The sequence below is a fragment of the Gilvimarinus gilvus genome (assembly GCF_030518155.1).
GTDB classification, from domain to species: domain Bacteria; phylum Pseudomonadota; class Gammaproteobacteria; order Pseudomonadales; family Cellvibrionaceae; genus Gilvimarinus; species Gilvimarinus gilvus.
Window position 1 is genome coordinate 115,344 of the sequence record NZ_JAULRU010000264.1, and the last position, 57,671, is coordinate 173,014.

General features: G+C 50.8%; 56 protein-coding genes, 1 tRNA gene and 1 riboswitch (2 of these 58 cut by a window edge). Of the genes, 16 read left to right on the forward strand and 41 right to left on the reverse strand.

Annotation, left to right across the window (positions count from 1 at the left end; genetic code table 11):
• From QWI17_RS04405 to QWI17_RS04450, 10 genes are all read right to left on the reverse strand, one after another.
• Positions 1–782: the 5' portion of a flagellar basal body P-ring protein FlgI gene (locus QWI17_RS04405; protein WP_370659579.1), read on the reverse strand. It extends 316 nt beyond the left edge of the window; the window shows 782 of its 1,098 coding nt (coding positions 1–782); the start codon lies at positions 780–782; the stop codon falls past the left edge of the window.
• Positions 783–791: 9 nt separating this feature from the next.
• Positions 792–1,472: a flagellar basal body L-ring protein FlgH gene (gene flgH, locus QWI17_RS04410; RefSeq protein WP_302721295.1), complete on the reverse strand. Its 681-nt coding sequence runs from the start codon at positions 1,470–1,472 to the stop codon at positions 792–794.
• Between the two features lie 12 nt (positions 1,473–1,484).
• A complete protein-coding gene (gene flgG / locus QWI17_RS04415; protein ID WP_302721296.1) occupies positions 1,485–2,270 on the reverse strand; it encodes a flagellar basal-body rod protein FlgG in 786 nt (261 codons plus the stop codon).
• Between the two features lie 27 nt (positions 2,271–2,297).
• On the reverse strand, positions 2,298–3,041 hold the full coding sequence (gene flgF / locus QWI17_RS04420) for a flagellar basal-body rod protein FlgF (protein ID WP_302721297.1): 744 nt from the start codon (positions 3,039–3,041) through the stop codon (positions 2,298–2,300).
• Positions 3,042–3,296: 255 nt separating this feature from the next.
• A complete protein-coding gene (locus QWI17_RS04425; RefSeq protein ID WP_302721298.1) occupies positions 3,297–5,651 on the reverse strand; it encodes a flagellar hook-basal body complex protein in 2,355 nt (784 codons plus the stop codon).
• 122 nt (positions 5,652–5,773) lie between these two features.
• Complete coding sequence (locus tag QWI17_RS04430) at positions 5,774–6,490, reverse strand: flagellar hook assembly protein FlgD (RefSeq protein ID WP_302721299.1); 717 nt, start codon at positions 6,488–6,490, stop codon at positions 5,774–5,776.
• 10 nt (positions 6,491–6,500) lie between these two features.
• Positions 6,501–6,947: a flagellar basal body rod protein FlgC gene (gene flgC, locus QWI17_RS04435; protein ID WP_302721300.1), complete on the reverse strand. Its 447-nt coding sequence runs from the start codon at positions 6,945–6,947 to the stop codon at positions 6,501–6,503.
• 11 nt (positions 6,948–6,958) lie between these two features.
• Positions 6,959–7,357 (reverse strand): flagellar basal body rod protein FlgB, encoded by a 399-nt coding sequence (gene flgB, locus QWI17_RS04440; protein WP_302721301.1) that lies wholly within the window; start codon positions 7,355–7,357, stop codon positions 6,959–6,961.
• A 260-nt stretch (positions 7,358–7,617) separates the two neighbouring features.
• On the reverse strand, positions 7,618–8,475 hold the full coding sequence (locus QWI17_RS04445; protein WP_302721302.1) for a CheR family methyltransferase: 858 nt from the start codon (positions 8,473–8,475) through the stop codon (positions 7,618–7,620).
• A gap of 76 nt (positions 8,476–8,551) precedes the next feature.
• On the reverse strand, positions 8,552–9,514 hold the full coding sequence (locus QWI17_RS04450; RefSeq protein WP_302721303.1) for a chemotaxis protein CheV: 963 nt from the start codon (positions 9,512–9,514) through the stop codon (positions 8,552–8,554).
• A gap of 265 nt (positions 9,515–9,779) precedes the next feature.
• On the opposite strand from QWI17_RS04450, the gene flgA reads away from it, so the two are divergent.
• The 5 genes from flgA (at position 9,780) to QWI17_RS04475 (ending at position 12,995) form a co-directional block, all read left to right on the forward strand.
• Positions 9,780–10,511 (forward strand): flagellar basal body P-ring formation chaperone FlgA, encoded by a 732-nt coding sequence (gene flgA, locus QWI17_RS04455; protein ID WP_302721304.1) that lies wholly within the window; start codon positions 9,780–9,782, stop codon positions 10,509–10,511.
• Positions 10,512–10,929: 418 nt separating this feature from the next.
• On the forward strand, positions 10,930–11,244 hold the full coding sequence (gene flgM, locus QWI17_RS04460) for a flagellar biosynthesis anti-sigma factor FlgM (RefSeq protein ID WP_302721305.1): 315 nt from the start codon (positions 10,930–10,932) through the stop codon (positions 11,242–11,244).
• A gap of 73 nt (positions 11,245–11,317) precedes the next feature.
• Positions 11,318–11,794, forward strand: a complete 477-nt coding sequence (locus QWI17_RS04465) for a flagella synthesis protein FlgN (RefSeq protein ID WP_302721306.1) — start codon at positions 11,318–11,320, stop codon at positions 11,792–11,794.
• A gap of 342 nt (positions 11,795–12,136) precedes the next feature.
• Positions 12,137–12,213, forward strand: a tRNA-Arg gene (locus QWI17_RS04470).
• A gap of 29 nt (positions 12,214–12,242) precedes the next feature.
• Positions 12,243–12,995 carry a 16S rRNA (uracil(1498)-N(3))-methyltransferase gene (locus QWI17_RS04475; protein WP_302721307.1) on the forward strand — a complete coding sequence of 251 codons (753 nt, stop codon included), beginning with the start codon at positions 12,243–12,245 and terminating at the stop codon, positions 12,993–12,995.
• Here QWI17_RS04475 and QWI17_RS04480 read toward each other — a convergent pair.
• The 3 genes from QWI17_RS04480 to ttcA all read right to left on the reverse strand — a co-directional run bounded on the left by QWI17_RS04480 (position 12,929) and on the right by ttcA (position 17,561).
• Complete coding sequence (locus tag QWI17_RS04480) at positions 12,929–15,376, reverse strand: putative bifunctional diguanylate cyclase/phosphodiesterase (protein WP_302721308.1); 2,448 nt, start codon at positions 15,374–15,376, stop codon at positions 12,929–12,931. The genes QWI17_RS04475 and QWI17_RS04480 overlap by 67 nt on opposite strands.
• Positions 15,377–15,437: 61 nt before the next feature.
• Complete coding sequence (ald, locus tag QWI17_RS04485) at positions 15,438–16,547, reverse strand: alanine dehydrogenase (protein WP_302721309.1); 1,110 nt, start codon at positions 16,545–16,547, stop codon at positions 15,438–15,440.
• A 90-nt stretch (positions 16,548–16,637) separates the two neighbouring features.
• Positions 16,638–17,561 carry a tRNA 2-thiocytidine(32) synthetase TtcA gene (gene ttcA, locus QWI17_RS04490; RefSeq protein ID WP_302721311.1) on the reverse strand — a complete coding sequence of 308 codons (924 nt, stop codon included), beginning with the start codon at positions 17,559–17,561 and terminating at the stop codon, positions 16,638–16,640.
• Positions 17,562–17,804: 243 nt separating this feature from the next.
• On the opposite strand from ttcA, the gene QWI17_RS04495 reads away from it, so the two are divergent.
• The 3 genes from QWI17_RS04495 (at position 17,805) to bioA (ending at position 21,601) form a co-directional block, all read left to right on the forward strand.
• Positions 17,805–18,620, forward strand: a complete 816-nt coding sequence (locus QWI17_RS04495) for a flagellar brake protein (protein WP_302721312.1) — start codon at positions 17,805–17,807, stop codon at positions 18,618–18,620.
• 18 nt (positions 18,621–18,638) lie between these two features.
• Positions 18,639–20,213: a methyl-accepting chemotaxis protein gene (locus QWI17_RS04500; RefSeq protein ID WP_302721313.1), complete on the forward strand. Its 1,575-nt coding sequence runs from the start codon at positions 18,639–18,641 to the stop codon at positions 20,211–20,213.
• An 83-nt stretch (positions 20,214–20,296) separates the two neighbouring features.
• On the forward strand, positions 20,297–21,601 hold the full coding sequence (gene bioA / locus QWI17_RS04505; protein ID WP_302721314.1) for an adenosylmethionine--8-amino-7-oxononanoate transaminase: 1,305 nt from the start codon (positions 20,297–20,299) through the stop codon (positions 21,599–21,601).
• Between the two features lie 4 nt (positions 21,602–21,605).
• Here the strand turns inward: bioA and QWI17_RS04510 are convergent, their stop codons facing one another.
• The 6 genes from QWI17_RS04510 to adk form a co-directional block, all read right to left on the reverse strand.
• Positions 21,606–22,613, reverse strand: a complete 1,008-nt coding sequence (locus QWI17_RS04510) for a tryptophan--tRNA ligase (RefSeq protein WP_302721315.1) — start codon at positions 22,611–22,613, stop codon at positions 21,606–21,608.
• A 49-nt stretch (positions 22,614–22,662) separates the two neighbouring features.
• Positions 22,663–23,868 (reverse strand): tRNA-queuosine alpha-mannosyltransferase domain-containing protein, encoded by a 1,206-nt coding sequence (locus tag QWI17_RS04515; protein WP_302721316.1) that lies wholly within the window; start codon positions 23,866–23,868, stop codon positions 22,663–22,665.
• Positions 23,804–25,120, reverse strand: coding sequence for a M18 family aminopeptidase (locus QWI17_RS04520; RefSeq protein WP_302721317.1), 1,317 nt, complete (start codon positions 25,118–25,120; stop codon positions 23,804–23,806). The genes QWI17_RS04515 and QWI17_RS04520 overlap by 65 nt, the downstream gene beginning before the upstream one ends.
• Before the next feature lie 21 nt (positions 25,121–25,141).
• A complete protein-coding gene (gene tsaB / locus QWI17_RS04525; protein ID WP_302721318.1) occupies positions 25,142–25,837 on the reverse strand; it encodes a tRNA (adenosine(37)-N6)-threonylcarbamoyltransferase complex dimerization subunit type 1 TsaB in 696 nt (231 codons plus the stop codon).
• Positions 25,838–26,011: 174 nt separating this feature from the next.
• Positions 26,012–26,593 carry a hypothetical protein gene (locus tag QWI17_RS04530; RefSeq protein WP_302721319.1) on the reverse strand — a complete coding sequence of 194 codons (582 nt, stop codon included), beginning with the start codon at positions 26,591–26,593 and terminating at the stop codon, positions 26,012–26,014.
• A 340-nt stretch (positions 26,594–26,933) separates the two neighbouring features.
• On the reverse strand, positions 26,934–27,590 hold the full coding sequence (gene adk, locus QWI17_RS04535) for an adenylate kinase (RefSeq protein ID WP_302721320.1): 657 nt from the start codon (positions 27,588–27,590) through the stop codon (positions 26,934–26,936).
• 204 nt (positions 27,591–27,794) lie between these two features.
• Here adk and QWI17_RS04540 point away from each other — a divergent pair, with 204 nt between their 5' ends.
• Positions 27,795–28,127, forward strand: coding sequence for a type 1 pili tip component (locus tag QWI17_RS04540; RefSeq protein WP_302721321.1), 333 nt, complete (start codon positions 27,795–27,797; stop codon positions 28,125–28,127).
• Between the two features lie 5 nt (positions 28,128–28,132).
• Here the strand turns inward: QWI17_RS04540 and QWI17_RS04545 are convergent, their stop codons facing one another.
• The 3 genes from QWI17_RS04545 to QWI17_RS04555 all read right to left on the reverse strand — a co-directional run bounded on the left by QWI17_RS04545 (position 28,133) and on the right by QWI17_RS04555 (position 32,162).
• Positions 28,133–28,666: a shikimate kinase gene (locus tag QWI17_RS04545; protein ID WP_302721322.1), complete on the reverse strand. Its 534-nt coding sequence runs from the start codon at positions 28,664–28,666 to the stop codon at positions 28,133–28,135.
• Positions 28,667–28,693: 27 nt separating this feature from the next.
• Complete coding sequence (locus tag QWI17_RS04550; RefSeq protein ID WP_302721323.1) at positions 28,694–30,319, reverse strand: methyl-accepting chemotaxis protein; 1,626 nt, start codon at positions 30,317–30,319, stop codon at positions 28,694–28,696.
• A 127-nt stretch (positions 30,320–30,446) separates the two neighbouring features.
• On the reverse strand, positions 30,447–32,162 hold the full coding sequence (locus QWI17_RS04555; RefSeq protein WP_302721324.1) for a potassium/proton antiporter: 1,716 nt from the start codon (positions 32,160–32,162) through the stop codon (positions 30,447–30,449).
• A gap of 91 nt (positions 32,163–32,253) precedes the next feature.
• On the opposite strand from QWI17_RS04555, the gene QWI17_RS04560 reads away from it, so the two are divergent.
• The 3 genes from QWI17_RS04560 to QWI17_RS04570 are packed head-to-tail and all read left to right on the forward strand — an operon-like array spanning position 32,254 to position 35,644.
• Complete coding sequence (locus tag QWI17_RS04560) at positions 32,254–34,281, forward strand: VacB/RNase II family 3'-5' exoribonuclease (protein WP_302721325.1); 2,028 nt, start codon at positions 32,254–32,256, stop codon at positions 34,279–34,281.
• Positions 34,282–34,295: 14 nt separating this feature from the next.
• A complete protein-coding gene (locus QWI17_RS04565; protein WP_302721326.1) occupies positions 34,296–34,757 on the forward strand; it encodes an EVE domain-containing protein in 462 nt (153 codons plus the stop codon).
• A 50-nt stretch (positions 34,758–34,807) separates the two neighbouring features.
• A complete protein-coding gene (locus QWI17_RS04570; protein WP_302721327.1) occupies positions 34,808–35,644 on the forward strand; it encodes a CvfB family protein in 837 nt (278 codons plus the stop codon).
• Here the strand turns inward: QWI17_RS04570 and QWI17_RS04575 are convergent.
• From QWI17_RS04575 to guaB, 3 genes are all read right to left on the reverse strand, one after another.
• Positions 35,631–36,227 (reverse strand): YceI family protein, encoded by a 597-nt coding sequence (locus QWI17_RS04575; RefSeq protein ID WP_302721328.1) that lies wholly within the window; start codon positions 36,225–36,227, stop codon positions 35,631–35,633. The two genes, QWI17_RS04570 and QWI17_RS04575, sit on opposite strands and share 14 nt — an antisense overlap.
• A 25-nt stretch (positions 36,228–36,252) precedes the next feature.
• Positions 36,253–37,830, reverse strand: a complete 1,578-nt coding sequence (gene guaA / locus QWI17_RS04580; RefSeq protein ID WP_302721329.1) for a glutamine-hydrolyzing GMP synthase — start codon at positions 37,828–37,830, stop codon at positions 36,253–36,255.
• Between the two features lie 75 nt (positions 37,831–37,905).
• The gene (guaB, locus tag QWI17_RS04585; RefSeq protein WP_302721330.1) at positions 37,906–39,381 is read right to left on the reverse strand and encodes an IMP dehydrogenase; all 1,476 of its coding nucleotides are present in this window, start codon (positions 39,379–39,381) and stop codon (positions 37,906–37,908) included.
• 186 nt (positions 39,382–39,567) lie between these two features.
• Here guaB and xseA point away from each other — a divergent pair, with 186 nt between their 5' ends.
• The 4 genes from xseA (at position 39,568) to QWI17_RS04605 (ending at position 43,245) form a co-directional block, all read left to right on the forward strand.
• Positions 39,568–40,917, forward strand: a complete 1,350-nt coding sequence (gene xseA / locus QWI17_RS04590; RefSeq protein ID WP_370659581.1) for an exodeoxyribonuclease VII large subunit — start codon at positions 39,568–39,570, stop codon at positions 40,915–40,917.
• A 14-nt stretch (positions 40,918–40,931) separates the two neighbouring features.
• Positions 40,932–41,050, forward strand: a riboswitch (TPP riboswitch).
• Between the two features lie 44 nt (positions 41,051–41,094).
• Positions 41,095–42,216 (forward strand): FAD-dependent oxidoreductase, encoded by a 1,122-nt coding sequence (locus tag QWI17_RS04595; RefSeq protein WP_302721332.1) that lies wholly within the window; start codon positions 41,095–41,097, stop codon positions 42,214–42,216.
• Entirely contained in the window at positions 42,206–42,430 is a 225-nt protein-coding gene (thiS, locus tag QWI17_RS04600) for a sulfur carrier protein ThiS (RefSeq protein ID WP_302721333.1), read from the forward strand. Before QWI17_RS04595 ends, thiS begins: the two co-directional genes overlap by 11 nt.
• Complete coding sequence (locus QWI17_RS04605; RefSeq protein ID WP_302721334.1) at positions 42,430–43,245, forward strand: thiazole synthase; 816 nt, start codon at positions 42,430–42,432, stop codon at positions 43,243–43,245. Before thiS ends, QWI17_RS04605 begins: the two co-directional genes overlap by 1 nt.
• A 13-nt stretch (positions 43,246–43,258) precedes the next feature.
• Here QWI17_RS04605 and QWI17_RS04610 read toward each other — a convergent pair whose 3' ends face one another.
• The 16 genes from QWI17_RS04610 to sufC all read right to left on the reverse strand — a co-directional run.
• A complete protein-coding gene (locus QWI17_RS04610; protein WP_302721335.1) occupies positions 43,259–44,167 on the reverse strand; it encodes an AEC family transporter in 909 nt (302 codons plus the stop codon).
• 8 nt (positions 44,168–44,175) lie between these two features.
• On the reverse strand, positions 44,176–45,555 hold the full coding sequence (der, locus tag QWI17_RS04615) for a ribosome biogenesis GTPase Der (RefSeq protein ID WP_302721336.1): 1,380 nt from the start codon (positions 45,553–45,555) through the stop codon (positions 44,176–44,178).
• A gap of 48 nt (positions 45,556–45,603) precedes the next feature.
• On the reverse strand, positions 45,604–46,743 hold the full coding sequence (gene bamB / locus QWI17_RS04620; RefSeq protein ID WP_302721337.1) for an outer membrane protein assembly factor BamB: 1,140 nt from the start codon (positions 46,741–46,743) through the stop codon (positions 45,604–45,606).
• Positions 46,740–47,426: a YfgM family protein gene (locus tag QWI17_RS04625; protein ID WP_302721338.1), complete on the reverse strand. Its 687-nt coding sequence runs from the start codon at positions 47,424–47,426 to the stop codon at positions 46,740–46,742. The genes bamB and QWI17_RS04625 overlap by 4 nt, the downstream gene beginning before the upstream one ends.
• Positions 47,427–47,445: 19 nt before the next feature.
• A complete protein-coding gene (gene hisS, locus QWI17_RS04630; protein WP_302721339.1) occupies positions 47,446–48,720 on the reverse strand; it encodes a histidine--tRNA ligase in 1,275 nt (424 codons plus the stop codon).
• A gap of 28 nt (positions 48,721–48,748) precedes the next feature.
• Positions 48,749–49,861 carry a flavodoxin-dependent (E)-4-hydroxy-3-methylbut-2-enyl-diphosphate synthase gene (gene ispG, locus QWI17_RS04635; RefSeq protein ID WP_302721340.1) on the reverse strand — a complete coding sequence of 371 codons (1,113 nt, stop codon included), beginning with the start codon at positions 49,859–49,861 and terminating at the stop codon, positions 48,749–48,751.
• A 10-nt stretch (positions 49,862–49,871) separates the two neighbouring features.
• Entirely contained in the window at positions 49,872–50,816 is a 945-nt protein-coding gene (locus QWI17_RS04640; protein WP_302721341.1) for a helix-turn-helix domain-containing protein, read from the reverse strand.
• Positions 50,816–51,613 carry a type IV pilus biogenesis/stability protein PilW gene (gene pilW / locus QWI17_RS04645; protein WP_302721342.1) on the reverse strand — a complete coding sequence of 266 codons (798 nt, stop codon included), beginning with the start codon at positions 51,611–51,613 and terminating at the stop codon, positions 50,816–50,818. The genes QWI17_RS04640 and pilW overlap by 1 nt, the downstream gene beginning before the upstream one ends.
• Before the next feature lie 27 nt (positions 51,614–51,640).
• Positions 51,641–52,798 carry a dual-specificity RNA methyltransferase RlmN gene (gene rlmN, locus QWI17_RS04650; RefSeq protein ID WP_302721343.1) on the reverse strand — a complete coding sequence of 386 codons (1,158 nt, stop codon included), beginning with the start codon at positions 52,796–52,798 and terminating at the stop codon, positions 51,641–51,643.
• Between the two features lie 11 nt (positions 52,799–52,809).
• Complete coding sequence (ndk, locus tag QWI17_RS04655) at positions 52,810–53,241, reverse strand: nucleoside-diphosphate kinase (protein WP_302721344.1); 432 nt, start codon at positions 53,239–53,241, stop codon at positions 52,810–52,812.
• Positions 53,242–53,358: 117 nt separating this feature from the next.
• A complete protein-coding gene (locus QWI17_RS04660; RefSeq protein WP_302721345.1) occupies positions 53,359–53,781 on the reverse strand; it encodes a SufE family protein in 423 nt (140 codons plus the stop codon).
• 12 nt (positions 53,782–53,793) lie between these two features.
• Complete coding sequence (sufT, locus tag QWI17_RS04665) at positions 53,794–54,333, reverse strand: putative Fe-S cluster assembly protein SufT (RefSeq protein ID WP_302721346.1); 540 nt, start codon at positions 54,331–54,333, stop codon at positions 53,794–53,796.
• An 8-nt stretch (positions 54,334–54,341) separates the two neighbouring features.
• Positions 54,342–54,707, reverse strand: a complete 366-nt coding sequence (locus QWI17_RS04670; protein WP_302721347.1) for a HesB/IscA family protein — start codon at positions 54,705–54,707, stop codon at positions 54,342–54,344.
• 19 nt (positions 54,708–54,726) lie between these two features.
• The gene (locus QWI17_RS04675) at positions 54,727–55,950 is read right to left on the reverse strand and encodes an aminotransferase class V-fold PLP-dependent enzyme (RefSeq protein ID WP_302721348.1); all 1,224 of its coding nucleotides are present in this window, start codon (positions 55,948–55,950) and stop codon (positions 54,727–54,729) included.
• Positions 55,937–57,247, reverse strand: coding sequence for a Fe-S cluster assembly protein SufD (sufD, locus tag QWI17_RS04680; protein WP_302721349.1), 1,311 nt, complete (start codon positions 57,245–57,247; stop codon positions 55,937–55,939). Before sufD ends, QWI17_RS04675 begins: the two co-directional genes overlap by 14 nt.
• A protein-coding gene (gene sufC, locus QWI17_RS04685) for a Fe-S cluster assembly ATPase SufC (protein WP_302721350.1) crosses the window boundary here: on the reverse strand, positions 57,247–57,671 show its 3' portion. 325 nt of this gene lie beyond the right edge of the window; only the last 425 of its 750 coding nucleotides appear in the window; the start codon falls outside the window, past its right edge — the gene reads right to left on this strand; the stop codon is at positions 57,247–57,249. Before sufC ends, sufD begins: the two co-directional genes overlap by 1 nt.

Below are 57,671 nucleotides of genomic sequence, written 5' to 3' on the forward strand. Positions count from 1 at the left end.
CCGGTACGTGAATTAATCACTACACGGGCGGGTTCATCTCCGGGCTGCACTTCAATATTCTCCAAAAGTGCCAAAAAGTCGACCCGATGCGCAGGGTTAACCGGTGCTGTCACGCGAACGGAAACAGCATCCATTGGCATCGCCACCTCAGGCCCAAGCATGTCATTAATTGCTTTGGCAACACGGTTAGAGGTCGTGAAATCCGGGTGGTGAAGGTTGAATACTATAGGCTGGCCATTCGCGAAATTGTTGGGAACCACTCGTTCGACAAACGCACCGCCCGGAATGCGACCTACACTGGGTATATTCACTGTGATACTGGACCCATCGCTACCCTGCGCGCCAAACCCGCCTACGACCAGGCTACCTTGCGCTACTGCATACGTGTTGCCGTCAATACCCTTGAGTTCAGACATCAACAAACTGCCACCGCGTAAACTTTTGGCATTGCTGACAGAGTTGACGGTAACATCAAGCTTTTGCCCAGGCTTTGCAAATGCCGGAAGCTCTGCCTGAATCATAACTGCGGCGACGTTTTTCATTTGCATACGCGTACCCTCTGGCAGCGTAATACCAAACTGTTTGAGCATGTTGTTGAAGGACTGGGTTGTGAAAGGGCTCTGCGTGGTTTGGTCACCTGTACCATCTAAACCTACCACCAAGCCATAGCCGATCAATTGGTTGGGACGAACACCTGCAACCTCGGCAATATCCTTAATGCGCTCTGCAAAAACACCGGGTGCTAGCAGTACAAACACGATCACTGCAATGATTTTTTTCACAGTCATCTCCTAGAAAGGCCAATAGGCGCTATTGAAAAACTTTGATAACCAACCCATATTCTGCGAGCTGGCAAGCTCGCCGGTTCCACTGTATGAGATTTGTGCGTTGGCAAGACGCGTAGAAGGAACAGTGTTCTGCGGGCTGATATCCTCTGACCTCAGTATTCCGCTAACACGTATAAACTCATCACCGCGGTTGAGTGTCATCCATTTTTCGCCCCGTACAACCAGGTTACCGTTAGGCATAACATCAGCGACGGTCACCGCTATGCTACCTGTTAGACTGTTACTTTGATCTGCCCCGCTGTCACCTGCAAAATCACGATCCTGGCTAACACTGGTATCAAACGGAGAGCCATCTAACGTTGGCGACATGCCAAATATGGTCCCCGCAGGCAAGCTTGTGGAACTTTCTTTTGTTACATTCACACCCGCGCTTTTGCTCGACACCGTTCGCTCGCTTAGAACGATGGTAATAATGTCACCCACATTTCTTGCCTTGGCATCGGTAAACAGGGTCATCCCCTGCTTCGACTGAAACAGTGAACCACTGGTATTGATAGGCTCCTTAGCCCGGGATGTTGACACCGGTGCGTAGTAGGGGTCACCTGGTTGCGGGCGAGGACCAGTTGCGCACCCAACCAAGAACATCAAGAAAAAGATTACACCAATAGTTGTTAACCGTTTCATGTTAGCCACTCGCTATAAAGTCTGCGTAATGTACTGCAGCATTTGGTCAGCGGTTGATACCACCTTCGAATTAAGCTCGTAGGCGCGCTGAGTGGTGATCATATCGACCATCTCCTCAACAATTTCTACGTTAGAGTTTTCTAACATTCCCTGTTGCACACTGCCTAAACCGTTTTGCGCTGGCGCACCAATAAGTGGATTGCCGCTGGCAACAGACTCCACGAAAAGATTGCCGCCGATTGCCTGCAGACCGGCAGGATTGACGAAATCAGCCAACTGAATATCACCTAACTGCTGTGGTTCTACCTCACCTTCAATAAACGCATTGACAACACCGTCGGTACTTATGGTGACCTTACTGGTACTCTCAGGGACGTTGATTGCAGGCTCAATTAAAAAGCCATCTGCGTTCGTCAACTCACCTTCACCATTAATTTGTAGCTGTCCGTTACGGGTATATGCCAAGGTTCCGTCCGGGCGCAAAACCTGTAGAAAACCGCGGCCGTTAATCGCGATGTCCAGTGCCTGATCGGTCACTTTTAAGCTCCCTTCGGTAAACTGTTTTGTCGTGCCCACCACCCGCACCCCGGTACCTAGTTGGAGGCCCGACGGTAGCTCGTTGTCCTGAGTGGTTTGGGCGCCCGGCTGGCGCTGAGTTTGATACAACAAATCCTCAAAAGTCACCGAATCCCGCTTAAATCCGACCGTCCCCACATTAGCCAAATTATTTGAAATAGTGGTCAGTTGCTTATCCTGAGCCGTCAGGCCTGTCTTACTGACATAGAGTGCTGCGTGCATGTTCGTTTCCTCCTAAAGCCGGAAGGCTTAACTCATTCGCAATAGACTGGATGAGCTTTCCGAGTTCTGCTCAACCGACTTCATTAGTTTTATTTGCATTTCGTATTGACGCGATAAAGTCAAAATATCTGTAAAGGCATCAACGGCATTGACGTTGCTGCCTTCTAGGGCACCGCTGGTTACCTGAACATTCGCATCAGCCGGCAGCACCGCCTGCTCACGATCACGAAAAAGCCCATCGGGCGACTTCTCAAGGTTACCCAGCTCTGGCAAAACCAACTTGATTCGGTCAATCGCCACAAGAGTTTCCGGGCCCTCTCCTTGCGCGACAATTGACACCGTGCCATCACTGCCAATCGCCACTTTTTCGATTGGAGGCAAGGCTATCGGGCCGTTATTGCCCATAACCGCCAGGCCATTCCCGGTACGTAAAATACCGTTGGTATCAAGTTGAAAATCTCCGGCGCGGGTATACGCCTCAGAGCCATCCTTACTTTGCACCGCAAAAAAACCGTCGCCATTGATCGCCACATCCAGATCGCGATCTGTAACGTTTATTGGCCCCTTTTCGAAATCAGTTGCCGGTGACTCTGTCAGTGCATAGGCGCGAGTGGGTTGTCCGTCGCCGTAGTAAACCCCCATTGCCCGAGCCTGCGCAAAGTCGGCGCGAAAACCTGTGGTGTTCACATTGGCCATATTATTGGCGTGATTCGCCTGAGCCATCATGTTGTGCTTGGCTCCGGTCATTGCCAGATAAAGGGCTTTATCCATGATTCACTCCGCTAGTTTTCTGTCACTTTGACGAAAAATGTATCTGCTGACTGAGCTATTGCAATGGCTGTGCCAAACGGCGAAACGTTAGCGAAAATGAGAATTTTTCTATAAATATCATGACCTTACTGTAAATCTGCAAGCGAGCCGTAAGAGTCAGAAAACACGACAAGAAATGGATTTAGAGGGAGTACCTGAGAACAGCGCATAAAAGCGGCAAACAACTACCGTTGTTTGCCGCTTTTATGCTTGCGATCAGCGAAGGTTAATGATGGTCTGGGTTGTCTGATTAGCCGTTTCAATGGTTTTGGCGCTGGCCTGGAAGTTGCGCTGAGCAACAATCAAGTTTACCAACTGCTCGGACAAATCCACATTGGACTCTTCCAGTGCACCCGAATTAATGGCTCCGAGTGACGCGGTGCCAGGGGTGCCAATAACGGCCTCACCCGTGTCCGAGGTCTGCGCCCACATGGTATTTCCCACAGGTTTAAGCGCTTCGACGTTATTGAAATTCGCCAGAGCGACCTGCCCCAATGCCTGAGCCTCACCGTTGGTAAAACGAGCAAAGATCACTCCACTGTCGCTGACATCTAAGCCCGCGAGGCGTCCTGTGGTATACCCATTTTGGTCCAATTGTTCGACACCAAATTCAGCACCAAATTGAGTGGAGCCACTCAGGTCAATTAGAAAGTTGGAGCTTGAGGGTGGCTCAACCACTGGAATTACACCGCCTTGTAGCACGTTAAGAGGCCCAAGGGAGCCGGTTTCATTGCCGCTTTCATCCCGTGGGGTCCAGTTAGACACCAACATAGAATCAGTCAAAGAGCGATTGAGGCTGCCGTCCTCGTTGAAGTGCACGTTGTAGGACGCCTGGGTGGGTAAGGTATTTTCTGGCGATGGCAATGTGGGATCGGGATCACCCACGTCCTGACCATCAATTTGTACAAACATCAACCAGTGATTGGGGGATGTTGAACCATCGGCCGGATCATAGGGCTGCTTAACAAAATACTGAGTCATCACATGCGGATTACCTAAGCTGTCGTAAACCGTCGCCGAGGTTGCATGGTTGTATGTTGCCTGATCATTGGGATCAAATGAATTGATGGGTACATCGGTGAAACTAGCCGCCGTTAGGGGCGCGAATAAGTTACCCACCGCGGGTACACTATCGGCAACAACATAACCCTCTTCCATGATAATGGAAACTTCACCGCCAACAACGAGCCCGTCGTTAATTGCCGACAAATTCTGTACGCCGGTACCGCTTCGGCCAATCACATCGATAACGCCAGCGGTGGGGTTGATATCACCATCAAAGGCAAAACTAAGATCAGTGCCCACATTTGATGTAATGACCAGGTCGCCGGCAATGTTTACTTCAGCCGTAACACCCGGCAACGTTGACGTAGAAAGCGCATTGATCTCGCTGGCAAGATTCGCAACCGTATTTGACGCCATGACCACGCCATTGATCGTTAAATTGCCGTTGGTGTTGTCTAAAGTGCCTGACTGCACTGTTGCAACGGTTGTCGCCGATGCCGTGATGCCGGCCAGGGAGTTAAGCTCAGATGCCGTTTGCGCGGCTGACGCGCCGTCATCGGATGTAAAAGATACAGAGCCACCATTGGGACCTTCGATTTCTATAGTCTGCGCCAGGTATCCGTTATCTACTGCCGGCACACCCGCTGTAGATGCGGGCGCCGCACCTAATGCCGTTGACAGACCATTAGCGCCTGTCACGTTGGCAACAGCGATCGAGCTAGGAACCCCCTCATTGATATCCCGCAACTCTAGATTGCCGCCGCTGGCGACTGCCTGAACGTTAATCGGGGTGGCACTGCTAAAAATAGCGCTGTTTATCAGGTTGGCAACATCTTGTACCGAGTTTGCGGTCGACGAATCAAGCACGAGACTCAGGGTGCCATTGCCTGAGGCTGGTACTGAGCCCGACAGGGTCAAATCAAATGTGGTAGGGTTAGCGCCAAAATCAATCGGTACCGCAACTGCACCTAAATTAGTCGTCGTAATCGTTGCATCACTAATTCCCACTTGGGCGACCCCGATGGCGGAGCCATCTGTCGCAAAGCTAGTACCGATTGACTCCAGTACATCCTGATTGGCGTTCAAGTTAAGCGTAGCGGCTACATTCGTCGTTTGGCGCGGGGCTTGAGTGCTTACATCAACCTGCAAATCACTTAAGATCCCACTGATATTACCGTCCTCGTCTGCCTCATAGCCCTGCAGATTGATGCCGGTATTAGTGACAATGTAACCGTCGCTATCGAGCCCAAATGCACCAGAGCGAGTGTAGAGTTGCTCGCCTTCATCGCTCACCACAAAAAAGCCGGCACCATTGACAGCCAGGTCCAATTGACTGTCGGTAAAGTTCAGGTTGCCCTGACCAAATTGCTGGCGAATCTTTAACAGGTTTACACCGCTACCGGGGGTATTGGAACCACTGCCCAGCAGGGAGCTGGCATAGACATCGCCGAATTCCACCCGCGAGGTTTTGAAGCCTGTGGTACTGGCGTTTGCGATGTTATTGCCTGTTACCTCGAGATCGGTATTGGCGGCTCTGATACCGCTAAGCGCAATATTAAATGGCATGGTCCGTTTCTCCTTTAGAAACTAGCCGCTTGGCATATGAGGGCAAATTTAAACTGTCTGAAGACAAAATCATGCGACTGTTGAATCGCAGTAGCCTGTATGTCAGATAGAGTAAACACACCCTAGTTAAACTGGGTGACTTCGCTGATATCGACAGCGCCGACACCGGCAAGGTTAAGCGTGATGGAACCATCGTTGCCGAGAGTCACGCTGTTTACGTTAGCACCGAGCGAGGTTTGCAATTGCTCGGCTTCGCCATCAACCATGGCATTTACTTCGAACCGGTACTCGCCAGGTGGAAATGGTTCCTCGCCGGTACTCCAATCGATGAGCTCACCATCGACTTCCATAAATTGGCCATCCCAGCGGAACACCATTTCGCCAGCGCTGCGTCCGCCCAACGGGACATTACCGATGAGTGATCCACTTTGGTCATAAATGCTGATTTCTGTTGCGGAACTCGACTGTTCAAAATTCACCGAACCCGCAACGATACCGCCATTCATTAATAATGTGGTGTCGGTAGGGACGGCCACCGAGCGGCCCACCAAAGACGATGCTTGCAGGGCCTGATTAGACATAAAATTACCGTTGAAACTTTCAAATTGCTCATTAAGGCGCTCTAATCCTTCAACGGAACTGAACTGGGCTAACTGAGCAATAAATTCGGTATTGTCCTGTGGGCTAAGAGGATCCTGATTGTTCATTTGGGTAATCATCAGCTCGAGAAAGGCCGACTGACCAAGCTCATTACTCTGTTGTTCCGGTTGCTTGTTGGCAATACTGAGGTTGCCAAGAATATTGGCTGCAGCATTGCCCTCATTGGATACCTGTGTCACGGCCGGCTCCTTACTGTCCCAGGGTCAAAACACGTTGCGCCATTTGCTTGGCCGCATTCATCACCTCTACGTTGACCTGAAAAGATCGAGAGGCAGAAATCATATTGGTCATTTCTTCAACTACGTTGACGTTCGGGTAAAATACATATCCCTCTTCATTTGCCAAAGGGTGCTCGGGCTCGTAACGCTGTTCATAAGGCGCATCGCTTTCCACCACACCCAATACGGTTACACCGGCACTGGCGTCGCGATCAGCGCCATCAATCGCTGAGAAAGCGCCACCATTCATCATATCTTTTGCCACCGCGGCAAATACCGGCTGGCGCGAGCGATATACATCACCGGCACTTGAGCTCGCAGACTGGGCATTGGCAAGGTTGCTTGCTGTCGTGTTCAGGCGCAGGCTTTGTGCGTTCATGCCGGAGCCGGCAACATCGAAAATTGTATTGAGACCCATGAGAATATCCCCTACTGTCCGGTCAGAGCCTTACTCAGGCCTTTGAACTTTTTATTTAGCATCATGAAGCTGGTTTGAAATTCCAGTGCATTTTTCATGAACTCAGCGTGCTCCACCTGATCTTCCACGGTATTTCCGTCAATCGATGGTTGATGTGGCGTGCGGTAGGCTAATGAGTGCGCAGACGCGTCGGCGCCGAATGCGTTCATATGCGCATTGGCAGTTTTGGCCATTGCAAAAGGTTGCGACTTCGAAGCTTCGGCCAGTGCGCCACTGAAATCAAAGTCGCGGGCCTTGAATCCGGGAGTGTCGGCATTCGCTAAATTGTTGGCCAGCACTTCAGCGCGCTGAGAGCGCAGCTTTAGAGCGGGTTCAAATACGCCCAGTGCCTGATCAAATGAAATTGCCATGTCTGCCTCGTTACGTTGGTTACAAATGCAATAAAGCATAGGCTGTGCCAACACGACAATGAAATTGTATGTGACTGTATTTATTAGACTTTTACTAGAGGAGCGTACAGAGACGCCAGAGCAAGAAAGGTTAAAAATAAAAAAGGCGGCAAGGCATTACCGCTCTTGCCGCCTTTGTTTAGAGTCGCTATTTCTAGCAGCAACTGTGTTCAGATCGGGGGAGCCATATAAGCCCATCATCATCTAGAACACAGTTGCGGCTAGATCGCCCGATAGAGGATTCCTGGCTCGCAACGGACCATTTCAAACAAATTAGACGCAGGGCCCACACCTTCCGATGAGCCAAGAAAGAGTACCCCCCCGGGTTTGAGGCTGGCATGAATTTTCTGCAAAATTTTAAGCTTTAAATCTGCGTTGAAGTAAATAAGAACATTGCGACAGAAAACAATATCGAATCTCCCTAACGCCGCATACGAGTCCATTAAGTTCAATGGGCGAAACTCCACTCGCTCACGCAAGGGGGCCTTAACGCGCCAGTTGTTTTCATCCACCGTCTCAAAGAACTGTTCCCGGCGCTCTGCCGACAAGCCTCGCATAACAGACAGGCGGTCATAAGTACCTTTGCGGGCCTGATCCAGCACAATAGACGACAAATCAGTTGAAATGATTTGTACAGGCCTTGCTAGAGACCCCATAGCCTTACGCTTATATTCCTCGGCCACCATGCTTAACGAATACGGCTCCTGACCCGACGAACAGGCGGCTGACCAAATGCGGACGGGACCATACATTTTATTGGCCGGTGCCATTAAGTCAGGCAAGAGTACGTTTTTCAGGTATTCAAAAGGGTAACCGTCACGAAACCAAAAGGTTTCATTGGTCGTCATCACGTCGATTACCTGATCGCGAAGACGACGATTAGTGTTGCTTTTGAGCGCCTTCACCAATTCGGTAAAGCTTTGCAGGTTGTACTCTTCCAGCAGGCGACGCACTCGGTTTGCCACTAAATACTGTTTGTTTTCGCCTAGCGCGATACCACAGGCATCTTTAAGAAAATCCCGAAATTGGTCGAACTCTGCCTGTTCCAGAGTGTGTACAGATTTTAAATGGCTACTCATAGCGATCCTTAAAAGGCATATTCACCAATACAACTTACTTTAAGTAAGCAGCCTAACTCATTGAACGAAAACATTTTTAATCATTTCCGCCCTGTTCCTGCAACAGGTCTTCACCAGTGATCGCCAACACCCGATCGTTTACTCGCTTGGCTAGTTCATCTGGGTGAAATTTCGCCAAGAAATCATCAGCCCCGACCTTCTTAACCATGGCAGCGTTAAAAACGCCGGAAAGCGATGTGTGCAGAACGATAAACATATTTTTTAACTGCGGATGTGCACGAACCTCAGCGGTAAAGGTGTAGCCGTCCATCTCAGGCATTTCAATATCGGAGATGATCATGATGAGCTCATCATAGGGGTTCTTGCCCTCCTCCAGCATACCGTGGACGTACTCGAGCGCCTCCCGACCATCTTTTTTCAACGTGGTGGCGATCCCCATGGATTCGACCACGCGCTGAATTTGCTTGCGGGCGATTGTGGAGTCATCGACGATCAAAATGTGTCGCTTGACAACACGCTCACTTAAACCGTCTTCGACGACTCCCGCGCTGATGGTTTCATTCACGGGCGACACTTCGGCGAGAATTTTTTCCACATCCACAATCTCCACCAGGCGGTTCTCGACCTCAGTAACCGCGGTAAGGTAATGCTCTTTACCTGCGCCCATGGGTGGCGGGTGTATGTCGCCCCAATTCATGTTGACGATGCGCTCTACCGCACGGACCAGAAACCCCTGCAACGTGCGGTTGTATTCGGTAATAATGACAAAGCAGTTTTCAATATCCTCGAGGGGGCTACGCCCGATGGCTTGATTCATATCCATGATGGGGATTGTGCCCCCGCGAATATGAGCCACACCTCTGACCACTCCGCTACGCCCGGGTATCTCATTGAGTTTAGGGCACTGCAATACTTCTTTAACTTTGAAAACATTAATACCGTATATTTGTTGCCCCTTGAGCTTAAACAGCAGAAGTTCTAATCTGTTTTGACCCACCAGCTGCGTGCGTTGGTTCACGCTGTCGAGTACACCGGCCATAGTCTTGCCTCAGTTATTCTTTACATCAAACCCTAACAAAGCCTCAGGCTGTTTGCCTACACCCAAGGCACGGTCTTTGCAGTAATTCCGTTACACGTTAATAACGGCTAAATTTTGACACTCTTTAGTTAAACTCCATCAAATTTGACAATTTGTACATGGATTGAACGTAAATTGAGCCAAGCCTGCCGATGCTTTCCAGAATGAAGCATATCGGCTATCGGTACAACGTCAAATGCCGCTCTGTTTATAGGATAGGACAACTATGCACCGTGTACGTACTTTTTGTGCCAAATCCTGCCAGCTCGGCTTGTTATTGCTTGGCTCATTGGCTATTTATGCCTGCGACGTCGCAGCCTCGGCAAACGCACAGGATCTTGAATATTTGCGCCAGTCGGTAAGGACTCATCTTCTTACTCACTACGAAAACCAGTATGAAACCGTAGAAATTGAGGTGAACAGACTCGACCCACGACTCCGCTTAGAGGACTGCAAAGACCAATTGGCCTTCAGCATTCGCGATCTATCAAACAACGGCGGCGCGGTAAGCGTTAAGACTGAGTGTCGCTCGCACTCCCCCTGGACTGTCTATATAGGCGCCCAAATCAAGGTGTTTGAAGAGGTTGTGGTGGCACGCAGGGCCCTCAGCCGAGGTGATATTATTCAACCAAGCGATCTGACCCACAAGAAAATGAACAGTTCAGAGCTGCGCAATGGCTACTTCCTCGACGTCCAGGCAGCGCTTGGCAAGGAAGTCAGGCGCAACCTGGATGCCGGCGAAATCATGCGCGACGGTGTGCTCAATATCCCGTTGGCCATAAACCGTGGCGATATCATCACTCTCGCCTCCAGCAATGGCGCAATCACGGTAAATACCCGTGCCGAAGCGCTCAGTAACGGCCGTGTCGGTGAGCAAATTCGGGTGCGAAATCTAACGTCAGAACGGATTATTGTCGCAAATATTGTTAAATCTGGTGTCGTCGAGGTCAAATACTAGCAGGCTGTTGAAAACCCCATGCATGCTCAGCGTAGCGTGAAGCGTGCAGATGTTGTGTCTTGTCTCGACGGACAGGGTGGTTCCCTTTGCTAGAGGCAAGGCGCTGCAGATGTGCGCTTCAGGCAACGCCCTGCGGGACTTCCAGGCTGGCCCGCACTCGTCGTTTCCCTTTTTCGATGGGTGGACACACACCTTCAAAAGGCCGCCTAGATTACGAGCCTGCCTGAAAACCTGAGTACGCTTGGGGTTTTTCAACAGCCTGCTAGGGTCTATTGAGACTAATCAGTGAAAATTATTTTGTAATTTGAATTAAAGTAATAACATTTACGGCCGATAGCAGCTATGCGAGAGTTATACCCTTTCGCGATCTGGCAAGGGCACCAGGTTATTACGGACCTACATTAAGTTGGAAATAGATATGGCTATTGACACAAGTAACACCTACAAACCAGGCACTGCCACTACCGGCAGATCGACTGGTAATAACGCGCCTTCAGCCAAAGCTGATGGTAAAGGTTCAGCGCCGACGGGGGCCCAACCACCCACCGATGAGGTGGTTTTGAGCGCCGAGGCGCAAACATTGAACCGGCTACAAGAGGCCGTGGAAACGGCATCCGACGTCGACACGGATAAAGTCGCTCAAATTAAGCAGGCGATATCCGAAGGTCGCTTCCAAGTTAACGCCGAACGTCTTGCCGAAGCCATTCTCGCGCAAGAAGACCTGATCGGGTAAAGCACTTAGGCTGTCTCCAACTTCAGCCGCGCGCCCGATCTAACAACCCGTTTGACAACCATAGGTGCCCACTATGTCTGTAAATCCCACTCTCGTTGCACAAATGCTGAACAACGATATCGCGGCCGCCGAGGCTTTACTGGATTTGCTGCGGCAAGAGAACGAGCTCCTCAAAGAGCGCAAGCATCCGGAACTCGAAACCATTGTCAGCGCAAAATCTGAACACCTCAACACCCTCGATGCCCACGCTCGCGAACGCTCCGCACTGCTAAAAAGTTTGGGGCTTGCCAACGACAGTGACGGCTGGGTGCAATATATGCACAGTCAGCCACCATTAGTTGCACTCACAGAGCAGTGGACGCAATTGCAGGAACTCGTACATCAGTGCACATTGCAGAACGACAAAAATGGAAAATTGATTAATCGCTCGCAACAAACTCTCAATCGCTTGCTCGACTTAGTAAAAGGCAAGGGAGCGGGCGAGAACTTGTACAACGCGAAAGGAGCAACCACCAATCGTGCCGCCAGCGGCACCATGGTAAAAGCCTAGCAGGCTATTGAAAAAACCCAAGCGTACTCAGGCTTTCAGACTGGCTCGTAATCTAGGCGGCCTTTTGAAGGCGTGTCTCCACCCATCGAAAAGGGCAACGACGAGTTCGGACCAGTCTGAAAGCCCCGGAGGGCCTGGCCTAAAGCGCACATCTGCTGCGCCTTACCTCTAGCAAAGGGAACCACCCTGTCCGTCGAGACAAGACACAACACCTGCACGCTTCAGGCTACGCTGAGCATGCATGTTTTTTTCAACAGCCTGCCAGTCTAATTTTTACTTTAGCTTGGCATCCGTCGCCAAAGTTTCTACAATGTGCCTGTCGCTCAACTGGGGCGACTGTCAGCCCCGGTAGCTCAGCAGGATAGAGCAGCCGCCTCCTAAGCGGCAGGTCGGACGTTCGAATCGTCTCCGGGGCGCCATTGATTGAAATTCCCATCTGCGGGCCGGTATGAACTTAATTTTACTGTCTGACAACGACTTTACTGGCCACAATCTAGCGGTGCTGCGCGATGAACGTCGAGTTAAACATATTCTCGGTGTGCACCGAGCCGACGTTGGAGACACTCTCAAGGTAGGACTTGTAAACGACAAGGTCGGCGAAGGGACCATTACAGCGATTAAAGACTGTAGCGTTACTTTGAGTGTTGCTTTAACCAGCCCTCCCCCAATTCCCTCTAATGTACGTTTAATTCTAGCGCTACCGCGCCCACCAATGCTAAAACGTATTCTACAAACCATAAGCACACTAGGCATCAAAGAGCTAGTCTTGCTGCAAAGCAGTCGCGTGGACAAAAGTTATTGGCAAACCCCGCAACTTAACGAGCTGAAAATTCGGGAAGAGCTGATACTCGGATTGGAACAGGCGCGAGATACCGTGTTACCCCAAATATCCTTTGCAAAGCGGTTTCGTCCGTTTGTTGAAGATTCGTTGATTGATTTTGTCGGCACCGAGCAAGGGTTTGTTGCCCACCCTTACGCCCGGCAATCAAGCCCTCACAACATAGAGGCACCCTGCGTAATTGCCATAGGACCAGAGGGTGGATTTTTAGACAAAGAGGTGGACGAGTTTAGCCGGCGAGGCTTCACGGGTATTAGCCTTGGCGAGCGAATATTGCGCGTGGAGACGGCTGTTACTTATTTACTGGGGCGTTTTTCCAACAACGTGACAAACTCCTCCATGGCCACGGCAGGGCTGAAATAGAACCCCTGATAAAACTGGCAACCGTACTCTTTGAGAATTTCAAGCTGTTCCTTATTTTCAACGCCTTCAGCAACCAGCTCAAGTCCAAGTAAACGTCCCATAGTGATGATAGTTTCCACTAACACCCGATCATTTCTATCATCAATTATGTCCCGGATAAAACTTTTATCAATTTTCAACGTTGCCACGGGCAACCGTTTTAAATAACTAATGGACGAATAACCCGTGCCGAAGTCATCCAGCGAGAAGCTAATACCACGTTCAGTTAAACTGGTAATAGTGTCAATTGCTTCTTCGACTTGCTGAATTACGATACCTTCAGTGATTTCCATATCGAGCACGTTGTCTGGCAATTGGTAACCCTCGATTGTGGCAAGCACACCCGACGCGAAACTTTCGCGACGAAATTGGCGCGGACTGATATTAATACTGAGCTGCATGCCGGGGCGCCATAATCCTTCGCTGCAAAGAGACTGCAGCGACTCGCAAGCCTGCTCTAACACCCACTGCCCCACTTCTATAATCAGACCCGATGTCTCTAAAACCGGAATAAATTCAAACGGTGAAATCAGCCCCTTCTCTGGATGAAACCACCTCAACAATGCTTCTGCTCCCACCACTTCGCCCGTAAACACATCAAGCTTGGGCTGAAAATACAGCGCGAACTGTTCTTCCTCTAAGGCTCGATGCAGGTCGCCTTCCATCACCAGCTGACGACTTACCTTATCGGCCATTTCTTCATTGAAAAACTCTATGGCATCACGCCCCTTCTCTTTAACCTGATACATTGCCGTATCAGCAAAACGCAATAATTCGTGCACTACATTGTTCTTTTCCGGATAGACTACGACACCCACGCTGCAGGTCACACGCAGCTCCATTTCCTCATGAAATATGGGCGACGATACCAATGCTCGTATTTTTTCACCAATCTCTCCAGCTTTCAGGGCTGCGATCTCTTGATGCTGATCCAGAACCGTAAGCACCACAACAAACTCGTCCCCACTTAGGCGGGCAACTAAATCTTCTTCCCGAACGGCGCCCTGCAAACGCTTGGATACTTCCTGCAACACCAGGTCACCTACCGGGTGGCCCAGTGAATCATTGATATTTTTAAACTTATCCAGATCAATAAACAATACAGCGCCATAGTATCCGTGCCTGGCTGCCCGCCTAGCTTCGTGCTCCAGGCGCTCCACCAACTGTAAGCGGTTGGGCAAGCCAGTTAGCGCATCATGATGCGCCATATATTCCATCTTGGCCTGCGCATTTTTGCGCTCTGTTACATCTACTGACACCACCAATGACACCACTTCGTCGTAGTAGTTAAGTGGTAGCATGTGAGTTTGTAAAAAAAGTTGTACACCGTTGGCCCCGATAAAACTTTCCTCAATAACATCAATCTCCTCGCCATTGCGAATAACACGCGTGTCGTTCGCGACGATAATCTCAATATCTAGCACCGAGTTTTTCAGTAGCTTGCGAACATGTACGTTGCGCATATCATCAGGAGAGTAACCAAGGGTATCGGCCAGGGCTTTATTGGCAAATAAGTAGTAACCATCAATATTACGGGCGCCAATCAGTACTGGCAGGCTATCCACAATTTGTCTCAGGTGTTCTTCGCTTTTACGAAGAGCCTGCTCAATCACTCTGCGTTTTGCCAGCGACAACTCAATGACATCCAGCAACTGATTACTGCTATTGATTACCGTTCCCAGTTCGTCAGTTTTATGGGACCTCACCGCAGTCAGGCGCTTCACACCGGGGTGGTCTGGGTCTATTTCATTAATTTCGTGAGAGAGTCGTACCAGAGGCTTGGTCAGCTTAAAATAGAATGCGATGAAAAGAAGAACAACCAATATTAGACTGCGAATAACACCTACATAGAAGTTAACTTGGGAACGTCGATAAAAGTTAGCCAGCGCCTTGCCTCTATCAACCGTAAAGTTTATTTTCCCGGCGGCGCCTTGCATATAGCCAGATACAGACAGCGCTGAAGAATAAGAAACGTCTTCACCAGAGAATAGTTTTCCAATTAAAAATTGCTCGGTAGGTTCTTTATTTTGACGAGAGGCGGCCAACACATTACCACGCTCATCCCAAATAGCGACCTCGTAAATAAAGTCATAGGCTAGTAATCCATTTACAACCTCGGTCGCGAGATCGTCGTCTAAGGTATGAACGGCTCGTGCCGCAGGTGGCGTGGCGACTTCAACGACGCGGTCGATAAGTTGATCCAGCTCTTCAGATTGAGCTAAATAATCTACATAAACCTGTACAGAGCTAATAAAAAAGCTCAGTAAAACCGCCAGAATAATACCAATTTTGGCCAGTTGGAATGATATGCCCTGAAAGATTGACGGCGTTTTTTGTCTCATCTTATTTGCGAGAATCCGGAGGCCGGTAGTTTATTTGATATGGCACTTTTTGTGAGGGTGTTCATCCGCACTCCACCAGAGACAAACATGCCTCCCCCAACGCAGTTGCAACGGCCTGATGACAAACATTGCCTTGGTGGGTGTTAACTCCGCAAGCGAGCTCAGGTACCTTTCGAAGCGCCCCCATCCCCCCTTCAGCCAACTGCAATACATAGGGTAGTGTGGCATGAGATAGCGCTAAAGTCGACGTTTTAGCGACTGCGCTGGGGATATTAGCCACACAGTAGTGAATCACACCGCCCACCTGATAGGTGGGCTGTCGATGGGTGGTCGGACGCGAGCTCTCAAAACAACCGCCTTGATCGATTGCCACATCGACCAACACGCTACCTGGCCGCATCCTTTCGATATCGCGTCTCATTAACAGCTGGGGGGATTTATTTCCTGGCACCAAAACGGCTCCGACAACCAAATCAGAATCGATCGCAAGCGCGGCAATACGATCAACGCTGGCAAACTCCAGTTGAGCGCGACTCGAAAATGTATTTTTAAGATTGCGCAGTTGCTCCAGTGATTTATCCACAATCGTAACCTGCCCACCCAGCCCCAGCGCAACGTGTGCCGCTTCACGGCCAACAACGCCACCGCCAATAATCAACACTTTTGCCGCGGCAACACCACCCACCTGGCCTAATAGAATTCCCCCACCACCCTGTGTAGATTCGAGGTGGTGAGCCCCAACCTGGACGGCTAAACGGCCAGCAATTTCAGACATAGGCGCTAACAGCGGTAATAGACCGCCTGATTTTGCGACTGTCTCAAAACCAATGGAGGTCACTCCACTGGCGAGTAACTTTTTAGCAATATCCGGCACCGCAGCCAAATGCAGAAAGCAGAATAGAAACTGCCCGCTACGCAGATACTCACACTCCGCAGCCTGAGGCCCTTTTACTTTTACTACCAGCTCCGAACGCTGATACACATCCTGAGCATTCGAGACTATTTGTGCACCGGCTTCAGTGTATGCGACATCTGAAACGCCAACTCCAGCCCCCGCCGAGACCTCAACCAAGACTTGGTGACCGGCTCGAACACACTCGCGCACCGCGCTGGGCGTCAACCCCACACGGTACTCTTCGGATTTTATTTCTCTGGGAACACCAATTAGCATGCCTACGACTCCAGATTACACCGGGCCTTTAACCGTAGGTAAAAGGCCCGTGCTTACTAGGAGTATAGATGAGTCTTGGGTTATGGCGTCTTACTGAACATGAATGGCGTTTATGTACTGTGCGACATCCGGCGACCCGACAGCCGTTTGATCATCATCGTTATCAGTTGAGAATGACTCTAGAGTCTTTTCGCTCGGGGTCAGCCCAATAAAGTCAAACAGACTGCGATCCGCCAATTGTGAAGGCGCTACGTTACTGATTGCTGAAAAGATTGTTTCGAGTCGCCCGGGATGTGATTTCTCCCAGCCTTGCAGCATCTCCTTAATGACTTGTCGCTGTAAATTCTCCTGCGAGCCACACAGGTTGCACGGGATAATAGGAAATTCCTTGGTCTGAGAGTAACGCTCAAGATCCTTTTCCTTGCAGTAAGCCATGGGTCTGATCAGCACGTTGCGGCCATTATCTGCCAACAACTTGGGAGGCATTGCCTTGAGTTTGCCACCGTAAAACAAATTGAGAAAGAGGGTTTCGATAATGTCATCACGATGATGACCCAGTGCTATTTTGGTAGCACCAATTTCATCGGCAAAGCTGTACAGGGTGCCGCGTCGCAAGCGCGAGCAAAGACCGCATGTGGTTTTTCCTTCCGGAATAATCTCTTTTACAATGCTATAGGTATCTTTTTCCACAATATGATAGGGAACGCCTAGCGACTCTAAATACGCAGGCAATACGTGCTCCGGAAAGCCAGGCTGCTTCTGATCCATGTTAACAGCAATAAGCTCAAAGTTAACCGGAGCAGTTTTCTGTAACCCAAGCAAAATGTCGAGCATGCCATAGGAGTCTTTACCGCCCGAAAGGCACACCATGACACGGTCGCCTTCGCTGATCATTTCGAAGTCGGCTATAGCACGGCCCACATGTCGGCGCAGGCGTTTTTGCAGTTTGTTAAACTCCAGGCGTTCTTTGCGCGTGGCGGCATCGGGGTTATCGGTTGCGTGAACCTTGGTCATGACCAAAAACTACCTTTCCGTCGAAAAAGGCCGCCATTGTACGGATTTTACTCAGAGGATGGAATCCACTTTGCCGCCCGGCGGCAAGTCACCGCCGCGTCAAGCGTAGTCTTGCGCAGCCTAAACCACTAAAACGGCACAAATCCCGCGCGGTTACTGCCTCCGGGCTTGTGGCATAAGCCTTGCTAGTACACCCACAGAGCACGTTTTTCAGCGTTTTATGGGTAGCAATGGGAAAGAACTATGTCTTTGATTGAACGTATTATGAACAAATTTTCCAGCCAAGCGAATGCCTCTTGCGAGCAACCTACCCGCTCAGCAATTTCAAGTCTGTTAGGCCAGCACGATGCCACCAACTCTACTGTGGAAACACTGACACACTTGTCCAACTCGCGACAACTGCTGGAAATACAAATTCACAATAGAGAGTCCAGCTTTCAAAGCATGATAATTGCTGTAGACATAGAGCGTGGTCTGTTATGGCTGGACCAACTCGTGCCCCATACGCTAGCGCTCAGCGAGGGACAGTGGTTAACAATGCGCCACCAACGAATGGGACATGTACTGACACTCAAGGTGCCCGTAATCAGCGATCAGACCAGCACCCGAGGAGCCATTGCTGTACTTTTACCGAATGAGGCGATCTATCGCCCCCGCCGCCACTATGCCCGCTTTGAAACGGACGGCGAAACTTTAAACGCTAAAGTTCGTACTATTGGCGCAGAACCAACGCAAGTTCGCGTACTCAATGTTTCCGGCGGCGGTTTACGTATAGCACTAAAAGGCAATCAGCTACGGCACTACCACCGCGATGCTCACCTGCCCTTGTGCCAGTTTAGCCTCAGCGGTCACCTCAAAATCAATTGTCAGGCACGCGTCAAATCCGCGCGGTTGGTTCGCGAGCCCTTTCGCCACACTCAAGTTAGCCTAGAATTTACCGATATAGCTCTGGGCGCCTGCAAACAATTAGATCAACAACTTAAATTACTTCACGCAGGTGCAGCGCTCGATCAGACTGGCGAGCAACTACAGGTAAATGACCTACAATTAGCGGGGTAGCCCAGATAAGGATCAATGATGATGAAGAATAATGGCCCCGTCACCAATAGAGAAGTTCAGCTAAAACCTGGGGATGAGATTGTGTCCTCCACCGATTTGGCGGGCACCATTGAGTTCTGTAACGATACTTTCTGTAGTATTGCCAACTACACCCGCGAAGAACTGATTGGTCAGCCCCATAATATTCTCCGCCACCCTGACATGCCTACGGATGCGTTCGCTATGCTTTGGTCTGCACTAAAGCGCGGCGAAGCCTGGATGGGTATAGTCAAAAATCGCTGTAAAAACGGTGACCACTACTGGGTTGATGCCTATGTCATGCCGGTGGGTGACAAGGGCAAAGTTACAGGCTACGAGTCGGTACGCGTCAAGGCAGACAGATCATCAATCAGCCGGGCAGAGTCCGTCTACGCCCGACTGCGTCATGGCAAGAGCTTTTGCCCGCCCTTTTTAGGCATAGTGCAAAAGTATGGCGCTGCGGCACTCAGCGCGGTTATTAGCCTGGTGTTGATGACTGTACTGGTTGCTGTTGGCACAGACGCAAGCGCCAGCCAGTACACAGGCGCTGCGGTAATTGCCGTAATTTTTGGGGTGCTGATACAAGCAGTGCGAACCACATTGCTCGCCGATGCGTTGACCCAAGCCCGCAAAATTCACCAAGACCCCGTGGCCGCTTATATCTACACGGGACGATGCGATGAGGTTGGCGAGATAAAACTGGCACAACTCGCGCAAAAATCCCGTCTGCGTACGGCGCTCGGCCGCTTTCAGGAATCCGCCAACGACCTCAGTTTACACGCCGGGTTAGCCCAAGAGCAGGCACAGCAAACTTTCTCGTACATAACCGAGCAACAGCAGCAAACGACGAACGTCGCTCATGCCATGGGGCAAATGAGCATCGCGGTGCAAGAAGTTGCCTCTGGCGCTACGGAGACATCAAGTGCGACTCGCGATGCGCTGAGTGAAGTGGAAAGTGGCAACACTGTTATCCGCGCAGCCGGGGTCGCTATTGATGACCTGTCAAAAACGGTCAACGCACTCGGCTCTGTATTACAGAGACTCACCGAAGGCAGCGTTAAAATTGCCTCGGTGGTAGATGTTATACGCGGCGTAGCCGAGCAAACCAACCTACTTGCTCTGAATGCCGCTATTGAGGCTGCACGAGCGGGTGACCAAGGCCGGGGCTTTGCCGTAGTAGCCGATGAAGTCAGAACTCTTGCCCAGCGAACACAGGAGTCAACCGAGGACATTCAGTCGATCATCAGTGAGCTGACTGACGCCACAGAGCTTGCGGGTACTAACATGTCAGACTGCCAGAGCCTGGTTGATCGAAGCGTAAGCGAAATGGATAACGTCAGTAAGGCGTTGTCGGCTATTTCCAGCGCTGTGACAACCATCGATCAAATGTCCCATCAGATAGCGGCCGCCGCCGAAGAGCAGTCTGCCACGGCCGTAGACATTGAGAAGAATACTCAGTCCATCACCTCACTGGCCGATCAGGTCCAGAGCCAGGTGGATGAGGCCAATCGCCTCAACAGTGAAATGGCGCTGCTGTCGCACAAGCAAACTGTATTGGTTGATCGCTTTAGTTAAGCGCTCCGCGCGAATTCATACGACTCACTGGACAAGCGCCACTAAAACCCTTAGTTTGGCGCTTTTTGCGCGACAGAGGCCGTATGAGCTCACCGAACCTTACTCCCGCTGAACATGCACGCAACATTCTGGAGCGTGATCGGGCCCACGTGTGGCATCCCTACTCGTCATTTTTAGCACCCTCACCCACTTACCCAGTCGCCAGCGCAAACGGGGTGCGCCTGACATTAACCGACGGTCGCACATTAATTGATGGGATGTCCTCTTGGTGGAGTGTATTGCACGGCTATAACCACCCAACGCTCAATCAGGCCCTGCTCGATCAGAGCCAAGCTATGAGCCATGTGATGTTCGGTGGCCTTACCCATGAGCCTGCAGTCACGCTCTCACAAAAACTAGTACAACTAAGTCCAGAGGGGTTAAATAAAGTATTTTTGTCTGACTCGGGCTCGGTCAGCGTTGAGGTCGCTATGAAAATGGCCCTGCAATATTGGCACTCGCAGGGCCGCCCGGAAAAAAATCGCTTTTTGGCCTTAAAGAATGGTTATCACGGCGACACGTTCGGTGCTATGAGTGTTTGCGACCCGGTGACGGGTATGCACCACCTGTTCGCTCAGAACATCACCCAACAATATTTCGCCGAGCGCCCACAGAGCCGATTTAGTGCGGCCTTTGACCCCAAAGATTTAGACAGTATTCGCCATCTTTTGGCCACGAAAACCGATATTGCGGCGGTTATTCTAGAACCTGTGGTACAGGGCGCTGGTGGTATGTGGATGTACTCACCGACTTATGTGCGGGAAGTGAGGGTCCTGTGTGACCAATATGACGTGCTGCTCATTGCCGATGAAATCGCTACAGGCCTTGGGCGCACCGGCAAGCTCTTTGCCTGCGAACACGCCAACATTAGCCCTGATATCATGTGTTTGGGTAAAACGCTAACCGGCGGTTACATGACTCTGGCGGCTACTCTGTGCAACGACAAGGTCAGCGACGGTATTTGCCAAGGCGATGCCGGCGTTTTTATGCACGGCCCAACGTTTATGGGCAACCCCCTTGCCTGCGCCGTAGCCAACGCGAGCATAGACTTGTTGCTGGCGTCCGACTGGCAAAGCAATATCGCCCGAATCGACCAACAGCTTAAGCAAGGACTGGAACCTTGCCGCGAGCTTGAACACGTCGTTGATGTTCGTGTTTTAGGCGCAATCGGCGTCGTCGAACTAGATTATGCGCCGGCAATGGCCGAAATACAGCCGGCCTTAGTCGATGAGGGAATTTGGGTTCGGCCGTTCGGTAAGCTGGTCTACATTATGCCACCCTACGTTGCGACAAACCAAGATTTACACGCACTGACCGGCGGTATTTTCCGGGTTGTCGGTGCGCTCTAGGTATTCAAACAAATGTGCGCAAACCAACCGCTTGTCGCAACTTTTCAATAAAGGGCGCACTCACCGCACGGGCCTTGCTGGCCCCGTGCTGCAGAACATCTTCAATATCCGCCGGACGTTCCATTAGCTCAAAGTATTTCTCACGGGCCTCGCCCAGTTGACTGTTCACCAGCTCAAACAGCTCTCGCTTCGCCTCGCCCCAGGCAATACCGCCGGCAAACTTGTCGCGCATCTGCGCGGTTTGTTCTGCACTGGCAAAAGCTTCCCATATTTGAAACACGGTTGAGGTATCTGGATCCTTCGCCTCGCCTGGCTCCAATAGGTTTGTTTTAATTTTATTAATATGCTTTTTGAGCTGTTTTTCGGTCAAAAATAAAGGAATCGTGTTGTTGTAGCTCTTGCTCATCTTACGACCATCCAGTCCCTGCAGGATTGAGCCTTTATCATCCACGACAGCCTCTGGCATATTAAAATGATTGCCATAGTGATGGTTAAAACGCGCCGCAATATCACGGGCCATTTCTATGTGCTGAATCTGATCCTTACCGACCGGAACCTTGTTGGCATTAAACATCAAGATATCGGCGGCCATAAGTATCGGGTAATTATACAACCCCATTGTCACGCCAAAATCCGGATCTTCGCCCGCCTCTTCATTGGCCGCTACTACAGCCTTATAAGCGTGTGCCCGATTCATCAAGCCTTTGGCTGCCATACAGGTTAACAGCCAGCACAATTCCGGAATCTCTGGCACATCCGATTGACGATAGAACACCGCATTGTCGGTATTGAGCCCCAGAGCCAACCATGTTGCCGCAATTTCTTTGCGCGACAACTTAATACGCTCTGCGTCCTGACATTTAATCAGAGCGTGATAATCGGCGAGAAAATAGAAAGACTCTAATTGCGCGGACTTACTGGCCTCTATCGCCGGGCGTATGGCACCGACATAATTGCCGAGATGGGGGGTACCGGTCGTGGTAATACCGGTTAAAACACGTTGCTTGCTCATCAATAATCCAGAACACAGGTAATTTCAGACGGGCGCCTATCATACAGGCTCAGGCTTTCTCTGTGTAGCTAGCGCAGGTATCAAAAAGTAAGCTGCGGTAGCCATCGTACTGGCGTCGCCAACTTAAATGGGCCAAATTGGGACACGCAAGCCAATCCCCTCCCGCTTTAGCCCGCAATTGCTGTGCGAGATAGACTGCCAAGGCTTTAGCGTCAACCTCCAGGTTTCCTGTAACTGGGTAGCAGTAGCGCTCCCCTACCATTTCAGGGTAGACCTGATGTCGCGGCAGCACCGGTATACAACCAAGTGCTACGGCCTCCAAAACAGACAACCCCTGAAAGTCGTGATCGGCCGTAGACAGCACAAAATCCGATCGCTGTAGTATGTCAAGGTAGTGATCGTAGCTGTCAATAAAACCGACCTCGCCGGCTACGCCATGAGTATGCAACAGGCTTTCTATTGCAGCGAATACCGCAGGCTGATTGCGAAATTGCTGACCTATAAGATGCATCTTAAACGGCGGCAATTCGATAGAGCCACTCAATATCTGTACAAGCCCGCGATACAAAAGGTCAGGATTTTTATCGTATTCCCAGCGATGGTTCCAAACAATCTGAAGCGGCTGGCCCTCTCCTTGCGCCTTCGGCCCCTCAGCTCGGCTGAACAGCGCGTCTTCGAGCGGTACAGGCAGTACCCGACTTTTCCTGGCAATGTCTGCAACCAGCTTGGAGTCAATGCCATCGGGGAGCTTGCTTATCAAGTCACCTACCCCCGACAGAAATCCACGGCGATTGAACTCGGAGTTAAAAACAACTGTATCGGCGCACACGCTGCTGTATAGCGTGACTATTTGCGGTTCAACCGAGGTATGCTGCTGGCGGCTTGAGGGATAGTCGAACTGATTTTCGTGAAAATACAGCACAGTCGGAATACTGGCTAAGCTTGGCACCATTCCGCGCAGACTAGACAGATCCACCATCGATGTACAAATCAGTAGATCGTAATGCGCTTTTAATGCGCTCGTTTGCAATGTCGCATAGGTAAGGCTATTCCCGCGAATACGCCAGTTAAAGAAACGGGGCGCGAGTGCGATCTGAGTAAACTCAATGTCCGGGAACTGGGCTGCTAACCCTTGGCGCCAGCGTTTATGGCTGGCCGCGTCATAAGCTGAAAGCAACAAAACCTTCACGTTAAGCAAATTTACCTGGCGCTGCGACTTGTTCAAAGTACGCTTTTGCCACACGCGATAACCCATAGGCGTCATCGGAACCCGCCAACTCGCGGGTTGAGTGCATGGCAAAGGTCGGCACACCAACATCGAGCGTTTTTACTCCTACCTCGGACGACGTAATAGGCCCGATAGTGCTGCCACATTCCATATCAGAGCGCGAGACAAAACTCTGCACCGGCACCCCCGCGCGACCACAAAGCAATTTAAAAAGTGCCGCCGTTTCGCTTGTGGTGGCGTAACGCTGATTGGAGTTGACCTTTATGACCGGACCGCCATTGAGCATTGGGCCATGGCCCGCATCATGCTTTTGCTGGTAATTCGGGTGTATTGCGTGTGCGTTATCCGCCGAGATCATCATTGATGCATCCAAAGCGCGCAGCCGCAACTGTGTGTCTGGTATTAGCCGCTGTAAAAAATGCTCCAACATTGGCCCCTTGGCACCACAGGCGGAAGCACTACCCACTTCCTCGTGATCATTGCAAACCAGCAAGCAAGACTGCTCTGTACTGGCATTTAACATCGCGTCCAGACCGACGTAGCAACTCAGCAAGTTATCCAGTCGGGCACTGGCAATAAAGTCTTCATTGAATCCAATAAGCGCAGGTTTGTGCGTGTCATACAACGACAACTCAAAACCCAATATCGCTTTCACTACAGCATCTGCGTCCGTTCGCTGCAGTTCCGTTTTCAGTAGACTGTGTAAATCTTGCTCTTCAGCACCTGCGACCATCAGAATCGGCAACATTTCCTTCTGAGGATTCACGCTCTTATTACGGTTTGCTTCACGATCAAGATGAATCGCCAGATTCGGCAAACAGGCGACCGGACGCTGAAAATCAATCAAGCGGCTCAAAGGTACATCGCCGTCTCCTTTATAAGTGACGCGCCCGGCAATGGAAAGGTCTCGATCAAACCAGGTATTCAGTAGCGCACCGCCATAAACTTCAACCGCTAGTTGCACATAGCCCGCATTAACACTGTAAGCATTAGGCTTAAGCTTTAAACAGGGGCTGTCAGTGTGAGCGCCAAACATCCGAATGCCAGTTTTTTCTAACGGTGTGCTGCCGTAACAGAACGCTATAATGGACGAGTCATTGCGAGTCACAAAATAGCGTTTGCCCTGTTGCAGAGACCAGGAGTCCGCTTCATTGAGGCGAACAAAACCCGCTGCGACCAATTGCTCAGCCATGTTTCGCGTGGCATGAAATGGCGTTGGCGAGGCTGCGATAAACTCCAGCAACCCTTGGTTAAAACTTTGTGTGTCGGCCCTTTGCATTACCCTAACCCCTAAAATCAATTATGTACGAATTCTCTCGCGTTTTTTCCAAGTAACAGTATCGCGGATATATTTTGGTTCAACTGACCTGACATCCTCCGCCTCACCACGTGCCCAAGCCCGTTCTGCAAGCTCTGCAACGGCTGACGCGCGAGGTGTCGCAGAGGCATCAAACCGACTGGCATAGGTCGCCATGTCATCCACTGTGAAGCCTTGCCCTACTCCAACTACATTTTCAGCTGCACAGCCACAAGGCACACTCAGAGCAGCGGGAGCACAGACCGAAGGGGCTTGAACTATGCGCAATCTTGAGTTCACCAGGTCATAGTCGTAGACGCCGTAATAAACCTCTCCCATCCTTGCATCAAGAGCACTCAGCACCGGTGTACCTGGGTTGACTTTCCCTGCGGGCAGCGCTTGCGCCTGCAGTGTGCATACAGGAATAACCGGGAGAGCGCCGGCAAATGCTAACCCTTGCACAACACCCATACCAATACGAATACCGGTAAACGAACCCGGTCCGGCTGAAAATGCAATTGCGTCCAAACTGGCCAGCTCCATGCCGCACTCAGACAACAAGTCGTCAATCATAGGCAAAATGCGCTGGGTATGACTTTTCGCCGCAACTTCAAAGTGTTCATAGATCTTACCATCCTGCATCAGCATGGCTACCGAACAGGCTTCTGTAGAGGTATCGAGAGAAAGAATTGTAGGCATAATATGAAATCGGCTTGGCAAAACGCCATTTTGACAGATCGCATCGCTGCGACCAATAGCCATTGCAATCTATCTTATTCGTGATCGGCAACCTGCATCGAACCAACCCATTAACAAAAATCCCGACCTAAGGTCGGGATTTTGTTCTACGATCAGCTAATTAGCTTAAACCGACTAAGCTTTCTTCGCTGGGCGACCACGCCGAGACGTTGACTTACGTTTTGCCTTCGCCTTTGGTTTTTTCGTTGCAGTCTTAGCCTTAGCCGCCTCTTTTTTCTCCAGAGTGCGCACCTTTGCCTTAGCTTTCTTTTCAGCAACCTTAGCTTTAGCGGCAAGCTTCTTGGCTGCGGCCTTGACCTTCTTAGCATCAGCTGAAGCGCGGGCACGCTTCCACTTGGCCTCAAACGCCGCTTTTGCCTTTTCCAAATCGGAAGACGCTTTGGACGTTAGCTTCTCTTCTAAAGCAACCAATTTAGCTTTTCCGGCTTCTTCTGCGGCTTTCACCGCGGCCATCGCTTTTGCTTTGGCTAGGCTTGATTTTTGCTCTGCCAGTTTCGCTCGCAATGTTTTTGCTTTTTCTGAAACTTTGCTAGCCGCTTTTTCGGCCGCAGCGGCGGAACGTTTATCCATAGCCTTTTTCGATTTACTGGCTTTTGCTTTTGCCGATTGAGCTTTTTTACGAGCCGTTGCAAGCTTCTTGGCCTGATCGTTTACAGCAGCTTGCGCTTTATCGACGGAGGTTTGCGCTTTTGCCACAGCTGGATCAATTACCGATTTCACTGCGCGCTTAGGGGATTTTCGGGTGGTGGATTTACGTTTGGCAGCCGCCTTACGCGGTGCTTTTTTCGCAACTCTAGCCATAACTTATCTCCTAACTTGTTTTTTGATTCATGCACTTTAATTGTTTACCAATAACACTTGCGCGTTATAGCCACTCTAAATATATTTAATAAAAGCACTATTTGCACGTTTTTCGCCCAAAAAAGCTGTTTTTTCTACAATATTTGAGGTGAATAACGACAAAAAAATTGAAACACAAAATAAAATGTAAAAAAAAAGGCCCCGAAGGGCCTTGTTGCATTGCCGCTATTATTTTCTATTTTGCCAGTACAGCAAACAACTGCTCCCGAATACTGTCGACACTCCCAACGCCAGCCACTTTGGTAAATGAAGGCGCTGCATCGCCCTTCTCAGCTTTTAAAGACTGATAGAACTCGACCAATGGTTTAGTTTGCTCGTGATAAACCGACAAGCGCTTGCGTACCGTTTCTTCTTTATCGTCTTCGCGCTGAACCAGCGACTCGCCTGTTTCATCATCCAGCCCTTCCTGCTTGGGCGGATTGTGCTCAATATGATAAACGCGACCCGATGCTTCGTGAACACGGCGTCCGCTAAGGCGAGCCACAATCTCTTCATCAGCAACATCAATTTCAATCACATGGTCAATGGCAACACCTGCTTCCAACAATGCTTCAGCCTGAGGGATTGTGCGCGGAAAGCCATCAAACAAAAAGCCTTTTACACAATCGTCGGCGGCAATACGCTCTTTTACCAAAGCTATAATTAAATCATCTGGCACTAAGCCACCCGCAGCCATAATATCCTTAGCCTGCATGCCCAGTGGCGTACCTGCTTTGACCGCAGCACGCAACATATCTCCAGTGGAAATTTGGGGAATACCAAACTTATCCATAATCATTTTTGCCTGAGTGCCTTTCCCTGCACCCGGAGCCCCCAATAAGATGACTTTCATTGCCACTCACTCCTCGCGTATTATATCCGGTAACCCGGTTGGCGCTAAAAAGCGCTCTCTGCAAAAAGCGGTTACGATACACGCGTGCTCTTAGAAGCACAAGGCGCCCCAGCCAAACCTCGATATCCTATTGATTTCCAAAGATATTTCACTGTGTTAAAATAGGGGCTAGATTGTCAATTCGGCCATTAAGAGGTGTATCTCATGGACAAGAAGCCAAGCGATTTACTTACGCACTGGGAGAAAACGGCCAAGGGCCAGCTTACCCAGTCTAGCTATTCCCTGCGCCTGCCTATCGAAGATGCGGCCAAACTCGAAGCGCTAGCGGAAATGTACCCTAAATTGACTCTCGAACAATTGATCGGCGATCTTTTATCCACCGCGCTGCATGAGCTTGAGGAGTCTATGCCCTACATTAAGGGCGCCGAAGTCATTGCTTTCGATGAGTTGGGCGATGAGGTGTATGCCGATAAAGGTCTAACGCCGCAGTTTCAAAAATTAACACAGACTAAACTGACGGCACTAAAGTCTTCGTAGGAGCGTCAAGCGTCCGCGTCGGCGTACTGCTCTCCCTCTTCGTAAATGATTTCCTGAACCACGGCAACGGGAGATTTACCGCGACACTGTATGGTGATATCGGCGTATTTTCGGTACAGAGGAACTCGCTCGGCGTATACGTCTGCAAATGACTGGCCATCGGGCTTGGCGATACCTCGTGCCTCCATATTATGAATGCGAGCCTCAAGGTCGCTCAAAGGCAAGTCAAGGAACACAATTTGCCCGGCCTTGGCCAAGTGAGCCATGGCATTTTCACCGTATATCGCACTCCCCCCGGTAGACACAACGTGGTTGCTGACATCCAGGGTTAATATAATGGCCTCTTCTAGCTCACGCAGGTGCTGGTAGCCATTTTCATGCACAATGTCCTGTAATGCTTTCTTCGCGTGAACCTGAATCAATAGATCAGTATCCACAAATTCCCGTGCTAGCTCTTTCGCTAACAAAATACCGATAGTGCTTTTGCCCACGCCGGGCATGCCAACTAGAACAATACTTGTGTCTCGGGTACTGGCCACAAAACCTCCTGTTTTCAGAGCTAAATGTTAAACCCTAAAACTTCCAACCAGCTCGCGCAAGCTATTCGAAAGCGCATTAAGCTCACGGCTCGCCTGTGCGGTTTTCCCCGCGCCCTCAGATGTATTCAATGCCAACTGATTTATTTCGACCAGATTTCGATCAATTTCGCCGGTAACCGAGCTCTGCTCTTCAGCGGCCGTTGCAATTTGAATCGCCATGTTGGTGATTGAGCCAACAGCCTGGCTGATATTCGCTAAGGACTCTCCGCCTTCATTGGCAGCCAGCACAGCCTCTCCCGTCATTTCGTTGGAATGGTTCATTGCCTCGACGGCGCTTTGCACACCGGTTTGCAACTGAACCAACATTTGCTGAATATCTTCTGTTGACTCTTGGGTTCGACTGGCAAGTGTACGCACCTCATCGGCAACCACGGCAAAGCCTCGACCCTGTTCGCCGGCTCGGGCAGCCTCAATCGCGGCATTCAACGCGAGCAGGTTAGTCTGCTCTGCCACCCCACTAATGACATCGATAACGGAATTGACGTTTTTGGCCTCTTCATCAAGCCGCGCCATAACCTGAGCTGTATCCGCAATGCGATCCGACAACTCCTGTACCCGCTCTACAGCCATGCGAATTCGCTCTTGGCCTGTACCCGTCACCTCCGCGGCATTTTTCGCGCTGTCGGCGGTTTCATTGGTGTTTTGCGCCACTTCCTGTATGGCTACCGTCAGCTCATTGACCGCCGCAACCACCATAGTAATCGCCTGCACTTGCTCATCGGCCGCTTGCTGACTTTGTGCAGATACATCGAGCATTACGGTTGCCGATTGGGCGACTTCTTCCGTGGTACTGCGGATGCGACCGATTAGATTTTGCAGTTTTTCCATAAAGCGATTGACGTGGCCCGACAGCTCACCTAGCTCGTCTTGACTGTCTATTTCAATACGAATGGTCAAGTCGCCGTCGCCCTCGGCGATATTCTGAATCCTATCGCCTATAGCTTTAATCGGGCGGATTACCATAATGGGCAGCAGAATCGCGGCCAATACGGCTACTAAAGTACACACGACCGCGAGAGCGACAAGCATGCCGGCGATTGAATTTGCTTCGGCATCGATCTGATCGGCAAAATTATGCACATATTGGAGCCGGCGCTCCCCTACCATATCCAAATGAGTTCGCACATCATCAAACAGAGCATAACTTTTCTCAAAGCCGGCCACTTCTTCGCCATCTATTGCATCGGGGTTGCCATACTGCGCCGTCTCAATAAGCTTGGAACTATAGTTATACCAAGCATCAAAGAGTTTATTAAAGTCGCGCCTCTCTGAATCTGTAGCACTGTTGGAAATATCTAACGACTGTAAAAACCGTTCTTTAACCTGCTCGGCATTTTCCTTGTGCTCTGCCTTCAAAGTGTCTAACCCCACACCAGCCACCCCGCTGACAAATATCGTTCTTTCCGCCGTCAGCGCCTGATACAAATCCCGGTCTGCCTGCAAAATTAACTGGATTTCATCAAGGTTTACACGAGCGATGGTATTGGCATTGTCCGCCAATGTTCGCGCAGACATGATGGAATAAACACTAGAATAGAGAAAAAGCACGACCAATATAGACAGCGGAATTGACAGCTTCCAACGGAAGCTCATATTGTTATACCAGCGCATGACACTCAAGCCTCGAATAAGCACGTAGATCTTTTGATTTAGTGTAGTACACAATTGCACTGGCCACTGTTAAGGTGCTTATCGGCCGTTTTTTTTATAATCTATAGTATTACCGGTGAAGCTTTAAACTCACTTTTGTGACTTTGGCATCTTTCATGTCGAGCACGATAAACTCCACGTTCCCCAAGTCAACACGGTCACCCACCACCGGCTGCTTGTAGCGTCGGTAGATATAGCGCCCAATGCTCCAACTGGCCATATCTTCCGGCACATTAAAGCCATACAGCATCCCTAAATCCATTAACTTGGCCCGTGGAGACACAACGAATTCGCCAAAGAATGCTTGGGCGGATAATCGATCCGGTTCAGGCTCGCCTACCAGCCACTTATCCAGGCCGGCCAACGCATCCACGGCAGCCAGTAAATAGACATGGTCGCCCGCCTCTAGTTGGCATTGGTCAAGGTCACGCAGCGGCTCTCCATCACGCATAACGCACATCGTACGGGCATTCAAATGCGCAGGCAGGCTTGCCAGCCCCGACTTTATCGCTGGCGAGTCCTGCAGCAGCTTATACCCCACAAATTCATAGCCCGCCTGGCCCGGCACACCCAACTCAACACGCTGCACCCGTGAACTACTCGTCGGCACGTCCACGCGCAGCCAGCGCGCAAGCGGCGCTACGGTCCAGCCTTGCAAAACCAGTGACACAATGACAATAAAGAACGCGATATTGAAGAAAAAGGGCCAGTGCTCTAAACCGGCCAACCAGGGAAACATTGCCAACACAATGGGCACGGCACCGCGCAGCCCGACCCAAGAGATAAACAATCGCTCGCGCCATGAAAATTGAAAGGGAATTAATGACACGCCTACGGCTATGGGACGGGCGACTAATATCAAGAGTAGCCCCATCAAAAAACCACTGGATGCGTAACTGACCAACTCCGAAGGCGACACTAGCAACCCAAGCATTAAAAACAAACTAATTTGTGCCAACCACGCAATGCCATCATGAAAGCGTTGAATATTATAGAGGCCACGCGACACGCGGTTTCCCACCATCAATCCGGCCATATAGACGGCCAGAAAACCACTTGACTGCAGTACTGCGGCAACGCCAAAAATTGACAACCCGCCAAACAAAGCAAGCAATGGATAGAGTCCCGGGCTCAACTCTAGCTTGGTAACCCCCCAAGCCAATACACGGCCACCGTACACACCAATCACGGCACCAACACCCATTTGCCAGAAAAATGCGAGCGCCATCGTCCAGTCAAATCCGCCGTCACCTAAACGGATAAACTCAACCATTGAAATGGTAAGAAATATTGCCATAGGGTCGTTGAGCCCTGACTCAATTTCCAAAGTCGCACCGACTCGCGCTTTTAATGCTAAGCCCTGCATATTCAGCACTGAAAACACAGCCGCAGCATCGGTGGACCCCACAATAGCGCCCACGAGCAACCCCTCTGCCCACGACAAGTCCAGCAACCAGGCGGCCAACACGCCGCAAATACCCGCCGTCACAACCACGCCAACTGACGCCAGCACTAAAGCAGGACGCAACCCCACCCTAAAATTATGAATATCGGTGCGCAGGCCGCCGTCAAACAGTATTACCGCAAGCGCCAAAGTACCCAGAAAGAGAGCCGACTGAACATCGTCATAAGCTATACCCCCCAGGCCCTCTTCGCCACCAAGCATCCCAACCAGCAAAAATACCAGCAGCAAAGGCATCCCCACTCTGGGAGACAATGCGCTGGCTAAAATGCTGATCAAAAATAGAACAGCGCCCAATAATATAAGCTGATTTAGTACATCCATATGCCAATAATACTATAGTCGCCGCGAAACCCCGCATTTCCTGTTATCATGGCCACTTTCCTGAACCCGCCAGTACAACAAGTAGTGATTCATGCTCAGTAAAGATGCCCTCTCGCAATTATCCCAGCTCAAGACTGTCATCGCCTCCGAAAAAGAATTTGCAGAGGGTATTGTCAGACCAACATCCAAACGCTTTGGTTTTGTTCGCTTAGACGACGGTCGCGACGCATTTCTCGACCCGGAGCAAATGCTAAGGGTGCTGCCCGGCGACCGCGTTAAGGTCAGCCTCACTGAAAACAGTAAAAAGCAGCTGGAAGCTAAGCTCGAGACCTTGCTAAATTCTGCGGTTAGTCAATTTGTCGGACGATATGTTCGCAAGGGGCCTGCTCACTTCGTTGAGCCTGACCTTCCGCCATTTTCACGCTGGCTGTTTATACCACCTCAAGAACGCACCAACTGCTCGGAAGGCGACTTGGTCGAATGCGAGCTCATTCGCCACCCCTTCAAATATGAAGGCAAGGCTCAAATTAAAGTAACCAATCGCATTGGCAAGCCAGACGAACCCGGCATTGAGAGTCGCTATGTCGCGGCAAAATACCAATTGACCAGCGAGTGGAACGCCGCAGCCTGGGAGCAAGCACAGCGAATCTCACACTCAATTGATGAGCAGGCACTGGCTTCGCTGTCACGCGAAGATCTCACCGCCATACCCTTCGTCACGATTGACTCCGAATTCACGCGAGATATGGACGATGCAATCTTTGCGGAAAGAACATCGGAAGGCTGGCAATTAACCACAGCCATCGCCGACCCTGGCAGCGTTATTGATTTTGGCAGTGAGCTCGAGCTGAGCGCGCGCCAGCGTGCCTCGACCCTATACTTGCTGGGCAACCCGATTACCATGTTGCCGACAGAGCTTTCTCACGAGACATTTTCACTGGTGCCAGATGCCGTTCGACCAGCACTAGTGTGTACCATGCAAGTGAATAAGCAAGGCGAGCTAAACCATTTTGAGTTTAAATTTGCCAAGATTAAATCACACTACAAACTCAGCTATCAGGGTGTAACCGGTCTACTTGAGAACAATGACACCGAGTCGCTGGCTGACAAGTTGCCAGAAAGTGTCACGGCAAGTTTGCAGACGCTGGAAAAGATTGCGAGCGCGCGAATTGAGTACCGCCAAAAAAATGCACTGGTAATGGAAGACCGAGCTGATTTTCAGTACTGGCTGAATGACCAGAAAAAAATTGAACGCATTGAAAAACGCTCTCGTAACCTTGCACAAAAGCTGGTCGAGGAAGCCATGCTAGCCACCAACATTTGCGCGGGAAAACTGTTCAGCGAGCACCCCAACAGCGGGTTATTTTCAACACATATTGGCTTTCGGCAAGAGCGCGTTGAAGAGGTAAATCAATTAATCGCCGGCGAACTACCCGACATGGCCGAGCGGGACTTCAGCAATCTCGACAACTTCCGCAAGCTGTTTCGCACACTGCGCCAGCACGCAGGCGATAACCAGGCGAAAGCGCGCCTAAACTCCTTATTACAGCGTATGCAGCAAGCTGGCAGCCTAAGTTTAGAAAATGCCGGCCATTTCGGGCTTGGTTTTGAGCACTACGCTACTGTGACTTCGCCGATTCGACGTTATCAAGATTTATACAACCACTATGCCTTAAAAGCGCTGCTCAACGGAACTCCCGCCCCCGGAGCTAGCCCCGAAGACGTCGAGAGGCTGCAAGAAACCTTAACCACCGGCCGTCAAGCGACACGCATGCTGGAATCTTGGTTGCTGTGCCACTACATGGCAGACAAAATTGGTACTGTACATTTTGGTACAGTAGTTGGTGTGAGTGGCCGCGGTATTAACGTGAAGCTGGACGACATCGGTATTGACGGTTTTGTGCAGCTATCGGAGAAGGGCAAACCCAAGCCGAAATTTGACAGTGGTCGCCTCACCTTAGTCACTCCTGAAGCAGAGTTCTATCTCGACGACGCGGTCTGCGTGAAAGTAAAACAGGTAGACAATCTGGGGCGACGAATGGAGCTGGAATTAGTTGATAAAGAGACGGCCGAGCGTCTCAAAGCATTTGAAAGTACCGATGTCGATACAAAGGGCTAACGGGGGCATTTAGTGTGGCCTACTGGCTTTTTAAATCTGAGCCTGACTGCTACGGTATCGACCATTTGGCAGCAGAGCCGAAGCAAACCACTCGCTGGGACGGTGTTCGCAATTTTCAGGCCCGCAACCTATTGCGCGATAAAATTGTGCGCGACGATACCGTGTTGTTTTACCACAGCCGCTGCAAAGCCATCGGAATCGTCGGCGCCGCTGTGGTAGTTTCCGACGCTTATCCCGACCCACTGCAATTTGACCCACAAAGCCCTTACTACGATGCTAAATCCACGCAGAGCAAGCCTCGTTGGTACAGTATCGACATTAAATTACAGCGAGTGTTCAATAGGCCTATACTGCTTGATACGATCAAACAAATTCAGGCGCTTGAATCGATGGCTTTGCGTAAACAAAGCCGCCTATCGGTGCAACCGGTAACAGCGCAGGAGTTCAACACTCTGATGCAGCTCATTGACGACTGACTCGACAAACTAACCTATTTTACAAATTACGTTCTCAATACGGACCGCTCATGGCCTCAATCGGACAGTACGACCAGCTTCCTATCGTCAAATTCGTAGATTTCGGCGCTTATTTAGACGCGGGGGAACTGGGCCAGGTATTATTGCCCAAACGATATGTAACCGAAGAGATGGGGCTGGGGCAGTCTGTCGATGTTTTCATACATCACGACAGCCAGGATATACCTGTTGCAACAACCCTAAGACCCAAGGCGACAGTCGGCCAAAGCGCTCTATTAAAAGTTGTGGACATAAATGATGCCGGAGCTTTCCTTGACTGGGGGCTGCCCAAGCACTTGCTGGTGCCGTTTAACGAGCAGCACAAACGCTTCGAAATTGACCGCTCCTATGTAGTCACCCTGTATTTGGATCCCTATTCAGAGCGGGTGGTTGGCTCTTCCAGGCTCAGCAGGCACCTAAACGAAACCGGCACTGAACTTAAAGTCGGACAAGCTGTTGACCTACTGATTTGCGGTAGAAGTGATATGGGCTTTAAAGCGGTTATTAATCACCGGCACCTAGGCCTTATCTTCCGAGATGACGCGTTTAAACCGCTATGCTACGGAGAAAAAACCAAAGGCTACGTTAAGGCAGTTCGTCGTGACGGCAAAATTGATATCAGCCTACAACCGGTCGGCGACAAAGGCCGCGACCGACTTCAACAGAAAATTCTGGACCATTTAAGCAGTAATAACGGTCACTCGGAACTGGGCGATCGCGCCAACCCCGACGACATTTATAAGACATTTAATGTCAGTAAAGGTACCTACAAAAAAGCGCTGGGAGCGCTTTACAAACAAAGGCTGATCGTCATCAAGCCCGACGGGATTGAACTTATTGGCGAATAAATTCGGCAAACACTTCGATTTGGACGTTGTCGCCAACTGCGGGAATAAACTTATCCATGCCAAATCTCGAGCGTAAAAACTCCAACTTTGCCTCAAATCCTAGCGTGTAATCGCCCGTTAACCGATTGGTTGTTGCGCCATTAATGGTTACCGCAAGCGTTGCGGGATTAGTTACGCCCCGAAATGTCAGATCGCCAGCAAAGATCAATAACGAGCCATCAACGTTAGCCCGCCCACGGGATTGAAATCGCGCCACGGGATGCTCCTCCGAGCACAACCAGTCGCAACTTACTAACGTTTGCGCAAAGTCGGGACGATTCACATCTAACGAATTTATTTCGACGTCGGCAACAATGGTACTGGCAGCAGGATCTGAATCGACGAAATTGAGGGTTGCCTGACTCTGATTAAACCGCCCCACAAAGGACGATATACCCAAGTGTTCAACCTTAAATAGAACAGTGGTGTGATGAGGATCTAGCCTGTAGTTACCAGGCTTTAAGGTGGGCAGCTCAGTATATACATGACCGGATAGCAACTGCCCGCAAGCGGTCAGTAAAGCGCCACACAAAAGCAGCGCCACACAACGGACTAAAAACTTCAGCCCCCTACTCCCACTCAATGGTTGCGGGAGGCTTGCTCGATACGTCATAGGTTACCCGAGAAACACCGGATATTTCGTTAATGATACGGTTGGACACTTTCTCTAACAGTTCGTACGGCAGATGTGCCCAGCGTGCGGTCATGAAATCGATGGTCTCTACCGCTCGCAATGCAATAACCCACTCGTAACGACGGCCATCACCTACCACACCGACCGATTTAACTGGCAGAAACACGGCAAATGCCTGACTGGTTTTGTGATACCAATCCGCGTTATGCAACTCTTCAATAAAAATCGCATCGGCTTCGCGTAAAATCTCGGCGTACTCTTTTTTCACTTCGCCGAGAATTCGAACACCAAGACCTGGCCCTGGGAATGGGTGGCGGTATACCATATCGTACGGTAGACCTAATTCAAGACCAATAGCGCGAACCTCATCTTTAAACAACTCGCGCAGTGGCTCGACAAGCTCCAGCGCCATATCATCCGGCAAACCACCTACATTATGGTGGGACTTGATTACGTGAGCCTTGCCTGTTTTGGCCGCCGCTGATTCGATCACATCAGGGTAGATTGTCCCCTGCGCCAACCATTTAACATTGCGAATTTTGGTCGCTTCTTCATCGAAGACTTCAATAAAAGTATTGCCAATAATTTTTCGCTTGCGCTCGGGATCGTTTTCTCCGCCCAGTCGACCGAGAAACAGATCTTCTTTATCTGCCCGAATGACACGCACGCCCATATTCTTGGCGAACATATCCATCACTTGATCGCCTTCGGCCTTGCGCAACAAGCCATTGTCAACGAAAACACACGTCAACTGATCGCCGATTGCTTTATGCAAAAGAGCTGCAACAACGGACGAATCAACCCCGCCAGACAACCCAAGCAACACCTTATCGGTGCCTACTTGCTCGCGAACTTTGACGACGGCATCTTCTACAATGTTGGCTGGTGTCCACAAGGCTTCACAGCCGCAAAGCTTCAGCACAAAGTGCTCAAAGATTCGCTTACCTTGCAGCGTGTGTGTAACCTCGGGATGAAATTGCAGGCCGTAAAACTCTTTTTCCTCCGAGTACATACCCGCGATTGGGCACGACGGCGTCGACGCCATTACTTTAAAGCCTTCAGGTATGCTGATGACTTTATCACCGTGGCTCATCCACACATCCAACAGCGCACCACCATCGGCACCAATGTGGTCTTTAATGTCGTCCAACAGAGGGCCCGCACTTTCAACCTGAATTTGCGCATAACCAAATTCTTGCAGGTTTGATCCCTGCACTTTGCCACCCAACTGCTCGGCCATGGTTTGCATCCCATAGCAAATGCCCAGCACAGGAATGCCCAAACTAAACACCACCTCGGGCGCACGAGGCGAATTTTCAGCGGTCACTGACTCTGGCCCGCCGGCCAATATAATCCCACTGGGATCAAATTCCAGAATCTCTTGCTCGGTCATATCGTAGGCGCGAATAATTGAGTAGACACCCACCTCGCGCACGCGCCGGGCAATCAGCTGGGTGTATTGCGAGCCAAAATCGAGAATCAATATACGCTGAGCGTGAATATCCTGAGTCATTGATGTTCCGTTGTACTGTTTGGGAAAGAAAAACCCCTGCAAGCACAGGGGTTGTAATCGCTTAACTTGGGTATCTTAGCGACCGCTGATGGGATAGTTGGGAGCCTCTTTAGTAATCTGCACATCGTGCACATGGCTCTCTCCCATACCGGCCGAGGTCACTCGTACAAACTGAGGTTGCGTCCGCATTTCTTCAATATTTTTACTGCCGGTATAGCCCATGGCCGACCGCAGCCCACCCATCATTTGGTGTACGATGGCGCTCAGTGGGCCTTTGTAGGGTACGCGACCTTCAATGCCCTCGGGCACCAATTTTTCGGCCCCCTCACTGGCATCCTGGAAATAGCGATCGGAGGAGCCCTGAGTTTGTGACATCGCGCCAAGAGAACCCATACCGCGATACGCCTTGTAGGTGCGCCCCTGATACAACTCAACTTCACCCGGCGCCTCTTCGGTACCAGCAAACATTGAGCCCATCATCACCGCATTGGCGCCGGCGACAATAGCCTTGGCCAAATCGCCGCTGAAACGCACGCCACCATCAGCAATAACCGGAACACCGGAACCTTGCAGCGCTGCCACCACATTGGCAATAGCGGAAACCTGAGGCACACCCACCCCACTAACAATTCGGGTAGTACAAATGGAGCCAGGACCAATGCCTACCTTAACGGCATCGGCTCCGGCATCCGCCAGGGCTTTGGCCGCCGCTGCAGTTGCGATATTACCGCCGATGACCTGCACATCCGGGAATTTAGTTTTAATATCGCGCACGCGTTCGATAACGTTTTTGGAGTGGCCGTGAGCAGTATCGACCACCAATACGTCAACACCGGCATCAACGAGTGCTTTAACCCGATCGTCGGTATCAGCGCTTGTCCCAACACTGGCGCCAACCAGCAGGCGGCCTTCCGGGTCTTTACTGGCATAGGGGAACTGCTCAGCCTTGTTAATATCTTTAACGGTAATCATACCGCGCAGCTCAAAGGCTTCGTTCACCACCAGCACTTTTTCAATTCGGTGTTTGTGCAAAAGCGCGCGAATTTCATCGGGGCTGGCGCCCTCAAGAGTCGTCACCAACTTTTCTTTTGGCGTCATAATCGATGACACAGGCGCATCCATGTTGGATTCAAAGCGCACATCGCGGCCGGTCACTATGCCGACCAGATCACCCTTCTCCAACACCGGTACACCTGAGATATTATTGGACTTGGTCAGCTGCAATAGCTCGCTGATAGAGGCATTGGCCTCGATGGTGATAGGGTCTTTCACCATACCGGCTTCGTATTTTTTGACCGCGCGCACCTGTTGAGCTTGTTGCTCAATAGGCATACTTTTGTGGATGATGCCAATGCCACCTTCCTGTGCAATTGCGATAGCCAGGCGAGACTCGGTCACTGTATCCATCGCGGACGAAATCAGAGGGATGTTCAGTGCAATACCGCGGGTCAATTGAGTTTTCAAAGACACGTCTTTCGGGGTTACCTCAGAATATCCGGGAACCAGCAATACATCATCAAACGTGAGAGCTTCTTCAGCGATTCGCAACATAGAACTCCAACCTTTTCGCTTGGGAAAAATAAGCGCGGAATTATAGCCCACAAACCCACCTCAGGTAAACCACATATTATGCCCCTAAGGCCTCTAACTGACTGAAATTATTTTATTTTTATGACAATCTTCAATCTCGCAGCGAACCCCCTCTGATACAATGGCACCATGACCTACAACAACGACATGACTACCACTGCTGCCAACCAAAATGCGCGTGACATCCTAAGCGTTAGTCGTCTCAATCGCGCTTGCCGGCAGCTATTGGAGACACACCTGCCAATGGTATGGGTAGAGGGGGAAATTTCCAATTTAGCCCGCCCAAGTTCCGGACATTGGTATTTCACCCTTAAAGACGATCAAGCTCAGGTGCGCTGCGCTATGTTCCGCAACCGCAATCAGTTGGTGAAATTTACCCCTGATCATGGCGCGCAAGTACTCATTAGGGCTCGCGTGAGCATTTACGAGGGTCGCGGCGACTATCAGCTTATCGCTGAACACATGGAGGAAGCAGGCCTGGGCGCCTTGCAGCGCGCCTTTGAAGCCCTCAAGCTGCGCCTTAATTGCGAAGGTTTGTTCGCGCCCGAACACAAACTACCCTTGCCCTCCCATCCCCAACACATCGCGGTTATAACTTCCGCAACGGGTGCGGCTATTAGGGATATCCTGTCGGTCGCCCATAGGCGCTATCCAGGCCAGGCCATCACGGTAATCCCCGTACCTGTGCAAGGCGAGCAAGCGGCTCCCGCCATCATCAATGCACTGCGACAAGCTCAACAATCCACTTGGTTCGACGCAATCATTTTGGCTCGCGGCGGCGGCTCCATTGAGGACCTCTGGGCCTTTAATGATGAGTCGCTGGCGCGAGCGATTTTCGAATGCAAGCTGCCTATTATCAGCGCTGTTGGTCACGAAATTGACTTTACAATCGCCGATTTTGTTGCCGACCACCGAGCACCGACCCCCTCCGCGGCCGCAGAGCTGTTGGTGCCTGACACGCAGGCTTTAGTCGACAAAATACGCGTGCAAGAAAATGCCCTGACCAGGGCAGTCACAGGTGAGCTGCAGCGCCAGCAGCAGCGCCTGGAGGCTCTAGGCCAAAGGCTGCGCCATCCGGGTGAGAAGTTACGACATCAAGCGCAGCAACTCGACCACCTCGAAGCCCGAATGGTGAGGAACGTACGCGAGCAACAGGAGCGGCAACAGCAGCAATTTGCGTCACTGCTTGCCCGGCTGCGGCGAAGCAGCCCAAATCAGCTCATTGGCACGCGTATGCGTGAGGTAATTACCCTGCAGACCGAGCTTAAGAGAGCTATCGGTCATAAATTACAAACCAGCCGGCAGTCACTTCACGAACAAATGCGGGTTCTCGATAGCGTCAGCCCACTGGCAACCCTCGAGCGAGGCTTCGCCGCCATCACTGATGGTGAAGGTAGACTGGTTAAAGATTACAATCAGGTGCAACCAGGCGAGCACATCAACGCCCGACTCGGTCGGGGGCGATTACACTGCGAGGTTATTGCAAGCGACGGGTAATCCCATTATATTGACCGCACTTGTCGGGGTGCCTTGGTCGTATTGACGCGATTCGGAGGCTGAGATCGGTACGACCGAACCCGTTGAACCTGAACAGGCTGGAACCTGCGGAGGAAACAAGTCACACCGAGCGCTCTATCGGTGTCTCTCCGCCCAGCCTCCGACTTGCGAGGCAAAATGCAGCTTACACCGCCCCTCCAAATTGCCATTGCTGGCAGCGGGCTGCTGGGTCGCTTACTTGCCTGGCAACTGAGCTTACTTGGCCACAAGGTCGTGGTATACGATAAACGTCCACCGGAACGCGATACCAGCGCCGCTTATACCGCTGCGGGCATGCTAGCGCCCATCAGTGAGGCCGCATCATCCTTGAACAGTAACGTGCTGATGGCGGGCATAGAGAGCATTCAGCAGTGGTCCCTCTGGTGTCAAAGCTTGAACTTAACCAACGCCCTTCACCACGGTGGCAGCTTAGTGTTGGCACACCCGCAAGACTCCGCCGAACTGGAACAGTTTAACCACGACTGCCGGGCATTGCGCGACAACGAGTCACTAAACATCAAATCACTGAACAGAAATGCGATAGCGGAGCTAGAACCCCATTTAAGCAAAAGCTTCGAGAAAGGTTTGTGGATCAACCCGGAGGCCCACCTCGACAATCGCCAACTGCTCAACAGACTCGACGCAATACTGGCAACACAACAAGTTACGTTCAATTTTAATACGGACGTGAATGTAGGGCCGGGAGAAATCTCTGAAACCCAATCGGACAAGATCTATCGATACGACTGGGTGATTGACTGCCGTGGCGCCGGTGCCCGCTCACAACTCGGGCAGCTGCGTGGGGTACGCGGTGAAACACTGCACCTGCACACTCGCGAAATTTCGCTACGCCGCCCTATTCGATTAATGCATCCGCGCTATCAGCTCTACGTTGTACCCAAGCCAGAGCACCGCTTTGTCGTCGGCGCGACGCAACTGGAAAGCGAAGATGTATCGCCCATATCCCTTCAGTCATCACTGGAGCTGGCGAGTGCTGTCTACACAATTGCTCCGGCATTTTCCGAGGCGCGCGTTCTCGAAGCCGGGGTAAATTTGCGCCCCGCCTTTCGCGATAACCTACCCCAGGTCACTACGGAACCCGGACTTGTTATCGCCAATGGTCTCTATCGCCACGGTTACTTACTAGCACCTCTGGTTGTAGAGCAAACAATCAGTATTGTCGCGGGTAATAATAATTACGCCTGTGAAAAATTATCCGCCCCACCCCTCACCAACCGACAGGCCGTCTATGAAATCTAACAGCCTTAGAGTGGTCATAAACGCCGAAAGCTATGACCTGAAGTGCTCCGCAAAACTGACCGATGCGCTGAGCCTTTGGCAAAGTCATTGCGGAGAAGTCGAACATTTTGCATGCGCAATAAATGGCGAGTTCGTGCCGCGCTCTACCTATACAACCACAAAACTAAATGATGGCGACTGCATCGACATCGTGCGACCCGTAGGAGGGGGCTAATGAGCCATATTAAAACTTTAGCGAAAGACAGCCTCACGCTATACGGCCAGTCGTTTCAAAGTCGCTTTCTCCTTGGCACAGCTCTTTATGATTCCCCACAACAAATGCTGGATTCTGTTAGCGCATCAGGCGCCGAAATATTAACCTTGGGATTGCGGCGGCAAAATCCAGAGAACGGCGATGGCGAGAGATTCTGGCAAATGATTCGCTCAACTGGCTGCACACTATTGCCCAATACCGCAGGCTGCAAATCGGCTAAAGAAGCTATAAATCTTGCGTTAATGTCACGAGAAATTTTTAACACTAACTGGATAAAGCTCGAGGTTATTGGCGACGATTACAACTTACAACCGGACCCGTTTCAGCTGTTAGAAGCCGCCCAAGAATTGATTGCGCAAGACTTTTGCGTACTCCCATACTGCACAGATGATTTAATACTTTGTCAGCGACTGCGCGAGGCTGGCTGCCAAGTACTGATGCCTTGGGGAGCCCCAATCGGTACCGGGCGCGGCCTGCTCAATCGCTATGCACTGAAATCCATTCGCGAGCGATTTGACTGCCCATTAATTATTGATGCAGGTTTAGGCTCACCGTCACAGGCATGTGATGCAATGGAGCTGGGCTTCGATGCGGTACTTTTGAATACCGCGGTGGCAAAGGCGCGCGACCCAATACTGATGGCCTCAAGCTTCAAAGGCGCAATTAACGCTGGGCGCGACGCTTATCGAGCGGGGCTTATGCAGCAGCGGCAAACGGCGAGCCCCAGTACGCCAACAATTGGCCAGCCGTTTTGGCATCAGCACACTAACACTTAAACCCAATTCACCCCTATGAGTGCAATAAGAGCCAGCGCCAAAACAGCAAGGTCGGAATACCCAATAGCAAACTGTACCCCACCAGTGACGCTGCCAACTTAGGCGCAAGCTGATAGCGCATCGCTAAGACGCCCGCGGAAATCATTGCGGGCATACCCGCTTCCAACACCGAAACCGTATGCGCGATACCTTCGCCTGCCATAAGTTTTGAAACCCAAAAAGCAATTGCAGGCTTTACAATGAGCAAAGTAAGCATTGCCCCAATAAAAATCTTCAGGTAATTCGACTCGAGTTTGAGCTGCCAACCTATACCTACAGCCACCATAACCACCGGCACAAGACTCCAAGCCAACCAAGACAGAGCGTGCACCAGCCACTGTGGGTAGCCCCAACCGCTTACGGCGCAAAGTAAAGCCAGAATTAAACTGACAAAAGGAGGAAATCGCAATATTCGGCCGACAATATAGGATGCCGAGCTGTGGCCACCGGCAAAGCCAACCGCAATTGCAACACCAAAAGTATTTAAAGCGAGAAACGTCCCAAACTGATCGTAAAGAATGGCATACCCAATACCTTCTTTACCGACCAGTGCGTCAATCAAAGGAATACCGACAAAACCGGTATTGCCCAGCGGCAGTAGCAACAGTAAACAGCCCACAACCGAGCGAGACCACCTAAAAACTCGCCCCGCAATCAGTACACCAAGAGCAGTGACAATCATTACAACCCAGGATACCACTACCGGTAGCACCAAGGTTACATCAAAGCTTAACCTGGGGATTTCCAGTAACACCAGCGCCGGAAGTGCAAAGTAGATGACGTAAGCGTTAAGGCGGGCTGCGGTGTTGTCACCCGCCAAACGGGTGAACTGTAGAAAAAGGCCAGCGGTTAAAGCACCACCAATTAAAAGAAAGGGATTCACAAATAAGTCTATGACTTACCGCCCTTGCGTGGAGCGCGGCGAGCGCTTCGCTGAGGCACGGGCTCTTTACGATCAGAAAAAGGGTTGTCGGATGATTTAAACACAACGCGAACCGGCGTTCCACGCAGGTTTAACGCTCGTCTATAGGTTTTTTCCAAATAGCGAACATAATGAGCAGGCACCTTCGCGGTTTGATTACCGTGAATAACAATGATGGGAGGATTACTGCCACCGGCGTGAGCATAGCGAAGCTTTATACGCCGGCCATTAATCATTGGAGGCTGATGCTCACTGATTGCGTCTTGTAGGACCTGAGTCAGGAAGCTCGTTGACAGCTTGTCAGTGGCACTGTGATAAGCCTCCTCAACTGACTTGTATAAATTGCCAACACCTGTGCCGTGTAACGCTGAAATAAAATGTGTATTGGCGAAATCAACAAATCGCAAGCGGCGATCAAGCTCGTTCTTCACAAACTTCTTATGAGCCTCGTCAAGGCCATCCCATTTATTCAGCGCGATCACCAACGCCCGGCCGGCATCAATGACAGTCCCCATTAAGTGTAGGTCCTGCTCAACAATGCCTTCTTGAGCGTCAATCACCAAGATAACAACATTGGCGTCATCAATGGCCTGCAACGTCTTAACAATGGAAAACTTCTCTACCGTTGCCGATACGTTTTTACGACGTCTGACGCCGGCAGTATCGATGATAGTATAGGGCTTATCAAAACGTTCATATTGGATGTAAACGCTATCTCGAGTAGTACCTGGGTGATCGTAAACAATGACCCGCTCTTCCCCGAGCATGCGATTCACCAAAGTAGACTTGCCGACATTGGGCCGTCCCACTATAGCCATCTTAATCCCTTTAGGCTGGGCTTCAGTGATCGGTTCGGGCGCTGGCAATTGCTCCAGCACCTCTTCCATCATGCTTGTTACACCGCGGCCGTGAGTCGCGGTTGTCGCAAACACTTCACCCAAGCCAAGCTCAAAAAAGGGTGCGAGTGCCATGTCCGGGTCATGACCATCAATTTTGTTCACCACCAGATACACACGCTTACCGCGCTGACGTAACTGCTTGGCAATAAGGTGATCGGCCGCCAGTAAACCATCGCGCGCCGACACCATAAACAATACTATGTCGGCTTCGTCCATGGCCTGCAGTGACTGGTTGGCCATTTCAGAATCAATACCCTCTTCCTCACCGCTAATACCGCCGGTATCGATTAGCATAAAACGGTGATCGCCAACCCGACCCTCACCATATTTACGGTCGCGGGTAAGACCCGCATGATTGGCAACAATTGCGTCGCGGGTGCGGGTGAGACGATTAAACATAGTGGACTTACCGACATTAGGCCTGCCGACAAGTGCGATTACTGGGATCATAGTATTGAGTGTCTACCACAAGCCGCCCGGAATGGGCGGCATAAAATATTAGTCGTCTATCGTGTAAGCGGCGAAAGTACCATCATTGGCAAGAACATAAAGCCTTTCTCCGTCGCTCCACATAGGCGCACGGGTGCCTGAACTGTCGATACGTAACCGGTCAACAAAGCTGCCATCACTTCGGTCCATAAAATGAATATAGCCCTCTTCATCAGCCACTGCGATATAGCCCCCCACAACCACCGGGCCTATCAGCTGTCGCCGTAACATTTGTTCATTCTTCCAGATTTCCGCTCCACTGGCCGCATTGTAGGCGACAACTGCGCTCTGCTCGGTGGCAACAAAGAGCTCACCTGCACTCATCCACACAGGCTGGTGAATGGATGCATCAGCTGACCACAGTGGTCTGCCGGTCGCACGGGTAATAGCCATTAGTCGACTTTGAAATCCACCAACATATAAAATGCCGTCTTGCAGCAGCGGTGTTGCGTGGATATCGACCATCTTCTCCAGATCTGAGCGGCCTTTGGGTAAACCCACCCGCTGCTCCCACAAAATCAGACCATTTTGCGGGTTGAAAGCCATCAGTCGACCGTTCGCAAAACCGGCGTAAACGGCCGAGTCCGTTAAAACGGGGGTTGGTCGACCGCGCAATGTCAGCTTAGGCGGCGGATTATCGTAAAACCACAATAATTCGCCCGATTCAGCATTCAGCACATTCAGCCGGCCGTCGAGCGTTTGCACAGCGACGACATCAGCGTTGCCTGCCGGCACCGAAGTTACTTCACCCGATAGTGGGGTACGCCAAAGCTCTTCGCCGCTGTCGAGCGTTAAGGCTACAATTTCGCCTTCGTCACTTCCCAGTAGCAGTTGATCAGCGCCAAGCCCAACGCCGCCAGCGATAGGCTCATCAAGGTCGCGCTTCCAGGCTACTTTGCCCGTCATACGATCTAGAGCGGTTAGCTCACCTTGATAGTCGACGGTGTACACAAGATTTTCAGCAAAAGCGGGCGTCAAAGTCGTAAATCCCGCGCCTTGTCCTGCGCCAACATCTCGCTGCCACAGCCGATCCACATCGATTGTTGGTTCGAAATCAACCAGTTCCATCGGCTCGGTGCCGTCTTTGGAACCAAACAATGAGCAACCGGATAAAACAAAAGCGAGAGCGACGATAGGAACTAATCTCATGCAGAGGGCTCCTCCAACGCAGATTCTGGCTTCACATTGTCAATCTTCATTTGCAGAACGACCTGACGCTGTTGATTTGCGCCGGCAAATTTCTCCAGAGCCTTTTCATACGCTGTTAGCGCTGCAGCTTTATCGCCACTCAAACGCAACACATCGCCCTGCACTTCGGCATGCTCAGACTCAAAGCCGACAAGTGGTTGACCACTGAGCTGCTCTGACGCCGCAGCAAATTCACCTAGCTCGGCCTGCACCCGGGCCAAACGTAAACGAGCAATTTGCAGTAGTGCGGGGTCAGATACATTCGCCAACACCCACTCTAATTCACTGACAGCCTGCTCCAGATTGCCACTCTCGACCGCTTTCTTAGCGCTGAAGAACGCGCCTTGAGCAGCGTAGAAGCTATCGGGTTTAGTGTCTCGAATTTGGCCTGCCAAATGATCGACTGTGGCTCCAGCCGCCTCGGCCTCGCCTTCAGCGGCGGCATCTGATTGCGCCGCGACCAGTATTTGCTCGTAATACTCAGAAGCTATTTCGGCTTTGCGCTGCTCAGCGCCTTGCCAATAATTCCAGCCAAAATAGCCCGCCGAGGCAACCACGACACTGGCAATAACGCTGGTACCGTACTCTTTCCACAGCCTTTTCAGATTCTCAATTTGTTCTTCTTCTGTTAAATGGTCGCTCACACTTGTCTCCTAACCAGAATCAGTTCTTAATAATTAAGCCGGCCAACAGGTCGATCACATCACCTTGCGACAAAGTTTGTTGTGGCCTGTCTTCGCGTAAAAATTTGACGGCAATAGTATTGGCCGCGGCCTCATCTTCACCGAGAATAAGCGCCACATCGGCGCCACTTTTGTCAGCTTTTTTGAGCTGATTTTTAAAGCTACCGCCACCGCAGTGCATAAACAGCTTTAACTCCGGCAAAGCATGGCGCACTCTTGCCGCCAAACCCAGAGCCGCCGACTGCACATCACCTACAGCCGCCATATAGACGTCCACGGTTTTCAGTGCCGGCAGCTCAGCCTCAGCTTGCAACAGCAATAACAAGCGCTCCAGACCAATGGCAAAACCTACCGCTGGCGTTGCTTTACCGCCTAACTGGGCGACGAGATTATCATATCTACCGCCGGCGCACACGGCACTCTGTGCGCCCAACTTATCGGTTACCCACTCAAAAGCAGTACGACTGTAGTAGTCCAGACCTCTTACCAACCGACGATTGATGCTGTATGGGACAGCGCAGGCATCTAACAGTTGCGTCAGCTCGGCAAAATGTTGGCGGGATTCCGTATCGAGGTAATCTTCTAAGCTTGGGCCCTGATCTAACAGGCGCTGTGTACTTTGACTTTTGCTGTCCAGAATACGCAACGGGTTGGTTTCGAGCCTGCGCTGACTGTCTTCATCCAACGCATCTTTGTGGTCCTGCAAATACGCCACAAGTGCGTTACGGAATTCAGCCCTGGCGGCTTCACTGCCCAGCGAGTTAATTTGCAGCTCAACACAGTGATCCAGACCCAGCTTCTTAAACAGCTCGAAAGACAGCAACAGCAGCTCTGCGTCGATATCAGGGCCATCTAAGCCATAGGTTTCGATACCGACTTGGTGAAACTGACGATAACGACCTTTTTGCGGCTTTTCATACCGGAACATAGGTCCCATATACCAAAGTCGCTGCGTCTGATTGTAGAGCAAACCGTGCTCTTCACAGGCGCGCACGCAGCTCGCAGTCCCCTCCGGGCGCAGGGTTAGACTTTCTTCATTACGGTCGAGAAAGGTGTACATTTCTTTTTCGACTATATCGGTCACCTCCCCAATTGAACGCTTAAACAACTCCGTTTTTTCCATAATAGGAAAACGGATTTCGCGATAGCCGAAACCCGCCAAAGTCTGCTTAATGACACTCTCCAGATATTGCCACAAGAGTGAGTCCTCGGGCAGCGTGTCGTTCATACCACGGATGGCCTGAATTTTTTTCAATCGAACACCTTAATACACAGTTTAATAATTATGAGCGAGCGATAATGAGTTGTTCACTCTGCTCTTTTTCTTGAGCCTTTCGTCGAATCAGCTGTTCCAGCTCATCCACCAATCCTTCATTGGTCAACTTACTGTCAGGCTTGCCATCGACATAAACCAAATTACTGGGTGTACCTCCGGCCAAGCCAAGATCAGCTTCTTTGGCCTCACCCGGCCCATTGACAACACAACCAATGACGGCGACATCCAGTGGAATAGTGATATCTTCTACGCGCTGCTCCAGCTCATTCATGGTTTTAATCACATCGAAGTTTTGCCTCGAGCAGCTGGGGCACGCAATAAAATTCACCCCTTTATTGCGCAGCTTCAAACTTTTCAATAAATCCCAGCCAACCTTGACCTCTTCGACCGGATCGGCCGCCAGTGAAATACGAATCGTATCGCCAATTCCATCCAGCAAAAGCGCGCCTAAGCCAACCGCTGACTTTACCGTACCGGCGCGCAGGCCACCTGCTTCGGTAATGCCTAAATGCAGCGGTTGCTCAATCTCTTTAGCGAGCAGTCGATAGGCATCGACGGCCATAAACACATCCGAAGCCTTTACGCTGACTTTAAAATTATCGAAGTTGAGACCCAGCAAAATATCGACGTGACGCATGGCCGACTCCACCAACGCCTGCGGCGTGGGCTCACCGTATTTCTTTTGAATGTCTTTCTCTAACGAGCCTGCATTCACACCGATGCGAATAGGGATATTGAGGTCCCGGGCCTTATCGACCACGGCGCGAATGCGTTTTTCGCGCCCAATATTGCCTGGATTAATTCGCAGGCAGTCGACGCCCAAGTCCGCAACGCGAAGCGCAATGCGATAATCAAAATGGATATCAGCGACTAATGGGACGTCAACGCGCTTGCGAATCTCACCAAATGCCTCAGCCGCCTCCATTGACGGAACCGACACCCGAACAATGTCAGCGCCTGCTGTGGCTATTCTATTAACTTGCTCAACCGTTGCCTCGACATCACACGTTTCCGTGTTAGTCATGCTTTGCACCGCAATAGGCGCATCACCACCAACGGGCACATTTCCAACCATAATCTGCTTGGATTGCCGTCGTTTAATCGGAGAAGGTCGCTGCATAATTAATCCCCTACAGGGTACGATCAGTACTAAAATGAACGACGTTATCATTGCCAGAGTTGGGTATAGCTACTGGCAAACTATTGACTAAAACATCGGCTGCCTTGGCATTACCCAAGGTAATATCAAACGGCCCGCGACCGGTCAGTGACAGCACTGTTCCGGCTGTACGCAACTCCGCTACGATTACGTCACCTGCAGCATCGGCCACGCTAACCCAACAATCTTCGGTAAAATGCATAACCAATGAATCCTGAGCGGTTGCGTCGGGCTCTTGCGATTCAGCCACCTCGACGCTTTCCACAACGTTTGTCTCAATGGGCGACTGTATCTCTTCCATTGTGCTGGTTTGCGCCTGATCGACTGCTGATTCCTCGGGCAGTTTACTTGCGGGCGAACCGTCAGCGGCTGGCTCAGTATCGTTCCGCAATGGCTTTGCCAAATCATCCTCTTCAGCAGCACTAAACCTTTTTTGCGACACGGAAGACGTGGCAGCACTCGATTGCTCGCTCTGCGCCTCCTGCTCCGTCGAAGCGGGTGCGGTAGGTTCAGGTTCTGCACTACCGAAATACCAATAGGCCAGAGCCCAACAGGCAATAATACCTACAATTAACGATACTCTTGCAGGCCACTTGGCCCGCTTATTTTTCATTTTGACGTTAAGAGAATCGTTAATTAAAGGCGGCTGATCTTCCGCTGCGTCATGGTTAGCGTCGTACAACGCGATCAATGGCTCGCTGTCAACACCACACATTTTCGCGTAACTTCGAATATAACCTCGCACAAAGACCGGAGAGAAAAGTTTGTCATATTGATCCTCTTCCAGCGCCTTAAGTTTATCCGGCTGTATATTCAGTGCCCGAGCCACTTCTTCACAAGACTTCCCTTGACGTATTCTGGCTTCCGCCAGCGCCTTCCCCAAGCTCTGCTCGCTTGAATGCGGTGATTCCAACATTACTTCTCTGACTGCTCCAGCATACTTTTGTATTCAAGGTATTCTTTTGAATACGGATATTTGTTTTTTAACAACAGAGCATAACTCGCTTCTCTATCGCTGTTGCCAAACACGCGCTCCATTTTTATGCCCAACAATAAAGTTTGCGGTGCCGGGCGAGCGATTTGTTCGTAAGCATCCAAGTATTGTTTGGCCACTTTGTACTCGCCTTTGGCAAAATTCAGTTCGGCAAGTTCGTACTTCACCACCGCCATAGCCGGTGCCAATCGGGCGGCATGTTCGAAGGCAGATTCTGCCTTCTTGGTGTTGCCTAATTTAAGCGCGGTGCGTCCAAGATTAACCAGCGCCTGAGGGCGGGCATCATAGTCCAGGTCCTTGGCCGCCAAGTCAAACTGCTTAAATGCTGCCTCATAGTGTCCTTCATCAAAAAGCATAGCACCGTAGTTGTTTCGGGCGCGGGAGTAGCTGCTATCCAATCGCAAGGTCTTTTCAAACTGGTTGTCCGCTAAATCCATTTCACCTTCGAGCTGATACAGCATCGCCAGAGCATAGTTCGCCTCAACCGAACGAGGATCTATTTCCATCGCCTTACGCAAATGATGGCGCGCCGACTCTCGATTTTTTCCTTCGATATACTTCAACGCTAAAGTGACGTGACTGTCCAGCGCTTTCGCTTCATCGACCTGATACTTGGACGCCTCCTGAGTGCTAATACACGCGTTCAAAAGGCTTACCAACATCAAAGCAGCAAGAGCTCGCCCTGCAAAATATAATGTCGTTCGCATTATGCCTGTCATATAAGTCACCCACTCAAAGTATTATTATTAATTGACTATGGTAACCGGCTCCACTTCGGAAAACTGTGCTTTGTACCTCTGTGAACGTTTAGTAATGTCGTTAACCTCCCCCGCGAGCTGACCGCAAGCGGCATCAATATCGTCACCCCGGGTGGTTCGCACAGTCGTAATGTACCCTTCCTGCATCAGAATATCCTGAAAGCGGCGCATAGCATTGTTACTGACTCGCTTATAATTCGAAAGGTTAAATGGATTGAAAGGAATCAAATTAATTTTCACAGGAACATCTCGCAGCAACTCGGCCAATTCCCGAGCATGCTCCGGACGATCGTTCACATGATCGATTAACGTATATTCTATTGTGATCTTACGATGAGTGTCCGGTAACCCTTCAATGTAACGCTGCGCCGACTCCAGCAACATGGCGATAGGATATTTTTTGTTGATGGGCACCAATTCGTTTCTCAATGCGTCATTGGGTGCATGCAGTGAGATCGCTAAGCAGGCATCGGTATACTGACCCAGTCTATCCAACTGAGGAACAACACCGGAAGTACTTAGAGTCACACGGCGCTTGGAGATGCCATAGGCATTATCGTGCATCATCAAATTCATGGAGTCGACAACATTGTCGAAATTCATCAAGGGCTCGCCCATGCCCATCATGACCACATTGGTCACTTTGCGTGGCCCACCGGCTTCTAGCTGACCAAATGATTTCGCTGCAATCCAAACCTGGCCAATAATTTCCGCTGCGGTTAGGTCCCGGTTAAACCCCTGCTTACCCGTCATGCAAAAGCTACAATCAAGCGAACAGCCAACCTGAGAGGAAACACACAGCGTGCCTCTCTCACCGTCAGGAATGAAAACTGTTTCTACAACGCTGCCACCGGTCACTTCAATTAAGAACTTTCGGGTGCCGTCTGTCGAATCCAACTGACGCAAAACTTCAGGCGCACGAATTTCACAGTGCTCTTTTAGCTTTTCGCGCAACGCCTTACTGATATTGGTCATCTCATCGAAGTTGTCGGCGCCCAACTGATGAATCCATTTAAGCACCTGGGCTGCACGAAACCGCTTCTCCCCCAATAGCTCAAAAAACGCCACCAATTTCGCCTCGGTTAAACCCAATAGGTTTACTTTTAGCGGATTCGTTGACGGAGCTTGTTGAATTACATCAGTCATTACTTACACCTTCACGCCCAGCGTGTATGAATCTCATCGGCACTGAAAAAATATGCCACTTCGCGCTTGGCGGATTCCGCGGAATCAGAGCCATGCACGGCATTGGCACTAACTGCCGTGGCGAAATCGCGGCGGATTGTACCTTCAGCGGCCTCCTCCGGGTTAGTAGCACCCATTAGGTCGCGGTTCCGTACGATGGCATTTTCACCTTCAAGTACCTGAACGCATACCGGACCAGATGTCATAAATTCCACCAACGAAGGGAAAAATGGCCGCTCCTTGTGCTCTGCGTAGAAGCCTTCCGCCTGCGCTTTGGTCAACTGAATCATTTTCAACGCAGCGAGACGAAGACCCGCTTCTTCAAAACGCGCGATTATTGCGCCTATGTTGTTGTCGCCCACAGAATCGGGCTTGATGATCGATAAAGTCTGTTCTACGGCCATCTGGCACTCCAATAATTCCAATCCAAGGCCGATTGGCCCATCCTATATACCCAAAACCCGCGAATTATACGCGGGTTTTGGGTATTTTTATATCAATTCCACACGTTTAGCAGGGTTTTACAGGGCCTCAGTCGCCTCTGCCTGAATCCGCTCTACCATGGACTTTAAACCGTTGCCGCGTGTTGAACTCAAGTGGCTCAGCAAGCTCAAATCGTTGAAATACGCATCAATATCGAAGGCGTTTACTTCTGTTGGCGTTTTGCCGTTGTATGCAGCGAGGACAATGGCCAACAACCCCTTGACGATAAAGGCGTCGCTATCGGCGCCAAAGTACATCTTTCCCTGCTTTAGGCTACTGTCGAGCCAAACCTGACTTTGACAGCCCCTGACTAAATTTTGCTCTGTCCTGGCCGATTCCGGCAGTGCCGGCAGCTCTTTGCCGAGATCAATAATGTACTTGTATCGATCTTCCCAGTCATCAAAAAAGCCCAGGGTATCAATAATATCCTCGGCACTTACGTCCACACCAAACTCAGTCATTTCGACTCCAGCCTAAAAAAACATGCCCGTTTCTAACTGAGCCTCTTCGCTCATCATATCGCGACTCCAGGGAGGGTCAAACACAAGCTCCACCTCAACCTCGCGCACATTGGGCACCCTGCCAACGCGGTACTCAACGTCGCCAACCAGAACCGGTCCCATTCCACAGGCGGGCGCAGTCAACGTCATTGCTATACCTACATGCCCTGAAGCTTGATCTATATCCAGGGTGTATATGAGACCCAAGTTTACTAGGTCGACCGGTATTTCAGGGTCATATACAGATTTAAGCGCCTCCCATACCTGCTCTTCATGGATTTGGCCATCGCCTAAGTCCTGAAAGTTTAACTGCTCGGGTTCTTTACCAATCGCCGCGGCATCTAACCCGTCGACCCGCACCATTTGCCCTTGAAAACTCAAGGTGTAATTGCCGCCCAGTGCCTGAGTAATGGTGACAAAGGTGTCCTTAGGTATTGTGACGGGTGTGCCATCCGGAACACGGCGCGCAGGGCAATCCGCTTGGGTTACCACCATTTCTCGATCTAACGCCATAGTAATCCTTAGACTATGTTAAAACTTTCGCCGCAACCACAGTAATCCTGGGCATTGGGGTTGCGAAATTCCAGCTGGCGATTCAGCCCCTGGCTAACAAAATCGATACAGGTCCCACGCACCACAGGAATGCTGGCAGGATCAATCAACAACGTCACCCCATTGCCTAAAGCCATCGTTTTATCGGTGGTTGACGGTTCACTCACTAAATCCAACACGTACATGTAACCCGTGCAGCCACTTTCTTTTACAGACAAGCGAACAGCATTGGCACCTTTGGCATCTTGCGCCAATTGCTGCTTAAAATGCTCCGCTGCATCGTTGGTAACTTCCAGCAAGGAGGTGTCCGCTGGGTCAAAACTTTCAACACTCATACCCAAACCTCTTCATATTTTATGCGAGAAACATCTTGGCTTTCGCCAGCCCGGCAATCAGTCTGTCGACATCTTCAACCGTATTGTAGAGACTAAAGCTTGCCCGTACCGTTCCCGGAATCCCAAATTGATCCATAATTGGCTGGGCGCAGTGATTACCCGTACGAACAGCCACCCCTTGTTTGTCGAGGATCATACCTATGTCTTGCGGGTGCGCGAAATCGCCGATAAAGCTCAGCACAGCGACACGCTGCGAGGCTTTACCGACGATTTGATAACCACCCAATGCGTCCAACTCTTGCTCTGCACGGGCGAGCAGCTGCGTTTCATGCTGGTCAGCCGCCGTCCGGTCGATCCCTTGCAGGAATTCCACCGCTGCCGCCAGACCTACAGCCCCGGCGATATTGGGCGTTCCCGCTTCAAATTTATAAGGTAGTTTATTGAACGTGGTGCCGGCAAAACTTACCGTTTCAATCATCTCTCCCCCGCCCTGATAGGGCGGCATACTCTCCAGACACTCACGTTTTCCGTAAAGCACACCCATGCCGGTAGGGCCAAACATCTTATGCGCGGAAAAGGCGTAAAAATCACAATTTAGTTCAGCAACGTTTACCGGCCAATGTGCTATTGATTGGGCCGCGTCAATCAGTACTCGTGCACCCACGCCATGGGCCAAACTAATAATCTCTGATACAGGATTAATACTGCCAAGCGCGTTAGACACATGACCGACAGCCACCATCTTTACACGTTCATCGAGCAAACTAACAAACGCCGCCATATTGATGGAGCCATCCGCATCAACCGGAATGGGCTCAACCCTGGCACCGTGCTTTTCGGCAACCATCTGCCACGGTACAATATTGGCGTGATGCTCCATTGCCGAGACTAAAATACGATCACCCGCCGATAAATTTTGTCCACCCCAGCTAGAAGCGACCAGGTTAATACTCTCGGTGGTTCCTCGCGTCCACAGCACCTCATCTTTCGATGACGCCGATATAAACTCGGCAACTTTCTGCCTGGCACTTTCAAAGACTTCGGTCGCCCTGTCACTGAGCGCATGAGCACCACGATGTACGTTGGCATTGTCATTGCGATAGTAGTTGGCAATGGCATCAATGACAGAATCAGGTTTCTGTGTGGTAGCGGCATTGTCTAAGTACACCAGAGGTTGACCATTGACTCGCTGCTGTAATATAGGGAACTGCGACCGCAGCTCGCCGACATCAAAGTGATTCAAGCGCGTCAGCCTCCATTTGCAACAGCGACTCTTTACGGCCAAACTGATCGGCTAGAATCGGCATCAAAAACTCAACCACGTCGGAATTTTCCACACTTTGAATCAATTCATTGATAAATCCGAAACTCATCATGATTTGTGCTTGTTCGCGGTCAATACCGCGAGATTGCAAATAGTAAAGTGACTCGTCATTGAGCTGCGCCACTGTAGCGCCATGAGCACACCGCACATCATCAGCGTAAATTTCCAGCTCTGGCTTGGTGTCGACTTCGGCTTTATTGGACGTGAGCAGATTTTTATTGGACAGCTCCGCCAGCGTTTTCTGTGCATCCTGATGAATATGAATACGACCATTAAAAACAGCTTTGGCCTGATCACCAATGATACCCCGGAAAACTTCGCTACTCGTGCAATGAGGAACGCAGTGTTGAATATTGGTGTGATAATCCACAACTTGTTTGCCACGCGGCAAATACACACCGTTCAACTCAACGTGGGCACCGCTACCGCGATGAGTCAATACATAATCATTGCGAATAAGCACGGCGCCTTTCGTTAACGCAAACCCACTGTATAGAGCATCGCGGCCGAGCTCGACGAATACGCCGCCGGCGTGTGTGATACCCTCACGCTCCAAATTAAGCCGGTAGTGCTTAAATTTGGCGTTGTTGCCAATCACCACTTCCGTTTGCGAAGCCACCAAATTCGACTGTTCATCACCGTCAGAGTTAAATTGCTCAAAAACTTCTGCCTGCGCGCCCTCCTCTAAAACCACTAAATTGCGGGTACTGGCAAGACACGCTTGTTTTCCCGCGGAATAATTCAGTAAGTAAATAGGCTTATCCAAGCATTGACCGGCCGCCACGTGAATCAGTACGCCCTGCTCAAGTACAGATTGACTCAATGCAGCAAAGAGGTGTTCACTGCTGTCCGCCAAACGCCCTAAGTGGCGCTGCACAACAGTAATCTGCTCTTCACTAGCTGCCGCGAATGTTGTTACCTGTGGCGGCAGCGCATCAGAATGTTTCTCAGAGAACACGCCATTTATAAAGACCAGTCGATACGCATCGGCATCAATCATAGCCAGATCATTAAATTCAACGCTCTCTGCGTGCGCCGCAGCAACATCTTTTTTTGCCAGAGCCGCGAGCGATGTATATTTCCAATTCTCTGTGCGTCGCGTCGGCCATGACGCTGCGGCAAATCGCTCGCCCCCCTGATATCTCAGGTCCGACAGCCAAGCAGGCGCATTCTGTATGGCAGCGAGCTCTAACACTCGGGCTTGCAATACACCCATTAAGCCACCTCTCCGTCCAACCAGCTGTAACCTTTTGCTTCCAGCTCCTTGGCTAATGACTTATCACCGGATTTGACAATTTTTCCACCGGCCAACACGTGAACGTAGTCTGGAACAATATAATCCAACAAACGCTGATAGTGAGTAACAACAACGAAACTGCGATCTGGGCTGCGCATTGCGTTTACCCCGTCCGCGACCGTTTGCAGGGCATCGATATCTAAGCCTGAGTCGGTCTCATCGAGAATACACAGGCTTGGCTCGAGCAACATCATTTGCAAAATTTCGTTGCGCTTTTTCTCTCCGCCGGAAAAGCCTTCGTTCACGCCGCGCTTTAAAAACGCCTGATCCAGCTTCACTTTCTTGCTTGCTTCGCGAGCAAGCTTCATAAACTCAACACTCGACAGATCGCTTTTTCCCCGCG

Bases quoted from the DNA above. Each gene is read 5' to 3' on its own strand.
- flgH (WP_302721295.1), bottom strand. From the start codon at position 1,472: ATGAAACGGTTAACAACTATTGGTGTAATCTTTTTCTTGATGTTCTTG.
- flgG (WP_302721296.1), bottom strand. From the start codon at position 2,270: ATGCACGCAGCACTCTATGTCAGTAAGACAGGCCTGACGGCTCAGGAT.
- flgF (WP_302721297.1), bottom strand. From the start codon at position 3,041: ATGGATAAAGCCCTTTATCTGGCAATGACCGGAGCCAAGCACAACATG.
- QWI17_RS04425 (WP_302721298.1), bottom strand. From the start codon at position 5,651: ATGCCATTTAATATTGCGCTTAGCGGTATCAGAGCCGCCAATACCGAT.
- flgC (WP_302721300.1), bottom strand. From the start codon at position 6,947: ATGGGTCTCAATACAATTTTCGATGTTGCCGGCTCCGGCATGAACGCA.
- flgB (WP_302721301.1), bottom strand. From the start codon at position 7,357: ATGGCAATTTCATTTGATCAGGCACTGGGCGTATTTGAACCCGCTCTA.
- QWI17_RS04445 (WP_302721302.1), bottom strand. From the start codon at position 8,475: ATGAGTAGCCATTTAAAATCTGTACACACTCTGGAACAGGCAGAGTTC.
- QWI17_RS04450 (WP_302721303.1), bottom strand. From the start codon at position 9,514: ATGGCCGGTGTACTCGACAGCGTGAACCAACGCACGCAGCTGGTGGGT.
- flgA (WP_302721304.1), top strand. From the start codon at position 9,780: ATGCACCGTGTACGTACTTTTTGTGCCAAATCCTGCCAGCTCGGCTTG.
- flgM (WP_302721305.1), top strand. From the start codon at position 10,930: ATGGCTATTGACACAAGTAACACCTACAAACCAGGCACTGCCACTACC.
- QWI17_RS04465 (WP_302721306.1), top strand. From the start codon at position 11,318: ATGTCTGTAAATCCCACTCTCGTTGCACAAATGCTGAACAACGATATC.
- QWI17_RS04475 (WP_302721307.1), top strand. From the start codon at position 12,243: ATGAACTTAATTTTACTGTCTGACAACGACTTTACTGGCCACAATCTA.
- QWI17_RS04480 (WP_302721308.1), bottom strand. From the start codon at position 15,376: ATGAGACAAAAAACGCCGTCAATCTTTCAGGGCATATCATTCCAACTG.
- ald (WP_302721309.1), bottom strand. From the start codon at position 16,547: ATGCTAATTGGTGTTCCCAGAGAAATAAAATCCGAAGAGTACCGTGTG.
- ttcA (WP_302721311.1), bottom strand. From the start codon at position 17,561: ATGACCAAGGTTCACGCAACCGATAACCCCGATGCCGCCACGCGCAAA.
- QWI17_RS04495 (WP_302721312.1), top strand. From the start codon at position 17,805: ATGTCTTTGATTGAACGTATTATGAACAAATTTTCCAGCCAAGCGAAT.
- QWI17_RS04500 (WP_302721313.1), top strand. From the start codon at position 18,639: ATGATGAAGAATAATGGCCCCGTCACCAATAGAGAAGTTCAGCTAAAA.
- bioA (WP_302721314.1), top strand. From the start codon at position 20,297: ATGAGCTCACCGAACCTTACTCCCGCTGAACATGCACGCAACATTCTG.
- QWI17_RS04510 (WP_302721315.1), bottom strand. From the start codon at position 22,613: ATGAGCAAGCAACGTGTTTTAACCGGTATTACCACGACCGGTACCCCC.
- QWI17_RS04515 (WP_302721316.1), bottom strand. From the start codon at position 23,868: ATGGGTTATCGCGTGTGGCAAAAGCGTACTTTGAACAAGTCGCAGCGC.
- QWI17_RS04520 (WP_302721317.1), bottom strand. From the start codon at position 25,120: ATGCAAAGGGCCGACACACAAAGTTTTAACCAAGGGTTGCTGGAGTTT.
- tsaB (WP_302721318.1), bottom strand. From the start codon at position 25,837: ATGCCTACAATTCTTTCTCTCGATACCTCTACAGAAGCCTGTTCGGTA.
- adk (WP_302721320.1), bottom strand. From the start codon at position 27,590: ATGAAAGTCATCTTATTGGGGGCTCCGGGTGCAGGGAAAGGCACTCAG.
- QWI17_RS04540 (WP_302721321.1), top strand. From the start codon at position 27,795: ATGGACAAGAAGCCAAGCGATTTACTTACGCACTGGGAGAAAACGGCC.
- QWI17_RS04550 (WP_302721323.1), bottom strand. From the start codon at position 30,319: ATGAGCTTCCGTTGGAAGCTGTCAATTCCGCTGTCTATATTGGTCGTG.
- QWI17_RS04555 (WP_302721324.1), bottom strand. From the start codon at position 32,162: ATGGATGTACTAAATCAGCTTATATTATTGGGCGCTGTTCTATTTTTG.
- QWI17_RS04560 (WP_302721325.1), top strand. From the start codon at position 32,254: ATGCTCAGTAAAGATGCCCTCTCGCAATTATCCCAGCTCAAGACTGTC.
- QWI17_RS04570 (WP_302721327.1), top strand. From the start codon at position 34,808: ATGGCCTCAATCGGACAGTACGACCAGCTTCCTATCGTCAAATTCGTA.
- guaA (WP_302721329.1), bottom strand. From the start codon at position 37,830: ATGACTCAGGATATTCACGCTCAGCGTATATTGATTCTCGATTTTGGC.
- guaB (WP_302721330.1), bottom strand. From the start codon at position 39,381: ATGTTGCGAATCGCTGAAGAAGCTCTCACGTTTGATGATGTATTGCTG.
- xseA (WP_370659581.1), top strand. From the start codon at position 39,568: ATGACTACCACTGCTGCCAACCAAAATGCGCGTGACATCCTAAGCGTT.
- QWI17_RS04595 (WP_302721332.1), top strand. From the start codon at position 41,095: ATGCAGCTTACACCGCCCCTCCAAATTGCCATTGCTGGCAGCGGGCTG.
- thiS (WP_302721333.1), top strand. From the start codon at position 42,206: ATGAAATCTAACAGCCTTAGAGTGGTCATAAACGCCGAAAGCTATGAC.
- QWI17_RS04605 (WP_302721334.1), top strand. From the start codon at position 42,430: ATGAGCCATATTAAAACTTTAGCGAAAGACAGCCTCACGCTATACGGC.
- der (WP_302721336.1), bottom strand. From the start codon at position 45,555: ATGATCCCAGTAATCGCACTTGTCGGCAGGCCTAATGTCGGTAAGTCC.
- bamB (WP_302721337.1), bottom strand. From the start codon at position 46,743: ATGAGATTAGTTCCTATCGTCGCTCTCGCTTTTGTTTTATCCGGTTGC.
- ispG (WP_302721340.1), bottom strand. From the start codon at position 49,861: ATGCAGCGACCTTCTCCGATTAAACGACGGCAATCCAAGCAGATTATG.
- QWI17_RS04640 (WP_302721341.1), bottom strand. From the start codon at position 50,816: ATGTTGGAATCACCGCATTCAAGCGAGCAGAGCTTGGGGAAGGCGCTG.
- pilW (WP_302721342.1), bottom strand. From the start codon at position 51,613: ATGACAGGCATAATGCGAACGACATTATATTTTGCAGGGCGAGCTCTT.
- rlmN (WP_302721343.1), bottom strand. From the start codon at position 52,798: ATGACTGATGTAATTCAACAAGCTCCGTCAACGAATCCGCTAAAAGTA.
- ndk (WP_302721344.1), bottom strand. From the start codon at position 53,241: ATGGCCGTAGAACAGACTTTATCGATCATCAAGCCCGATTCTGTGGGC.
- QWI17_RS04660 (WP_302721345.1), bottom strand. From the start codon at position 53,781: ATGACTGAGTTTGGTGTGGACGTAAGTGCCGAGGATATTATTGATACC.
- sufT (WP_302721346.1), bottom strand. From the start codon at position 54,333: ATGGCGTTAGATCGAGAAATGGTGGTAACCCAAGCGGATTGCCCTGCG.
- QWI17_RS04670 (WP_302721347.1), bottom strand. From the start codon at position 54,707: ATGAGTGTTGAAAGTTTTGACCCAGCGGACACCTCCTTGCTGGAAGTT.
- sufD (WP_302721349.1), bottom strand. From the start codon at position 57,247: ATGGGTGTATTGCAAGCCCGAGTGTTAGAGCTCGCTGCCATACAGAAT.